Below are 57,671 nucleotides of genomic sequence, written 5' to 3' on the forward strand. Positions count from 1 at the left end.
AAAAATACACTTAACGAATCAGATCAAAATCAAACCATCGTATTTTCGACACCTATAAAACACTATCCCATTTAATAAAAAGTGGTATAAAATGTTGTTGAAAAAGGATAGGTAGCATTACCTATTATCCCCCTTACGTATACTGTATACGCCCTACCTTTTGTTAAGGCGAAAGTTGATCCTGACGTTTGTAAAGGGTTCGTTGTCCCGGTTGGGTTAACAAAAACTTTTATTGATGGAGATATTCCCGGTCCTAAATTAGGTATTTCAGTCCAGGTAGTAGCTGTTCCATAAGCTACGTTTGAAATGATTTTAGTTCCCGTCGCTACATCTTTAACCAGATCCAAATTAGGGCTACCAGCTGCTAAATTAACCATGCGGACAAAGATTTTTGTTGTATCTAATAAAGGCCTGCTATCCTCTACCATTAAAGAAGAAGGGATTTTTTTAGTTGTAGTGTTATATTGCCCTGTGGTATAAACCGTATAATACTTACCTGCCTCTGGGGCAATTGTTGTATTAAAAACCTCCAGATTAGCATCGGCAGTAGCGGTGGCAAGAATTTTACCCGTTAAATTGCGTGAGCCTGGGGTAGTAACTGCATATCCCAAATCTGGAAATAACCCGTTATATGCATAACCTGCATTCTCCGTTCCTGCAGTAGAAAGTGCTGATGAAAATTTAGCGCCATCCATATAAAATGTTAAGGCCGGGCTTGCCGGGCTTAAATTCAGAATTTTAAGATATGAATATTTAGGATCTCCTGGACTTATCTTTTCATAAGCCGTATTTTCAACAAGCTCACCTTTTTTACAAGCGGAAAGTAATCCTATACTAACCGCAATAAAATATAATATTTTTTTCATTTTCCTTTTGATAAATAGTGAATTTACGGTTGAGAAAACCACATTTTATAAGTGTGATAATCATTTTTGTCAGCTCCGATTTTTTTCAATGCCTCAACATTCCATAAGTACTCGGAGTTGTAACGAGGGCGATAGCGTTGCGCTGGTTTTCCACCATTATCTACATAAAAACTTGATGGAAATTTATAAACATTGAGATAAGGATTATTCCCCGCAGCATCTCCAACATTATAATTAAACTTCCTTAAATCGCACCAGGTTTCTACAAAGCCATAACCATAAAGCGCCAGGTATTTTTGCAACATAATATCTCTTAACGTTAATGTTGCCGAACTTTGCTGGACTGAGGTACTCGCTAAATACGCCGCCTTTTCAGCAGGTGTGATTGCAGTTCCTAAAGCGCTTACAAAATCAATACTTGATGTAATTCCGTTAATGTATGCGGTATATGCCAAGGCAAAATCTTTTTTTCTGAAGGCTGCCTCTGCTTTAATAAACTGCATTTCAGTATAGGTCATAATCGGGAAACCGGCATTGTCTTTAAACAGGTATTTACCCTGGTTGGGGCCAGGATTAGCAGAGCCCAATGATCCCCATTGATTAGGAATCTGATTTTTATTGGCCACTGTACCCGCATCACTGGTGTATGGTGCAGTACCTCGAAACACTCCGTCAGGAGATACCGTTATCATGTTATTACGACGAGGATCGATAACCAAAGGGGTATTGGCAACTGCAAAAGAAGTACCATCAAGCAAGGCAACAATTATCGCTGTTTGGCGGTATGCACCTAAATTTGCTCTTAACGGCCCAAAAAAGTTACCATTAATGGCAGTTGTTCCGGTGTTTGGTACAATAAAGTTATCAGCATTGCTGGCTAAGGATTTATCAACATATTCAATCACTTTAGCTGGATCGTAAGTGGCTTTATTGACCAGGTTATTTGCATTTCGGGCCAGAATACCATAGTTAAATTTTATCCATTTAGCATTATCGCCCGCATAGATCAAATCGGCAGGACCAAATTTCACTACTGTGCCCGCACCGTCGGTTCTGGTAAAATTAGATATAGATTGATTGACTAGCTTTACTACCTCGGCATAAACCTCTGGTTGTGTATCGTAATCGTAAACATAACGGTTAACATCGAAAGCTTGCTTTAAAATAATCTCTCCATGATAATCGGTTGTAGTTTGCCAGCTCCAGGCTTTTAAGGCTTGTGCCATGCCTACATAATTCCATTCTTGTTTGGCCTCAGAGTCTTCAATAATTAAGTTTAGGTTAGCGCCTAAACCAAAATAATTGGTTCTCCATATTTCGCCCATGGCATCACTACCAGCAATCCAGCCATGCTGCTCACCAACATTAACTGCTCCGCCAAAATATTGAATAAGCCCACCTAAATACCTGGAATCGAACTGGATTCCGCGCTCCATTTGAGCAAACAAAGGAGGCGTTAATGTTTTGCTCGAAACTTCTTGCGGGGTTGCTGGATCGGTATTCACATCCAGATATTTTTTACACCCTGACGCAATTATTAGTACAGCAAAAACTGATAATAATAAATATATCTTTTTCATCTCTTTAATCTTTAAAAACCAATTTTCACACCTAAATTATAACCTCTTGGTAAGCCTACAGAACCGAAATCGATTCCTGTTCCGCCTAAACCACCAGATGCAGCACTTAATCCGTTAACTGATGGATCTACGCCCTTGTAGTTTGTAATCAATAACAAGTCGGTTCCGGTTACGAAAACACTAGCATTTTTAATAACCCTACTTTTTTCAAAAATGGCTTTTGGCAGGTTATAACTTAAAGTAATATCTTTCAACCTGATCCAATTGATATCTTTTTCTAAGAAATCGGCGGTATTGTAGAAAGTTGAATAGTAAGAAGTGGTGATGTAAGGAATAACCACTACATTATTTTTGGTCGGGTTAGCAGAATTTTCTAATCCGTCGCGCATTACGCCTGCTATAATACGGGGCTCTTCACGATCGGCACTTAACTTTGACAAACCTCTTGCATATAAGTATAACTCTGTCGCGTTGTAAATATCGCCTCCTTTGCGCATATCGAGCAAGAACGAAAGGTTAAAGTTTTTATAGGTAAAACTATTGGTTAAACCCACCATAATATCAGGAGCCCGATCTCCCATTTGAGTAAAATTAACATCCTTAATCGGCATTCCATTTGCAGGATTGATTAAGAGCTGCCCGTCTTTATTCCTTAAATAATCTATACCGGCAAAAGCTGAAATTGAGGTGCCAACAGCATATTGCGCCCTAACGTTATCAAACAGCCAGCTATCAGATACATAAAATACATCCTGATTTGCAGGTAATGATAAAATTTTACCTCTAGATCTTGATGCATTTGCGGAGATATCCCAACTAAAATTCGGCGTTTTAACCGGCGTACCTTTTACCAATAACTCAAAACCATGAACGCGGATTTTTCCACTGTTAATGTATTGTAGCACTGCACCTGAAGCATAACTTAAGCGAGGTGCAGTTATTTGCTTATCGGAAAGGTTATGGTAATAAGAGAAGTCGAATGATAAACGGTTATTAAAGAAACCCAACTCCATACCAATTTCTTTGGCTGTGGTAAATTCGGCTTCCAGATTTGGATTGCCCATATTCACATCCAGTGCATAACCACCACCTGTTGTTTGTTGAGCAATGAGTTTGTTGTCTGTAATGTAGGCTACTCTGGCATCCTTACCAGATTGACCCCATGAACCTCTTAATTTACCGTATGACAACCATCCTAAATCTTTTACTGCCTGCAAATTAGAAAACACAAAACTTAATGATGTTGCAGGATAAAAGAAGGTGTTATTTTTTTGCGGCAAGGTTGAAGACAAATCCTGTCGACCAGATACAGTTAAGTACAAGAAATTATCATAACCTAACTCGGCATTGGCGAAGAAACCAACTTTCCGTTTCAGCTCGTTAGTGTATGCAACTCTTTGCGTGGTTGGATCGATATTGTTCATGCTGAAAAAATTCGGCTGATAAAAACGTGTACCAAACTGAGCATTTACCTGATATGAATCGTCTTTTATCTCCGTACCCACACGGATTACAGGCTTAAACTTTCCAAAATCTTTTTTAGCGGTTGCTACAAAGTTGGCCGTTACCAAACGTTCGTTTGCATTATATGTATTTAAACCGCCGCCAGAATTTGTTGTTCCTGACTTGTTTGCTTCATAAGATTGAATATCATAAGCAGAAAGGCCTGTTTGTGAAAAGATATCGGCTCCCGCAGTTCCTTGCATGCTTAACCAGTTTGTTGGTGCATAAGTGAATCCGATGTTTCCAAGTACACGGTTCATTTTATCATAATTGGGATTTCGCTCTACGCCCCAATAAGGATTATCCAGTTCGCCGCTCAAGCTTCCGGTAATGGTTCTTCTTTCTCCAAGAGGTGTTAAATAATTCCTCATATCGTCTGTTAGCGGCCAGGATAATGCACTTAACATTGGGCTACTTACTCCTTTATAGGTTTTATCGGTTCTTGATGAAATCAGGTTTAGCGATGCATTCATGCTTATCTTATCGCTGATTTTAGAGGTCGCATTTATTTTACCATTGATTGTATTGTAAGCGGTACCAGGGATTATACCTTTCTGATCGGTATAACTTACCGTAGTGCGGACAGATAGTTTCTCACTTCCGCCTTCAATGGTTGCATTATGTTTTTGTGTAAATCCGGTTTTATAAAAATTGCCGATGTTATCGTACATCGCTTTATTGGCCGGATATTTTGAACCAAAGAAAGTACGGGTTCTTTGTTCTTCGTCGAAAATACCTCCTGTACCGCCACCATAAGTGGTTTGCACTTCAGGATAGCGATAAGTATTTTCTATTCTGAAAGAGTTGCTATATGATACACGCGCAGTACCTGCTTTTGCTCTTTTTGTCGTAATTACTACCGCACCAGATGCACCGTCTGTTCCATATAGCGCAGAAGCTTCAGGCCCTTTAAGAATGGTAAGTGATTCGATCTCTTCGGGATTAATATCCATCGCCCTGTTTCCATAATCGTTCTGGCGGTTAAAAGTTCCCTGGCCTACTAAATTATACTCACTAAAAGTACGGTTAGAAATAGGCAAACCATCTACAATAAATAGTGGTTGATTATCTCCGTCTAAAGAAATCCCTCCGCGGATAATCATTGTTGCAGATGCACCAGGCGTACCCATTGTTGGTGTAATTGTAGCTCCAGCCACACGTCCTTGCAGGGCATTCAAAAAATTATCGCGCTGTGTATCCGCAATATCTGCCCCTTTTAAAGTTTGTGCTGAATAGCCTAATGCATCTTTCGATCTTTTAATACCGAACGCGGTAACAACAACTTCATTTAGGTTACCAGCATCGGTAGCCATTGAAACATTAATAATTCTGTTGGCGCCAACAGGCCTATCAACAGTTGCATAGCCAACAAAACTAAAGGTTAGTACATCAGTTTTGAGGGCTTTAATAGCATAATTTCCATCCGCATTGGTTTGCGAAACGACTGTGCTTCCTTTCACTCTGATAGAAACACCTGGTATTGGCCCATCCTCAGATGTCACCTTACCCGTAATGATAGTTTGTTGTGCAATGGCATGAGCCAGGAACAAAAACGTACCAAGAAAAATTAATAGTAGTTTTTTTTTCATAAACTGCCTGTTTAGGAATGGAATGATTTGTTAGTTGTTAGTTAATTTGTTGTTTGCCAAAACACGCACAAAAACGCATTTTAATTTATTATTTAGCTAATATCATAAATGTTTTTCAATAAAAAAACAATTTAACAAAGTATATGCGCCTAACAAACAAAATTTTATCGCACAAACACGCATAAAAACGCAAATAATATTAATTTTAAAATCTTTTTATACATTCGTAGAAAATCAAATGATTTATGCTGAAAAAAGAACGTCACGACTTCATCATGCGCCAGATTAACCTGCATAACCGAGTTTTAACATCCGACTTAGTGCAGTTACTTAATGTTTCAGAAGATACAATCAGACGAGATTTACAAGAGCTTGTTGATGAAAACTTACTTTATAAGGTTCATGGAGGCGCTTTATCGAAATCTTATCACAGTTCTTTTGACGATAGTACGGTTTATGCCAGAGATAGTAAGATTGCGATTGGCAAAAAAGCCGTTCAGTTGATAAAAGATGGCATGGTCGTTTTAACCGGAGGAGGAACAACGATTTTAGAATTTGTGAAACGACTTCCACAGGGCCTATCTGCTACATTTTTTACCATTAGTCCGTTGGTGGCAGTAGAATTGGCCAAATACAACAATATCGAAGTGATTTTGATCGGAGGCTTGTTTTCTAAAAATTCGCAAGTTACCTACGGCGGACAAGTAATTACACAGTTATCGGAAATTAAGGCCGATTTATGCCTGATGGGAACCAGCGCCATCCACCCAGACGAAGGCCTGACGGATACTTATTGGGAAATTAACCAACTTAAAAAAGCCATGCTGGCCTGTGCAAAAAAAACCGCTGTACTTTGTATTTCCGAAAAGCTGGATATTGCTTTAAGATTAAGGGTTTGCCCGATAGAAAGCATTAGTTATTTGATAACGGAGTTAGATTTAGATCATGAATCGCTTTCGCGTTACCGCGCTAAAGAGCTAAATATTTTATAAAAAGAGGTTGTATCACACAGATTTGTCACCCTGTCCAAAGGACTCCTGTGGAGAGCCTGTCGAAGGGCCTATTTAAATACTGTTTAAGGTGTTTCGACAGGCTCAACATAACAGCATCTGAGCTGAAATTGTGTTTATGATACAACCTCTTTCATTTTGCTAGAAAGTAGGATCTGCAGGGGTATTGGTATTATTATCCCTTTCTGCGAAAGGATAAGGGAAGAAATTCCGTTTACGATCAGCTAAAGGCTGATTAAATCTTCTCATATCCTCAAGTTTTAGCCCAGACATGAAGAGCTCAATGCAACGGTGTTTGTAAATCAGATCTAAAAGCTGTTGTTGTGTATAAGGACCAGTTAGTGCCGGCAGTGCTGCGCCCATTCCATAATTAGCATCAAGCACATTTCCTGTTGCAGGGCGTGTTACTACCTTATTTAGCTCAGTTAATGATGAGGCCAGGTCAGGAGTAGCCTGGCGGGCATACGCCTCTGCCTTAATTAATGTCATTTCACCAGGCAGATAAACTGGAATTGGCGTTAAGCTAGCCGCACCAAAACCATTAATGCGCACTGTCGTGCTAATTGCTGTATAAAATGGAATCCTCGCATCACCTGCATCCGGGATATTAGCACCAGTTTGCCCTAAATTTATATTTTTTGGCTGAATTACATTATTCGTAGAGGTAGCAATCTCAAAAATGGGATTAAGATTTTGCGCGTCATAAGTTAGCGCAGACCTTTTAGTTAAATCAACAGCATTGGCACTGCTTAAGGCAAGGGGATAATTGCCAACAAACAACGCATAACGAGCCTTTAAAGCATTGAGCGTATTCGGGATATCCACTCCCGTAGGAATATTGCTTAAAAACGAGGTGCTGATTGGGTTTGCTGCAATTAAGGCCAAAGCGTTATCAATAGTTGCAATAGCTTTGTTAAAACCATCTGTCCTTGTAATAAAAGTTACGTTCTGTCCAGTTCCGTTTGGAACTTTTTCCCAAAATTCCGACAAATTACCCAATGCCAAGGCTTTAAAAATACTAGCATGTGCAATTAAGCCAGAAGCCAAACCTTTATCGGCAAGATTAGCTGCATTACTGATCACATTATCTGCATCAAAAATGATTTTATTTGAACTGGTCCAAACATTTAGTAACACCGAATTTGTACCATCTACCTGCACTCCTCCCGTCATCAGCCGGTCTTCGTTGGTATTTCCTGTATTAACAGAAATTAACTCATTAGTAGTAATGCCATTAACAGTAATTGCTGCATACATGAGCCCTGCTCTTGTTGTGGAGAAATTTTTCTGAAGACCAACCGTAATCCCGGTCAAACCTCTTGCAGAAAGGAGCACATCATCAGCTACAGCACCGTTAGGATTCAAATATTCCTTTTTACAAGCAGCCAGTGAAAGGGCCATTGCAAAGAAAAATGTGTAGCGAATATATTTTGATCTTGAATTTTTCATCTTAATATGATTTATTTTTTCCAATAAATTAAAACTTAGCTTGTAAACCGAAAGAAAAAGTACGTGGAATAGGTACAGAGCCAAAATCGATATTTCTCAAAATTGTGGATTGACCACCAGCGTTCAGCTCAGGATCGTAGCCTTTGTAATTATCCCACGAAATCAGATTCCTTCCACTAAGATTAACAGTTAAATTTTTAATAAATTTAACCTGACCAATATTATAACTTAAAGAAATCTCTCTCAATTTCACAAAAGATCCATCATCAATACGCCATTCTTCTACATTGTACGCACCAGCCACATAGCCTCTAGGCAATTGGCCCATCTGCTCTGCTTCAGCTACCTTGCCATTGCCTACGCCTTGACGGGTTCTCCAATCGGCGTTCCAAACATCTCCTCCTTGTACCGCATCGAGCTGAATGTGCAGACTTAACTTTTTATAGGTAAAATCGTTTACAAAAGACCCTGTATAATCTGGGTTCGGATCGCCGATTACTTTACGCAAAACATTACCTGCGGCTTGACCTGCAGTTAAAGGAATACCAGCAGGGTTTGTCGCAATATCTCCATTTGATGTCCGCTCAAAATATGTTCCATAAAAAACACCTACTGGATAACCGTCAGTGATAGAAACAGGTGCGCCAGCATTGGTTGAAATTAATCTCTGTGCACCTGAACCTACAATTTTATTTCTATTTCTGTTGTAGATTAGTGTTGATGTCCAGGTAAAATCTTGGGTTTTTAATGGTACTCCTGTAAGCATGAGCTCTATCCCTTTGTTTTTAAGCGATCCACCAATATTATCCAAAAGGCTGGAATACCCTGTAGTTGGAGCAATTACCACTCCCAATAATAAGTCTTTAACACTTTTATTGTACCAGCTAAATGTTAGGCCCAAACGGTTATTAAAAAACGACATATCCGTACCTAATTCCAATTCTTTTTGACGCTCTGGTTTAACATCAGTATTAGCAAGCGTGCTGCTGGATGCCAATGATGTTTTGCTGTTTAAGGCGCTAGGTAGATACACATTAAAACGATCGTAAGCACCAATACCAGTTAAATTACCCGATTCGCCATACGCTGCCCGAAGTTTAAATGCATTCCACCAAGATGAAACACCAAGATCCTTCCAATAATTAGCAGATGACAACACATAACTTACATTTGCTTTTGGATAAAATTGTGTTCCGTTGCCTTCACCAAAAACAGTTGATTGATCGACCCTGATTGCTCCGGTAACAAAAAGATGGTCTTTATATTTAAAATTCTGTTGTAAATAGGCCCCGCTTATTGAGAATTCTGAACGGTTATCATTATTGGGAAGTATCGTACTCGCGCCATTAACCGTCTGAATAAGTGGTGCCAGCCCCCTGCCATTTAACAAACTAAACAAATCTTTCTGATACTGATAAGATCCACCTAATTGCGTTGTCGAACTTAATAAGTCAGATATTTTTGCATCATAGGTGAAATTTAATTCATTATTAAACAGTGTAGTTGTTGCATTTGCCGCACTGGCATAACCATTTAATGATGGGTCTAAACTAGCACCACCACCATAAAAACCTGTACTCACATTATAAGTAAAGGGCGGAATAAATGTTGTTCCATTTTGAATGGAATTATCAACCCCCATGGTATAATCGATAGTCAGGTTTTTTACGGGATTGAGCTTTAAACCTAGATTGGCAATAATGCGATTGGTAAACTGGCGCTGCTTGATATCTTCAATAACAGAAACTGGATTAACACGACCGCGTTCTCCAACAGCTTTTAAATTGCCCAATATATCTCTTGCAAAAATATCGTGAAAGTTACCAATAATGGTTACAGAGTTCATTGGTGAAAAGAATGAATTACCATCTGGTTTTTCATTGGCATCGCTATGCACATAGTTAAAACCAGCTGTCATCTTTGCCCAGTTATTAATTTTTTGATCAAGATTTGCCCTGAAGTTCATTCTTTTAAAATCCGTGTTTTTTATGATTCCCTGATTTGAGAAATAACCAGCCGAGGTATAGAATTTAGTGTTGTCATTACCTCCAGAAACTGAAACTGAATTATCTGTACCAATACCTGTCCTGAAAATATAATCCTGGTAATTATACCTGGTTACCGGAGTTTTTGCGGTCTGTAAAACAGGAGTGGCACCAGGAGTGGGTGGAACTGTTTGAATGACATCTTGCGTTACAGAGTTCGCATTATCCCCAAACCTAAAAGGCGCCTGGTTTACTTCAATTTGCTTACGTAGCTCGCTTATGGTTAGACTTGTACTAAAGCTCACTTGAGGCTCGCCGGTTTTACCCCTCTTGGTAAAAATCTGGATTACCCCCGCATTTGCCCTCGAACCATAAATTGCTGCAGCTGCCGCACCATTTAAAACCTCAATATGATCAATATCTGCCGGACTAATATCCACCATCCGGTTTTGCCCAATACTTCCGACAAAGTTTCCGCCATCATAATTGGCTGATGTATTGGTTACTCTGGTTGTAGAGTTGTTTACAATTACCCCATCGATAATGTAAAGTGGCTCTGATGATGAGTTAACCGAGCTTACTCCTCTTAATCGAACAGAAATTCCACCAGCCGGATCTCCAGAATTTTGGCTGATTTGTGCGCCGGGTGTTTTACCTTGTAATGAAGCCAGTGCATTTCCACTAGGCGCCTTGTTTAAATCATCACCTTTTACTGTACTCACATAACTACCGAGCTGTTTACGGGTAGTTCCTTGAGAGGTACCCGTAACAATTACCTCATCGAGCCCCACTGCATCGCCACTTAAAGCACTATTTGCCTGAACTGTGGTATTATCGCCAAGTGTTACCGTTTCGATATTCGATTTAAAGCCGATAAAAGAAATCTGGATCTGGTATTTACCAGGTGCTAAATCAACCGAAAAGTTATACGTTCCACTCGAACTTGTGCTTGTTACAAGATTTGTATTGATAATTTTCACAACAGCACCGGGAACAGGGCTGTTATTTGCGGCATCGGTAACCTTACCGCTTATGGTATACCGTTTGTTTTGTGCCTGCGCCATTTCTGTAAATAAGAGCAGTAGAAATGGGATCAACAAAATTGCGAAGAATCCTGGTGGCCATTTTAGGTAACTTTTTTCCATAAAATTTGGTTTTGTTAGAAGATTAGTGTTAAAACAAATTTAACAAAATACCGCGCAAACCAAATTTTTTAACCTGTACAAACTGATTTACAAAATTGTGCTTACCTAAGCTGGTAAACTGATTTTACCCATGCAAACCGAAGGTACGCCTTGCCTATCGCCAAAGTCTATCGGTTTGCCACAGAGTGTTTCATTGGCCAAAACAGCAAACAAAACAGCTTCTTTTGCATCGGGATTAATATTTAAGTCTTCAGTGGTTAGGAATTTGCAAAAAGGTAACTTGCTTTTAAGAAGCTGTACAAGCAAGGGATTATGCATTCCGCCGCCACTCATAAAAACCTGTGCATTAGCATCTTCGCCAAAACAACGCTTAATCGCATTCGCAATGGTTTCTGCAGAAAAATGACATAAGGTAGCCATTATATCGGCTGCACTTAGACCAGTTGTTGAAGACTGTTCTTGTGCGCTGATTAAATACTCCAGATTAAACAATTCTGGTCCTGTGGTTTTAGGAAAATCCAGATCAAAAAAGCTGCAATTTAATAACGCAGACAATAGACTGGGATTAGATTCGCCTGCCAATGCAACAGCTGCATTTTTATCATAAAATTGATTAAAATGTTTTTGCATATATTGGTCCATCAAAGTATTTCCTGGGCCAACATCCGTCGAAAAAATTTCACTGGCATCGGTACTCCCTGGCAAATAGGTGAAATTTGCTATGCCGCCTATATTTAACATTACCCGATCTTCGCCAGCTTTCGAAAATATTAAATAATCACCATAAACTGCTAAGGGTGCACCTTCACCCCCCGCTGCCAAATGTTTTTGCCTAAAGTCAGAAAGTGTGATAATCCCAGTCTTTAGCGCAATATGGTCTCCATCACCAATTTGTAATGTACCATTAGGATAATCGGCCAATTGATGCAGAGATTTAGGCGCATGAAATATGGTTTGTCCGTGGCTGGCTATAAAATCTATATCCTCATTTTTATAGCCCCATTCTTCCAGGGCTTCATTTATTAGTTGGGCATGGGTATTTGCAATATGCTCATTCATTAAGCAAACCAATTGTAGATCGACTTCTTTTTTAGAAAAGATGGCCTTTATTTTTGTTCTAAAATCAGCTGTATAATCTGCGGTTTTAAATTTTAAAATCCGAATATCCGTCTCAGCACCGCTTCCCTTTACCAAACAAAGCGCAATATCCAGTCCATCCATTGATGTACCACTCATCAATCCTATAATTAAGCGTTCCAATTTCCCTGCTTTCGAATACAACTTTTCAATCTGTGTGTTCATATTGGCTTTTTATCTTAAAAAGATCAAACGTTTGTCTGCCCCTTTAATCGAATTTTATATAAATACTTGCAATAAAAGTAAATATCCTTTGTTACAAATTGGGCATAACTCTCTATATTTACTGCTCCGTACATTAAAATCCATATAAAAAAAATGGCTAGATTAAATCTACTGGAGGAGACACGTTTCGAGAAATTACCGGTAAGCGTGTTCGAAAATCCAAAAATTGCTTCAATTAATGTTGCACACCGCATTGCCGAGCTCATTAAATCTAAACAAGCAAGCAACACACCTGCAGTACTGGGCTTAGCAACAGGTGTTACCCCAATTGCAGTTTATGCCGAACTGGTTAGACTGCACAAAGAAGAGGGCTTGAGTTTTAAAAACGTAATTACTTTCAACCTGGATGAATATTATCCAATGGCGCCAACTGCGGCACAAAGTTATGTTACGTTTATGAACGAAAACCTTTTCAATCATATCGATATTGATAAGAAGAATGTTCACATCCCTGATGGCACGCTTGCACTGGAAGACATTCCTGCATTCTGCTTAGAATATGAAAAGAAAATAGGTGATCTTGGTGGTCTTGATATCCAGATTTTAGGTATCGGCCGTACAGGTCACATCGGATTTAACGAACCGGGATCTGCACCAAATTCTGGTACCCGTTTAGTTACTTTAGACGACCTTACCCGCCGCGATGCCGCACGCGATTTCGGTGGAAAAACCTTTGTACCAACTAAGGCCATTACCATGGGTATCGGTACAATTTTCAAAGCAAGGGAAATTATATTGATGGCCTGGAGCCGTAAAAAAGCTTCGATTATTAAAAAAGCTGTTGAAGGCGAAATTTCGGGCGATGTTCCGGCAACGTACCTGCAGCTTTCTGACCATGTGGAGTTTATCCTTGATGCTCCTGCTGCTTCAGAACTGACCCGTTTTGACACACCATGGTTGGTTAAAGACTGTGTTTGGACAGATGCTCTGATCCGTAAAGCGGTGATCTGGTTGGCCAATACCTTGAAAAAACCGATCTTAAAGTTAACCGAAGACGATTACAACAATAATGGTATGGCACAACTGGCTACTGAAAAAGGACCAGTATACAATATCAACATCCATATCTTTAATAAATTACAGCACACCATTACAGGTTGGCCAGGAGGTAAACCGAATGCTGATGATTCGCAGCGCCCGGAAAGAGCTGAACCTGCTAAAAAGAGAATAATTATTTTCTCACCACACCCTGATGATGATGTGATCTCGATGGGCGGTACTTTTCTCCGCCTGGTTGACCAAGGGCATGATGTACACGTAGCTTACCAAACCTCAGGTAATACCGCGGTTTGGGATGATGATGCGCTTCGTTTTGTTGAGTTCAATGTAGATTTTACAGAGAAAATGGGTATGGACAATACACATTTGAAGGATCTTTACAACAAAATGAGAACCTTTATTGAGCAGAAACAACCAAACCAGATAGATACGCCAGAGATCCAAACGGTTAAAGGATTAATCAGAAAAGGCGAGGCAATTGCCGGCGCAAGATATTGCGGTCTTGAAGATGACCATATCCACTTTCAGGCGCTTCCTTTCTACGAAAGCGGTAAGGTTCAGAAAAACCCGGTAACGGATGCTGATATCGAGCTTACAATAGCACTATTGCAAAAAGTTAAGCCTCAACAGGTGTACGCGGCAGGCGATTTTGAAGATCCGCACGGAACGCATATTGTTTGTTTTAATATTATTTTAGAAGCATTAAAACGTTTACGCAAAACCGAAGCCTGGGCGCAAGATTGCTGGCTGTGGATGTACCGCGGTGCATGGCACGAATTTGAAACGCATGAAATCGAAATGGCTGTTCCAATTTCTCCACAGGAGCTTGAGCGTAAAAAATATGCGATTTTCAAACACCAGAGCCAAAAAGACAGAGCAGTTTTCCCTGGTGATGATGCTAGAGAGTTCTGGCAGCGTGCCGAAGACCGTAACCGTGATACGGCGAAAGCTTACGACGAACTTGGACTTGCAGAATATGAAGCAATGGAAGCATTTGTACGCTGGAAATTTGAAGATTAATTAAAAAGAAACATAAATAGTAATCCTGCTTTGTTAACTCAAGGCAGGATTTTTTTTGCCCAACCTACGAAGTTTAGCCTCCACCAATTGTCATGCTGAGCTTAGCGAAGCATCTGTTAACCACAAATCCTAATAAGGCATAAACCATAATAGCAATACAATGCCTAGAAAAGATCCTTCACGTTGTTCAGGATGACAAATCATTTCCCCCAAACTTCATAAGTAATTTCTCATTCTAAAAACAATACTCTAAATTAGTTTGCTGAACCCAAACAAGCTAATCATGACCGAACCTAAACCACGATTGTTATCTCTTGATTTTTTCAGGGGATTAACCGTAGCCGCAATGATCTTAGTGAACAATCCGGGCAGCTGGGGACATATTTACGCACCTTTAGAGCATGCGGAATGGAATGGATGTACCCCTACCGATTTAATTTTCCCATTCTTCTTATGGATTGTTGGTGTATCCATTGCATTTGCCATGAGCAGCAGCAAAACAGATCCGCCTTCACATCAAAAAACAATCATAAAAGCCATTAAACGTGGTATTATACTTTATTTACTCGGTTTCTTTTTGGCCATTTTCGGAAAAATTATCAGTGCCATAATAGATGACAGATCGATTTGGGAGGCTTTTCAAACGGTTCGTCTTTTAGGCGTTTTACAAAGAATAGGCATTGTTTTTATCATTAGCAGTATCATTTTCATCAAAGTATCGAACAAAACCATATTCAAAATCTTAATCGTAATCCTTGCCCTTTACTGGGCCTTAATGACATTTATTCCTGTACCGGGAGTAGGCTATCCCAACCTGGAAAAAGAAACGAATTTAGCTGCTTGGATCGACCGCGGGATTTTAACCGAAGCACATACCTGGGCCTCATCTAAAACCTGGGATCCGGAAGGGGTTTTGAGCACATTACCGGCAGTAGGAACGTGCTTATTTGGTATTCTGGTTGGCGTTTGGATGCGCAGAAAAGATGTAGACAATGCAACTAAGGTGGCCTGGTTATTTACTACAGGTATAACCGCTCTTATTTTAGGTTTACTTTGGGATTTACAGTTCCCGATCAACAAAGCCCTTTGGACAAGTTCTTACGTACTCTATGCAGGTGGATTGGCGTCAATAGGACTGGCACTTTGTTACTGGATCATCGATGTTCAGGGTTACAAAAAATTTACCACTCCTTTTGTTGTTTATGGTGTAAATGCCATAACAGTCTTTTTCTTAGCAGGCTTAATGCCGCGGGTATTAAACCTAATCCAGATTACCAAACCTGATGGTACAAAAACAGGATTATTGGTGCGCTTTTATGAAACTTGTTACACTCCGTTTTTTAGCCCCATAAATGCTTCCTTAGTTTGGGCCATAACCTATGTGCTCGGCTTTTATGTGTTATTATATTTTATGTATAAAAAGAACATTATTATTAAGGTTTAGTAAATTTACGCTATAATTGATTGTCCCCACTTCTGCAATTGAAAAAGAAAACCACCATATACGATATAGCAAAGGAGCTTGATATCACCGTATCAACAGTTTCAAGGGCGCTTAGTGGCTTTCCGGCAATAAGTGACGCCACCAGAAAGGCAGTTGTTGAAATGGCTAAAAAATTAAACTATAGCCCAAATAAACTCGCCTCTGCATTAAAATCTGGCAAAACCCATATTATTGGTGTAATTGTACCAAGTGTACAGGCACATTTCTTCGCATCCATTATCCATTGCATAGAAGACGGGCTGAAAGACAGCGGTTACCGTGTTATTATCTACCAATCCAACGAATCTGTAGAGAACGAAATAAACGGCGTAAGAACCTTACTAGAGGCGCAGGTAGACGGCATTATGGCCTCCATGTCTTTAGAAACAAAAGATGTTTCGCACTTTGCCGAAATTATTAAGCAAAATAAACCACTTATCTTATTCGACCGGGTAGATCTGGAGCTAAAAGTCCCTACCATTACACTTGATGATTTCAAGGCAGGTTATATAGCCACGAAACATTTAATCGATCAGGGTTATAAAAAAATTGCATTTGTAACCACCGTTCATCAGATTAAAATATTTAACGATCGCTTAGAAGGATACAAAGCAGCCTTAGCAGACCATAACCTTCCGCTAATGGAAGAACATATTATTTTTGGCGGTTTATCCATTAAAGATGGGCGGTTTGGTGCTGGCAGGTTAATGCGCAGCAGAAACAAACCTGATGCAATTATTGCTGGTGACGATTTTACCGCCTTAGGTGTAATTAAAAAGCTTAAAGAGATTGATGAAACACCCCCTGAAGTTGGTGTAATTGGTTTCGCCAATGAAGCATTTTCCGCTTACATTACACCTAACCTATCAACAATTGATCAGCATGCGTCACAAATGGGCAAAGAATGTGCTAAAATGTTTCTGAAAATGATTAATCAGGAGAGCCCATACGCCAACATGGAGCATATCGTGCTCGATCCAGCTGTTGTAGAAAGAGAATCAACCAATAAGAAAGATAAATAGCGCTTATTATTCTTTCGCTAAAGGAACTTCGATACCAACAGGCCCACTGGGTTCACTTTCATTTTTTAGTCGATCAAGTGCAGTTACAAGGTAGCTATACCGCTTTCCACTTTCTACACTGGTATCAATATAGGAAAGATAATCTTCAAAGCTAATTTTAACAATGTACTTAGGATCGAGTACGGAAATTTTTTCTCCTTCATTAAAGCGGTAAATTACAAATCCTGAGGCCGTTTCTCCATCTTTTGCCTTTAACGGAAGTTGCCATTTTAAATGCACACCATCTTTTAGTGCATCAGCCGTTAATGCCTGGGGCTCGTTTGGTGGCACTTCATCCAGCCATGGCATTTGCGGAGGCAAAGCAGGGTATTTATAAAAATCATTCTTTAAGGAGTCGCCTACAGCTTTAGCAACTGTACTTAATGATTTAGAGCTAAAAAACACGCTCCCCTGAATCCGGTTGTTATTTCTTATGTATCTAATCTGACTGGGTATTTCACTTAAGTTTTTCCATGCTGCTTCTGCCCTCGAATTTACAAGATAAGCACCCTGTCCGATATAAACATGCCTACCAAAAGTATTATTGCTCCACCAGTCGACCAAAATACCATAGGGAGCTACTCTTCTGGTAAACGTAAAATAAATTTGAGGGTTGATGTAATCTACCCAGCCTTCTCTAACCCATTTACGGCTATCGGCAAAAAGTTCTGCATAATTGGATAGGCCACTGGTAGCAGAACCTTCGGGATCTTCATTTTTATTTTTCCAGATCCCAAAAGGACTAATGCCAAACTTTACCCATTTTTTATAGTGGTGGATGCTATCGTCCAGCTGCTTGATGAGCAGATCAACATTGTTGCGCCTCCAGTCTTTTATATCTGAAAAATTATTGGGGTATTTGTAAAAAGTATTGCCATCGTTAATTGTTTGCCCTTCTACTTTATAAGGATAAAAATAATCGTCGAAGTGAATTCCATCAATATCGTATCCTTTTACTACATCTAAAATTACCTGAACAATATATTCTCTCACATCTGGAATACCCGGATCAAACTGCTTTTTGCCACCATAGGTAAAAAACCAATCAGGGTGTTTACGATAAGCATGGTTTTCACTTAAAACAGCTGTGCTGCTCATGCTGGCTCTATAAGGATTAAACCAGGCATGAAGTTCCATTCCCCTGAAATGGGCTTCTTTAATGGCAAAGGCCAAAGGGTCGTAACCAGGTGCAGGTGCCAAACCTTGTTTACCCATTAACCATTGGCTCCAGGGCTCTCTGGATTTTGCGTAAAACGCATCGGCTGCTGGTCTAACCTGCAAAATAATTGCATTCATCCCTTGACTTTTATGTCTTTCTAAAATACCGATCAGCTCCTGCTTTTGTTGATCAATGCTTAAACCTGGCTTCGATGGCCAGTCTATATTGGTAACAGTAGCCACCCAAACACCCCTAAACTCCCTTTTTGGTGCAATTTTTGATAAAGGTTGTGCATTTAATATATAAGGTACTACAGTTAAAGATAAAAGTGCGTATAGGAAGTTTTTAAGCATTATTTCTGTCTTATTTTTTTATTCAGGTTGCGTGTTTGTGTTGATTTGAATACAAATGAACATTAGCAAGTAAACGATTTTTTTTAAAAACTCTTATAAGTTTTTAAAAAATTTAATTTGCGCCCTGCTAAAATTAATTGTGTATACCCATTTACCTATGGAGAACAAAAGTATATTAATTTACAGAAGATACAGCGTTATTAAAAATGGAACCACAAAAGATTAATAAGGGTGATAGAAACAAAATTTACTTCCTGGTCATCGTTATTGCAGCTTTAATTGGCACAAATGCTTACTTGTTTTTTAAAGATCGACCGCAAAGTGAAAGATTTGTTACAGTTAGTACAGAGAAGGATAAACTGCGGCTCGAGGTAGAAAAGATTGAGGTAGAGCTGGATAAGGTTAATGCATTAAACCTGGATTTAAACGAGAAACTTGTTGAAGAGCAGAAACTTGCCCGGGTAAAAATCGAAGAACTTAAAGCAGCTTTAGAAAAAAACCAGATTACCCAGGGCGAACTCGACAAAGCCAATGTACAGATAAACGAGCTGAAGACATTTGTTAAGAACTACAATGATCAGATTATTCAGCTGCAGAAAGACAATATCTTTCTAAAAAACAGTCGTGATAGTTTACAGAATACACTAAGAAACATCAGCAGTAAGGCATCGAACTTAGAGAGCGAAAACGCTAATCTAAATGCGAAAGTTAAAACTGCCGCGGTATTAAAGCTTCAATCTGCCGAAATTATTGCTTTCAGAACGAAATCAAGTGGTAAAAAAGTTGAAGTAACCAAATCATCTACTGCCGAGAAGTTAAGCGTGCGCTTTAATGTTGTGCCTAACCAATTGGCAGAAAAAGGACATCATAACATTTATCTCCGGGTATTCGATCCGGCTGGCAATCTGCTTGCAGACGAGGAAAACCATTTTGAGGCTGATGGGCAGGATATGCAGTTCAGCCATTCTATTTTTATTAACTACAATAACGATGACAGTACCTATGTTATCGACTGGGCAAATCCTAAACCATTTATAAAGGGCATATATACCGTAATTTTATATGCTGATGGTAATACCATGGGCAAGGCTCAAGTGGAGCTGAGATAAATCCCACCTTCTGATTAACCAACCTCTACCTGTTTTAATTTAAGTTAAAGGAAAGTTCAGATAGAACGTTGTTCCTAAACCGCTTATTGAGGTAAACTTAATTGAACCTCCCGCATTTTCTACAGCCTGCTTAACAAAAGCTAAACCTAAACCTGTACCTGATGTTTTTGTAGTGAAGTTCGGTACAAATATTTTATCGTGCAGGGCTGGTGGGATGCCTTTTCCATTATCTTTTATTTCGATATATGCATTTTTTGCATCTACATATATAATGATGGTGATGCAGCATAAAGTTTCCTCATCAATAGCTTCTATTGCGTTTTTAAGCAAGTTGTTAAACGTTCTCAAAAGCTGATCGTGATCGGCCATGATTTCGATGTCCTTCTCACTTTTATTAAGCACATCAATGGTTACATTTTCCGTGCTTTTAAATACTTCTCTCGCCTGTTCAATAATCGGAAGTAGAGAAAGGCGCTCCAGATTGGTATCGGGCATTTTGGCAAAATTAGAAAACTCAGAAGCAATTTTCGAAAGGCTATCAATCTGTTCTATAAACGATTTGCTAAATTTATTAAACTTCAGTTCGAAGTTTGGATCTTTTTCTTTCCACGATTTTTCTAACAGCTGAACACCTAATTTTAAAGGCGTTAACGGATTCTTGATTTCGTGGGCAACCTGTTTCGCCATTTCCCGCCAGGCGCTTTCCCGTTCCGATCTGGCGAGCTTAATCGCACTATCTTCCAAGGCCGCAATCATGTGGTTATACTCCTTAATTAAAGAACCGATCTCATCATGCCTACGCCATACGATGGGCTCGTTCTTTTGCCCGATTTTCGTTTTACTAATACTTTCCTGAATAAAAGTTAAGGGACTGGTAATCTGATTGGCCAAAAATACAGCCAATACTCCAATAGCCACAAATACCAGGGCGTAAAGATTAATCAGGTTACTTACAAAAAGTGCCAGTTTATCTGTATATTCTTCTTCGGTAGAGTAGTTTGGCAGGCCGATATAGGCAATTGTTTTATTTTGTGCATTCCTGATGGGGGCATATGCTGCAGCGTAGGTTAAGTTGCCTATCTTTTCTTCAGCATTAATAAATTCTGATCGATGTAAGCCCCCTAAAGAAGCAAAGGCTGATGGCCCCATCTTTTTACCGATAATTTTATAGTTATAGAGTTTTGGATAAGTGGTCATGATCAGGTTACCACTTAGATCGTATAGGTTCAGATCCGCATTATTGATATCTGCAAAATTGTTAAAATCTGCTGCTGCATTCTCGTCGTTTGCAATAATACCATTACTAAAAATCTGCTTTTCAAAATTCTGTTGAACCTTCCTAATCTTATCTTTTAATATAGTATCCTGCTGCCCACGGTACTCATTGTTCATGTAATAGTAAGTTCCCCAACCTACAATAACCAACGTTGCCACAACTGCCAACACTATAGATACCTGGATTCTGGTTTTGTACAAAATTTTATTGGCATTGATCATTAAAGATCTATTGATACTAAACCAGCCTACCTTATCATCATCGAGATTTTTGATTAGCCATATTAAACCATAAAGCAACAAAGAGAAGATGATAAATATCAGGAAGAAAAACGATAGCGCAGCTAAACGTTCTACATAATCTACCTTCTCTTTACTGATTACAACCATTTTGCTATCAGTAGGCTTATAAATTAAATGGCTGTAACGAAGTTTATCATCATTACTGGTTATAAAATCATCCTTTTTACCTTTAAATATGCTTCCATCTAAAGGATAGGTATAATTTCCAGATTGATTAAGCAATTTATTATTGTTATACAAGGCAATGGAATAACCTTTAAAATCTTCGTCTTTGATCAATTTTTGATCCCCTAAAAGATCGGGTAGCCGATTATTATAATTATACGGCTTCGAGCGGAGTTCGATAACGAGTGTACCTAATAAACTGCCCTTATCTACAACGGAGATGATACCAAAGTAATCCTGATAACCAAATGTATTGTTAACCTGATAAAAAAAGTTAGACCCATCAATTTTAACAGAGCCAGCCTCAACCAGGTTTTTATATTTATCAATCGGTGGTGTATCAGAATTTTCTATCGCAGCACCCAATCTATTATATGGATAGATCTGATAATCGTAGCGGTTTAAATAGCCATCTAAATAATCTTTGATATGATTTTTGAGCACCGAGTAACTGCCTTTTCGGTTTTGAGTAAAATAGCTTGTCAGAAAATTATCTTTAACAATTTCATTGCCCAAAGTACCTAAAGCAATAATGGCATTCGGATCTTCTGACGATTGCACTTTTCTGGCCAGAGGCTCGCGCAAACTTCTTTCCTTAATATCTTTATACTTGGTGTATTTAATGGAAGTATTAAAGGCCAGGCAGAAAAATACGATGGCAAACATGCCGATTGAGAAGTTTTTTTCTTTTAAATAAACAGCCCGTGCCACGATAAATAATACAACGGAAAAAACAATAAAAAATGCATTAAAATCTACCACTAGCTTGTAGATAAAAACACCTGCAAAGCCAATTAAGAAAATAATGACCCGCTCTTTATTGGCAACATTTAATTGACTGCTTACCGTTGCTGAAACAGCCGTTATCAGGTAAATCTGAAACCAGGCCAGACATAAAATCACAATACCTACCCAACTGGTACCGCTAAGCTTAAGGATATTAACGATATCGAAATTAATTTTTGAGTTAAAAATCAACCCGAAGAAAATATCATCGGTATCCCAAACTATCCGCCCTATCAACACCATCAAGCCAGCCTGAATAACAACTCCAATTATCTTGCTCCGCTTAATCCATCCCGGAAACTTATATTGTTCCTTATGGTTGTACATAAACAAGAGCAACCAGGTGAGTGCAATTACATTTAACAGAAAATCGCCTAACGATGGCATCAGAAAATTATCGGCATATATCCTCGGATCAAATAGATCTAAAGTAAACCTGTGGTTAAACCAACCATAATATAAATCTGTTAACCGAAATGCCAGGAAGAAAAACAATAATAAAAAGGTACCCCAGGCAATATGTCCGCGCCGGGCAATAAACGAACTTAAAGAGTTAAAAAACATGCAGATGCACAACATACCAGCAACAAACAACCATAATTGCGTACCCGAATAATGAGTTTCTGCATACCCTGGCTTAACCTTAAGTCCGAATAAAAACTTATTATCCAGGCTTTTTATTACATATACATCCTTATCGGTAAAAGATGCAAATGTTAATATTTTGGTATTTGATAAAATTGGATCAATATCATTTTTAAAATACTTTGTTTCTTTAAAAGGATATTGAGATTGAATGGTGATCAAGAAAATAAGGCTAAAATCGCCCTGGGTACTTTTAATCACCTCATACCAGCCGTTATAAAAAAACAATACCGAACTACCTTCTTTTATTGTTGTTGGATCTATTTCTGATATTTTGTAGGTACTCCAGAATTTAAGCTGATTGTTTTGGTAGGTTAATAAATTTATACCACTCTTTTTACGATAGTTATCGATAAAATCTATTGCATTATTAGGATCGAGATGAAATTGTTTGGCTTTGGCAACCTGTTTTTTATCAGCCAGAAAACTTTGAACAGATCTTTCTTTAATTAAAAGGTTGTGCTGAATTTCTTGCGCATCGTGCTCGAGGAGCTCATTTTTGGTTGTAAACCTGCTTAACGAAATAGAAGTTGCAATGAGGCAACAGCCCAAAACAAGCAATAGAAATCTTATTTTTACACCAAAGCTCATTTTCATCTACGGATAAAGATATTAAATATTGATAAAAAACAACGCCATAAACAGCTGAGTTTATGGCGTTGGCAAAATATTCTATTTTGAATAAATTAAGCTATGGAAGCACTACTTGTTTGTACTTCGCGGCTTACCTTTTTAACCAATCCCTGTAACACATTACCTGGGCCAACTTCTACAAATTCAGTTGCACCATCAGCTAACATGTTCTCTACTGTTTGTGTCCAACGTACAGCACCTGTTAATTGTTTAATTAAATTGCCTTTAATTTCAGTTGGATCTGTATATGGCTTTGCATCAACATTTTGGTAAACCGGACAAATTGGCGCAGAAATATGAGTGGCCTCAATAGCTGCCTGTAATTCAATTTTTGCAGGTTCCATTAAAGGAGAATGGAATGCCCCGCCAACATTTAGTTTTAAAGCTCTTTTTGCACCTGCTTCTGTTAGTTTAGCACAAGCCAGATCAATCCCTTCTATACTGCCCGAAATTACCAATTGCCCAGGGCAGTTGTAATTTGCAGGAACTACCACAGCATCAATTTCTGCGCAGATTTTTTCAACTACATCATCAGCTAAACCTAAAATAGCGGCCATGGTTGATGGTTGTGCTTCACAAGCTTTTTGCATCGCATTTGCACGGGCAATAACCAGTTTTAACCCATCTTCAAAGCTTAGTGCATTTGCGGCCACTAATGCCGAAAATTCGCCTAATGAGTGACCTGCAACCATATCTGGCTTAAAATCATCGCCCAACACTTTAGCTAAAATAACCGAATGCAAAAAGATTGCCGGTTGGGTTACATTGGTTTGTTTAAGCTCTTCATCTGTTCCGCTAAACATAATATCGCTAATGCGGAAACCGATAATTTCATTAGCTTGTTCAAATAATGCTGCAGCTTTTGGGTGCTCATAAAGATCTTTACCCATACCTACAAACTGTGCTCCCTGTCCGGGAAAAATATATGCTTTCATACCCTTTAATCCCCTAAAGGGGAAATTAAATATTTAGTTAAATTATTATTGTTAATCCATACCCCCTCTAAGGGGATGGGGGTTAATCTAAACTTGCGGTAATTAACCTTAAAAATTCGGCTCTTGTTTTATCGTTACTTAAAAAAGTTCCGGTAAAGGCTGATGTTGTGGTTACCGAATTCTGCTTTTGCACACCACGCATAGACATGCATAAGTGCCTGCATTCCATCACCACAGCAACGCCCATTGGGTTAAGGGTATTTTGAATACAATCTCTGATTTCGTTCGTTAAACGTTCCTGTACCTGTAAACGACGGGCAAAAGCATCAACTACGCGTGGGATTTTACTTAAACCAACAATATGTCCGTTAGGAATATAAGCAATATGTGCTTTACCGAAGAATGGCAGCATATGGTGTTCGCACATCGAATACACTTCAATATCCTTAACCACAACCATTTGGCTATAATCTTCTTCAAACATTGCGCCCTTCAGAATCTCATCAGGTTTTAAATCGTAACCATGTGTTAAATATTGCAGCGCCTTAGCCACGCGCTCCGGTGTTTTTAGTAAACCTTCGCGTTCTGGATTTTCGCCCAACTGGCCAAGAATATCTTTATAATGTGTAGCTACAGCTTCAATTTTATCTTCGTTGTAACGGTCTATTTTTACATAGCCGTCTCTCGATTCGCCTTTCAATACGTCTTTATCGCTCATTAATTAGGGTTTTTAACCAAAGTATTCAACAAAATTATTTTCGGTCTCGTATATTTTTACGCAATGTAAAACTGCACCGCTCTCTGCAATCGGCGCCCATAATTGTTTCCAGATTTCTATGGCCAGATTTTCTGTTGAAGCCAACTTGCCTTTCATAAAATCTACATCAAGATTCAAATTTTTATGATCAACCTTGTCTACCACATAGTCATTCATTACGTCTTTCAGCCATTTTAAATCAACAAGAAAACCGGTTTCTGGATTAACTTCGCCTTTAACTGTAACATATAACCAATAGTTATGGCCATGCCAATTGGGGTTGGCACATTTACCATAAACTTCATTGTTTTTATCATCATCCCAATCGGTACGGGCCAATTTGTGCGCCGCATTGAAGGATGCTTTTCTCGTTATGTAAATCATTACTATAAAATAAAATGCAAATATACGGATAAAGGTTTAAGCTTAAAGACTAAAGACCAAAGCTTACATAAAACTTAAATGAAAACAATCCGCTAACTTTACGTTATGAAAACTTTAGTTGTTGCTGCTACAAAAGCCGAACTCACCTTCTTTTATCAACATTTTAATTTGCCGGATGGAGATTTTGTAGAAAGTAAAAATTTCGACTTGCTGATCACTGGCGTTGGAATGGTAGCAACAGCCTTTGCCCTGGGCAAACATCTTTCATCTAAATATAGTCTTGTGGTAAATTTCGGCATTGCCGGAAGCTTCGATCGGAATATAGCTTTAGGCACCGTATTAAATATTACCGAAGATACTTTTGCCGAACTGGGCGCCGAAAATGGAGACGAATTTTTAACCATAAGCGATTTGGGTTTTGGGGAGAACCATTACACCTCGAAAACAAACAAAAGCGTTAACCTACCTATAGCAAAAGGCATAACCGTGAACTGTGTAACTGGAAGCGAAAAAAGCATTAAAAATCTAATCAAGAGGTTAAACCCAACGATCGAAAGTATGGAAGGTGCCGCTGTTTTTTATGCCAGCAAACAATTAAATATAGATTGTTTACAGATTAGAAGTATATCTAATTATGTAGAACCCAGAAATAAAAACAATTGGAAAATTGGCTTGGCCATTAAAAATTTAAACGATTGGGCCATTGCATTTGTTGGAGAAATGAACTGATTATGACTGATTAGTTTACCACAGTACTTAATTTTGATTTATGAACCCGACACAATTAAAATAATTATTTTAATTGTCAAAGGCTCCATCTAACAACTGAAAACAAAAAAATAAATAGATGAAACTTACACTTGGATTTTCTCCCTGCCCTAACGATACATTTATTTTCGATGCACTAATTCACCATAAAATTGACACAGAAGGGTTAGAATTTGAGGTTTCTTATGACGATGTAGAAACGTTAAACCAAAAGGCGCTTAGGGGCGAATTAGATATTACCAAGTTAAGTTTCCATGCTTTTGCCTATGTTGCCAACCAGTATGCTTTACTCGACGCTGGGAGTGCCCTAGGTTTTGGTGTTGGGCCGTTATTAATCAGTAAGAATCATTTCGATGGAGAAAATAAGGATGAACTGCAAACGCCAGACTCCAAACTAAGGGTTGGAATACCAGGAAAATACACCACTGCTAATTTTTTGCTGGGAATTGCGTATCCTCATTTACAAAACAAACAGGAGCTTATTTTTTCGGAAATTGAATCGGCTTTACTTAGCGAACAGATTGATTTAGGATTGATTATTCACGAAAACAGGTTTACCTATCAAGACAAAGGTTTAACCAAAATTGTTGATTTAGGCGATTATTGGGAAAAACTAACTGGCTGTGCCATTCCATTGGGCGGCATCGTAATCAACCGTAATTTAGATCGCGAGGTACAGTTAAAAGTGAACCGTTTAGTCCGCCAATCGGTAGAGTTTGCCTTTGCACATCCAAAATCAGGGATCGATTTTATCCGCCAGCATGCCCAAGCCATGGAAGAAAGCGTGATGTACAAACACATCGAATTATATGTGAATAAATACAGCATAAACCTTGGTGAAGAAGGCCGAAAAGCAGTTGATACTTTATTTAAACTTGCTCAGGAGCGGAATATAATCCCCGCTATTCAGGAGAATTTATATATTTAACCACATTTTTTACTACCATACGTCATGCTGAACTTGTTTTACAAGTAGAAATAGTATTTTCAATTGCCTTGTAGCTACTACGTGGTCAGCATCTTTCTTATAATTCGTTGAATTAGATCCCGAAACAAGTTCAGGATGACGAATCGATCTATTAACTCACCAGCAGCTTATAGCCTTTTCCGTGCACGTTAATAATTTCTACTGTCGGATCTGCCCTGAGATACTTACGTAACTTACTCAAAAACACATCCATACTCCTGCCGTTAAAGTAATTATCATCATGCCAGATACTTAACAATGCCTCTTCGCGGGTTAAAACGGTATTCTTTTTCAAACACAATAAACGCAACAGCTCGGCTTCTTTGGTAGAAAGTTTTTGCTGGTGATCGTTATCGGTAATAATCTGGGTTGTATAATCGAAATGATATTGACCGATAGAAAACTGTGTTTCGGCAGCCTCATCGTTGTTATCTGTTTTATTAGCCACGCGCTTAAACATTGCATTAATCCGGAGTAAAAGCTCTTCTATACGGAAAGGTTTGGTAATATAATCATCACCACCTAAATCATAAGCAGCAGATTTATCTTCCAGCATGGTTTTAGCCGTTGCAAAAATAATGGGTACCTGTGTGTTTACCTTCCTAATGTCTTTACCCAAAGTAAAACCATCTTTTTTAGGCATCATCACATCCAGAATACATAAATCGAAGTTCTGCTTATTAAACGTTCTCAATCCATCCTCACCATCGGTGCATAATACTACATCAAACTTGCCTTTAAGCTGCAAATAGTCTTGTAACAATAAACCTAAATTTGGGTCGTCTTCTACCAGAAGTATTTTTTTCATTTTCTTGTTTTTATTCACATATGTAGCACTAGCCACACTGAAAGTTTGATTCTGAATATGCATAACGGTTTAATTTATGTTGTAGATTAAATTAATACTCCACTATATTAGCTAAATTAAACCTGTTCTATTTTAATGTATCGATAAAGCAAGCTTTTGTACCGATGTTTAACTGTTTATAAAGGTAAAGATATTTCGAACGTGGTTCCTCTATCTTTTTCGCTACTTACCTTAACGGTTCCTTTCAATTTTTTAATTATATCCTGAACATAATTTAAACCTAAGCCAAAGCCTTTAACATCGTGTAAATTACCTGTTGGCACCCTATAAAACTGGTCGAAAATCCGTTTAGACTGCTCCTTGGTCATTCCAATGCCTTTATCAGCTATTTCGATAATTAAACTTTTACCTATATTGCGGGTAGTAATGGTTATCTCTGGCGTATCGCTACTGTATTTATTTGCATTATCAATAAGGTTATAAACTACATTCGACAGATGCAGCTCATCGCCATATATAATGGCATGCTCCGCATCGGTATGAACATTGATAATGGCATTCCTTTTCTGTAATTGCAATTCCATGCTATCCAGCACAATCACGATTAAATCGTTCACATCTACTTCGGTGTTCTCCATTTTAAGCTCACCTTTTTCTAAGCGGGCAATACTTAAAACACGTTCGATATGATTACCTAAACGAACATTTTCATCATAGATAATCCCTGCCAGGCGTTTTAACCGGGCTTTATCTGCTGTCACCTCCGGATCTTTCAAAGCTTCACTCGCAATCATAATGGTAGCCACAGGGGTTTTAAACTCATGCGTCATGTTATTGATGAAATCTGTTTTCATCTCCGACAGTTTTTTCTGCTTTAAAATAGCATAAAGGGTATATGAGAAAATAAAAACAAGTACCAGTAACAGGCCGATGGATGAGGCGAGGGTTGCACTTAGGTTAGAAATAATTGCCGAATTTTTATTCGGAAAACTGACGAACAGCATCCCTGGATCGCGAAAGATATCGTTCCCAAACAAAGGTGTTTTATAAGTGTTTTCGGGTAAAAATTCTCCTTTAACGTTAGAAGCCGTCATAAAAATGGTCGAATCTTTTCTCGCTAACGAGATCCGGTAAGAAGGTTCTATCGTAATATTATTGGCAAGGAGTTCTTGTTTTAATAAAACGCCTAACGAATTAAAATTAATGCGTTTATAGATTGGCACATTGGTTTCCTGAAGTTCTTTAGATACATCCTCAACTACACTCGATCGGGTATATGAAAAAGTGTCTTTGCCCAATGCTGCAATTTTAAGTTCTAATTTTTTCCGCTCAATCTCATCCTCACGCTGAAATTTTTTCTGTAGATCGTTAGGGATCTTTGGAACATTTGCAAAACCTGGAGTACCATCTCTGGGATCAAAAACCAAGTATCTTAATGTATCAGGTAAACTCTGCAGGCTTTTAAATTCGAATGCTTTTGGTGGCGCTGTAAAAGGTTTTGTGCGCATACTATAACCTTTTAAAATAAGGCTTTTAATATCAATAATCGCATCCATCTGCAAATCCAGCTTGTCGCCGTTTTTCGAACTCAACGAAGTATATTCCCTTTCAGAAATTACATTGGGCGCCCGATAGGATACGCGGATAATACTATCTTGTTGGTTCAGGTAACTTTCGATCTGATTTTCCCTTTCGGCTTGCCGCAGCTCTGCCTCTTGTACATATTGTTGCCGTAAATCCTTAATATCTAATGCCCGTTGCCTGGAGTCTTGTAGTTGTTTCAGTTTATTTTCAGCATCTTTCCTGTTTAAGTGATCGGCAACATTTCTGCGCTGTAGTTTATTTACTACCGATGTTAGCGTTTGGTTTACCTGCTCATCAAAAAGCTGAGATTTTAGTTTATACGATTCCCTGATGTAATACAGCTGCATTACAAAAACACCAAGCAAAGCCACCGTCATTAAAACGGTAATTAACCAAAAACTCTTTTTCTTCATGAACTAGATTGGTTTTAAAGCTAAAAAAATCGGAGCATAATCTTCTTAAATTTAAACAGATATCAAAAATACTGATTAGCTAATTGAAGTATTTGTTTTTAACATATTTTAACAGCGCTGAGAAGACTTCCGAAGTTTCCTGCGCCCAGGCTGGGTAAACTTCGGAAGTCTGGCGGCGCACCAAAAAAAAAATGCCGAGGCTTTAGCCTCGGCATGGTTCAAAATTGTTTGCTTAAAAAAGATTTTTTATTTAGAAAGGCAAATCATCATCTTCACCTGGTGCATTGCTTACATCAACCGGAGCTGCATAAGCTGGTGTAGCTGCTGGAGCACCTGCTGCAACAGCGTTTATACGCCAAATAACCAAACTGTTAAAATATGATGTTTTACCTGCTTTATCTGTCCAAGGGCGACCACGTAAATTAAAGAAAACCTCAACCTCATCGCCTGCTTTAAATGTATCTAACAATGCAGTTTTATCTTGTAAAGCCTCAAAACGGATATATTCTGGGTATGTTGGATTTTCTGCGTATTCTATTATTAAATCACGCTTTTTAAACGTTTCACTTACTTGTTGTGTGGCACCTACTTCGTGTACTTTTCCTTTAATTTCCATATCTAATACTACTTAATGTACTATAAACACCAAATCTCTATAATTTTATTGATAACTTCGCATATATTATGATGCAAGTTTTCCACAATAAAAGCAAGGTAATTATTACCTGCAACAAGCGCCTTTCGCCTTATTTACAAGAAGAAGTTACGGCTTTAGGTTATACCATCGAGCGGTCTTTTGCTACAGGTGTTGAGCTCAATATTACCCTTACAGAGTGTATAAAGCTAAATTTGAACTTGCGCTGTGCCAGTCAGATCCTCTACGCCATTAAAAGTTTCAAGGCCATTACACCCGATGATTTATACAATGAAATTGCAGCCATTGAATGGGAAGAACTGATCGATTTTTCGGGTTATTTCTCGGTAACCTCAAATGTTGATAACCCAAATATTACCACGCCACTTTTCGCAAACTTAAAGGTAAAGGATGCAATAGTAGACCGCATGAAAGAGAAAAAAGGCATCCGCCCTAACTCTGGATCTGATGCAAATAAAACAGTAGTGCATCTATACTGGAAAGATGCAGACGCCGATGTTTTTATGGATACTTCAGGCGAAACCCTTGCCAAACACGGTTACCGTAAAATACCTGGCAAGGCGCCTATGTTAGAAGCTTTGGCCGCGGGGGTTATTTTAGCAAGCAACTGGGATAAGAAATCGCCATTTATTAACCCAATGTGCGGTTCAGGAACCCTAGCTATCGAAGCAGCGCTGATTGCAACCAACCGTGCCCCTGGATTATACCGCATGAATTATGGTTTTATGCACATCTTAGGTTATAATGAAGAAGATTTTTTCGCTGAGCGTAGACTTTTAAAAGATCAGGTAATTAAAAATGTTGACCTTAAAATCGTAGCTTCCGATCTTTCGGAAGATGCGGTTGAGGTAACCCGTAGAAATGCTAAAACTGCAGGTGTTGATACTTTAATCGAATTCGAAGTTTGCGATTTTGAGTTAACACCAGTTCCTGAAGATGGCAAAGGTGTTGTTGTTTTTAACCCTGAGTATGGTGAGCGTTTAGGGGTGCATAGCAAGTTAGAATTGACTTATAAACGCATGGGCGATTTTATGAAAACGAAATGCAAGGGCTATTCTGGATATATTTTCACTGGAAATCCTGATCTTGCAAAGAAAATTGGATTAAAAGCTACTAGAAAAGTTGAATTTTATAATGGTAAATTAGACTGTCGTTTACTAGAGTATGAATTATATGACGGCTCTCGCAGAGCACCGTTAATTGAGGCCTAGTCTTTTTCATTGAAAATTAATATATTACGCTCTCTTACGTACCATAACGTAAAAAATTTTGAAGAATATGAAATTTGATGACATGGACCATATGCCCGAATGGGAGCATTTTAGCCGATTTGGCCGAGATGATGAGGATGAAGAAAATCTATCAAGTGTTGATGCAGAAAAGGTCAGACTAAAGGTCACCAGGGCTAAAAGCCTTTACAACCAGGCAAGAGCCGTATATAAATATGCAGCCCTGTTCTGCGAAACACTGGAAGGAGAGATGGCCGAAATGACCGCTAACTTAATTATGCAGAATGCCCTCATGTTATGCCCTAAAATTGTTGGGGCAGAAGGTGCAGATATGTATATTTTAAGAATGGAAAATGCCTCTATTATCCGAACCAATTGCCGTGAATTAGAAACCCAGGTGAGAGCAGCAGATATGTTCGAAATCTGCACTCCAGAATATAAAGACATTGTTTTAGACGAAATTGAAAAATTTCGTCTACTCTTTATCGAATGGGTTAAATATTTCGAAAAAGACGAATTTGAAGATGACTGGGGACTATATTAACCCTTAATAGTTAATTTTTCTGCGTTTTCTTACCTCCCACCTTTTCTCTCGTTGATTTGAGCTTCATACGCAATAATGTTCTAAATATATGATATCGCTCCTTCTATCTAAAGCACAATCAATACAAAAACCTGATTATCAACCAAAAACAAAACACATAAACATTTAGGTTATTTTTTTGTTGTAACAATTAGTTCATTAATCCGTTTCGCGTAATTCCCAATAGTGCTAAAATTTATAATTTAAAAACTGTTGCGGTTAAAGTTTCGTACATAATGAAATAAACATTAAAAAAATTTATCCCCTTTTTATGGAAGATGTATTGGCTTTAAAGACAAAGAATGTTGCCGGCAATATTAGAAAAATTAGAGAATACAGAGACTATACTCAGGATTATCTGGCGGCGAAATTGAAAATATCTCAAAATGCTTATAGCAAAATTGAGCTCGGTTATAGTAAATTAACGATCGATCGTTTGTTTCAAATTGCAGCAATTTTGGAGGTTGAAGTATCTCATTTATTAACCCTTAACCACAATGATTTAATTAAAATTATTGCTGATGATGAGAACCGGACAGCAGCCGCGAGTTAATTCCCAGGCGCTGTTGATATCATTTCTTTTACCCTGCAAATAATTCCAATACCTTTGGAACAAATTTAGAACGATGCGGGCTACCATTCAAAAAACTATCGATTTTGTTCAGAAAACACTAGCCAATGCCGAGGCAGGGCACGATTGGTTCCATATTGAGCGTGTTTTTAAAACCGCTCAAACCATTAATCAACAAGAAAATGGCGATGAACTTGTAGTCGCCTTTGCCGCATTGTTGCATGATATTGCTGATCCTAAATTTAATAATGGTAATGAAGAACTGGGACCGAACATGGCTGCCTCATTTTTAGCATCGATAGCTGTTGATGCTGAGGTTATTGCCCATGTTAAACTGATTATCCAGAACATGTCGTTCAAAAATAGTTTTGATGGCACAGGTTTCACCTCAAAAGAAATGCAAATTGTACAGGATGCAGATCGTTTAGACGCCATCGGGGCCATTGGTATAGCAAGAGCATTTACTTATGGCGGATTCAAAAACAGGGTACTTTACGATCCGGCTATTTTACCCGAAGAACACCTCACTAAAGAAAGTTATAAAAATACCACCGCGCCTACCATTAACCATTTTTACGAAAAACTGCTGTTGTTGAAAGACATGATGAATACGGAAGCAGGCAAAACAATAGCAACAGAAAGACACAACTTTATGCTGTTATACCTGGATCATTTTTATAAAGAATGGGAAGGCAAATAACCCACAAAAAGACTATTAAAAATACCTAATAGTAAGTATTCCGAAAGCATGCATTAGGGCTTAACTTTACAAAAATTAATCCTCATGCATCCCTATAAACTAAAATACCATAAAAACAGTGTTTTGTTAATCGCGATGGTTGGCATTCCCGTGTTCTTCATTTCCTTAATGTTGTATTGTCTTTTTAGTTTACCTTCATCGCTTTCCGAAACGTCCACTTTGATATTTGTTTCGCTATCAATTATTTTAATGGCACTTCTTTTATTATGGATTACCAAAACGCAGATTTTTGTACATAGTAAAATTTTAATCAGTGAAAAAGGTATAAGCTTTAAATTAAAAAGCACTTCTTTTTTATACCGGAGAACCGAGTTTTTTTCTGGATGGGAAAACGTAACCAGTGTAACCGAAATGTTCGATAACCACAATGGAGGTTACTTTTATCAAATTGCATTTAAAAACCCGGATTTCGTCGCCAACTTTAGTCCGCTTAAAAACCACGAAATAGAGGCCGACCGCTTCTTTTCTGAACTGCAGTACTATCAGGAAAGTTATAATATTGCGCATCAACTGCCTATAAGCAGAAAGCTTAACCCTTCGAACAGTTTTAGTTAAATTATTATTCCAAAATAGAATAGGTTAGATAAATCTATTTACTAATATTTTTAGCTGTTAAGCTATCTTTGTTAGCAAATACATCCCTATGCTCGACCGAATCCGTGAAAAATTAAATATTCTTGCTGACGCCGCTAAATATGATGTTTCTTGTTCATCAAGCGGCGGCACGAGAAAAAACACCAATAAAGGCCTTGGCGATAGCCATACATCCGGCATTTGCCATACTTATACTGAAGATGGCCGGTGTGTTTCGCTTTTAAAAATCCTCCTGACTAACCATTGCATCTACGATTGTTTGTTCTGCGTTTCGCGTAAAAGCAACGATGTAAAACGCGCAGCCTTTACCGTAGATGAAGTGGTAGAACTGACCATGAATTTTTATCGCCGTAATTATATTGAAGGCTTGTTTTTAAGCTCAGGGATTTTCAAAAATGCCGATTTTACCATGGAACGGCTGTTGCTAGTGGTTAAAAAACTCCGTTTGGAACAGAATTACAACGGCTATATCCATTTAAAAACCATTCCAGGGCCAGCGATGAACTGATTAAGGAAGCTGGCTTATATGCCGATCGGATGAGTATTAATTTAGAAATGCCAACTGAAGCCGGCTTGAAGCTTTTGGCTCCTGAGAAAAACCACGAGGAAGTAATTAAACCTTTAGCTTTTGTGCAAGAGCAGATTAGCCAGTTTACTGCAGATAAAAAACTGATCAAACATGTACCAACATTTGTACCTGCAGGACAAAGCACACAGATGGTTATTGGCGCCACACCCGAGAGCGACAAAGATATTATGTACACCGCGAATACCTTTTACAAAAATTTTTCGCTGAAAAGAGTTTATTATTCGGGTTATGTACCCATTAGCAACGACACCAGGATGCCTGTACTTGGTACACAGCCACCATTGCTAAGAGAAAACAGACTGTACCAAACCGATTGGCTGATGCGGTTTTACGGCTTTAAAGTGCAGGAAATTTTAAACGATGCCAACCCGAACCTTGATATTGATATCGATCCAAAATTAAGCTGGGCGATTAGAAATATGCAACATTTCCCTGTGGATATTAATACGGCCGATTATAAAATGATTCTCCGGATACCGGGAATCGGTGTAATGTCGGCCCAAAAAATTGTGCAGACCAGAAAGTTCGGAAAACTCAGGATTGACCAGTTAAAAAAAATCGGCGTGGCTTATAACCGGGCCAAACACTTTATGGTTTGCCTGGATAGCCCCTATCAGCTGAAAGATTATCAGGGCACACAGATTAAGGCTTTTATTTTGGCCGAAAGCCAGAGCAAATATTTAAAAACAGATAGTAACCAGATGATTTTGTTTTAAACGCGTTGTCATTCTGAACGCAGTGAAGAATCTGTAGTGTTTGGGCTGTTTCCATTGTTCAGATGTTCAGAACGCCGTCTTTGATCTTACAGATTCTCGGCTCAGTTTTTCATAGGAAGATTCTTCACTGCGTTCAGAATGACAATTAAACTAACCAACCCCATGACCTACATTTTCGATGGCACTTTTCAAGGTTTATTAACCGCTGTTTTCGAATGGTTTGAACGTAAGCCAGGAAAAGTTGTGCTAAAATCTACTTCAATTTTTCAACCTAAAGCTTTTGCAGAAAGTTTTACTGTTAGCACCAGCGCAGAAAAAGCAGATCGGGTTTGGGCAGGGCTGCAAAAGAAACTCAAAAAGGATTGGCAACGCAAATACTATTGCACTTATTTATCAGAAACACCCGAGGCTTACAATCACCTCTTTCAGTTTACCGTATACATTTTTCAAAATCAATTGGGTGCAGAAAGTAATTATGGCAATCCGCATGTAATTGCACTGGCTAAATATACCAAAAGCGTAGAAAGGGAAAAACACAGTATGGAAGCATTTATTCGTTTTCAAAAAACTGGTGATGGGATATTTTATGCCAATATAGATCCTGATTTTAATGTACTTCCGTTAATATCCAATCATTTTAAAAACCGTTATGCTGATCAGCCTTGGGTAATTTACGATTTAAAGCGCAAATATGGCTTACATTATAATTTAACAAGCGTTGAAGAAATTACGATCAGCTTTAGCAACGGTGCAGATAAGCAAAATCTTGCGCCAGCTTAATGGACGAAAGTGAGGCATTGTACGCTACCCTTTGGAAAGATTATTTTAAAAGTGCCAACATTGTAGCGCGGAAAAACACCAAACTGCATCTGCAGCATGTGCCTAAAAGGTATTGGAAATATTTAACGGAGAAAGTTCCAGTTTAGCGAACAAGAGTTGACAATTCTAATAACATACAGGTTAGTAAGTTGTCAACTTTGAATATACCTGCAATAAATCTGGCTAAAAAAATTAAAACTTACTGCCATGCTGACACCCACATTCTCAATTAGCGTGAAAAGTTTGACAGTTTGGTGAAAATTTGTCCCGCTAAACCTCTTGGCATAAAAAGTGTTAATTGTAAGCTTAGTTAAAAACTCAAATCAAAATAAAAAAATAATAAAAGTTATGGCGTTAAACCTTAAACCAATTGCTGGCAGTTCGAACAGAGTAATAGTTGAACCGGCTGCGGCAGAAGAGAAAACTGCATCAGGTTTGTATATTCCTGATACTGCAAAAGAAAAACCATCTAAAGGAACTGTAGTTTCGGTTTCTGAAGAAGATGCTGAAGGTAAAAAAGCGAGTGTAAAAGTTGGCGATGTTGTAATTTATGGTAAATACGGTGGTACCGAATTCCCTTACGAAGGTAAAGATTACTTAATTATGCGCGAAACTGATATTTACGCTGTTGTTGGGTAAAAATTAAAATGTTACAACGTTACAATGTTGTAATGTTATATAAATCGGAGGAGTGAAATGTTTCAACCTTCCAACATTAAAACTTTAAAATATTCTTAAAAATGTCAAAACAAGTAAAATATAACGTAGAAGCTCGTGATGCCCTGAAAAGAGGTGTTGATATTCTTGCAAATGCAGTAAAAGTAACATTAGGTCCAAAAGGCCGTAACGTAATTATCGATAAGAAATTCGGTTCACCAGCGATCACTAAAGATGGTGTTACAGTTGCAAAAGAAATCGAATTGAAAGATGCCGTTGAGAACATGGGTGCTCAAATGGTTAAAGAAGTAGCTTCAAAAACAGCTGATATTGCTGGTGATGGTACTACTACTGCAACTGTATTGGCTCAGGCAATTATTACTACAGGTATTAAAAACGTTGCTGCTGGTGCAAACCCAATGGATTTAAAACGTGGTATTGACAAAGCGGTTGCTGCTGTTGTAGAAAACTTAAAATCTCAATCACAAGCGGTTGGTGATGATAACAATAAAATTAAACAAGTTGCCTCTATCTCGGCTAACAACGACGAAGTTATCGGTTCGTTAATTGCTGAGGCAATGAGCAAAGTTGGTAAAGATGGCGTAATTACTGTTGAGGAAGCAAAAGGTACTGAAACTGAAGTTAAAACAGTTGAAGGTATGCAATTTGACAGAGGTTATTTATCTCCATACTTTGTTACCAATGCAGATAAAATGGAAGCTGAATTAGAAAATCCTTACATTTTAATCTACGACAAAAAAATCAGTAACATGAAAGAATTGTTACCGGTTTTAGAAAAAACTGTTCAAACTGGCAAACCATTGGTTATCATTTCTGAAGATTTAGATGGCGAAGCTTTAGCAACATTGGTCGTTAACAAAATCCGCGGTTCGTTAAAAGTTGTTGCTGTTAAAGCCCCAGGGTTCGGTGATAGAAGAAAAGCAATGTTAGAAGACATCGCGATCTTAACAGGTGGTATTGTGGTATCAGAAGAAAGAGGTTACAAATTAGAAAATGCCGATTTAACTTATTTAGGTTCTGCTGAAAAAGTTGTTGTTGATAAAGACAATACAACTGTAATTAACGGTGCTGGTAACTCAGATGATATTAAATCGCGTGTTAGCCAAATTAAATCTCAGATCGAAACGACTACATCTGATTACGATAAAGAAAAATTACAAGAGCGTTTGGCTAAATTAGCTGGCGGTGTTGCCGTTCTTTACGTAGGTGCAGCTAGTGAGGTTGAAATGAAAGAGAAAAAAGACCGTGTTGATGATGCTTTACATGCAACCCGTGCGGCTGTAGAAGAAGGTATTGTTGCTGGTGGTGGTGTTGCTTTTATCCGTGCAGTTGAAGCTTTAGCGGATTTAAAAGGTGCTAATGAAGATGAAAATACTGGTATCCAGATCATCCGTCGTGCTATCGAAGAGCCATTACGTCAGATTTGCGAAAATGCAGGTATTGAAGGTTCTATCGTAGTTCAAAAAGTTAAAGAAGGTAAAGCTGATTTCGGGTACAATGCACGTACTGATGTTTACGAAAACTTAATTAGTGCTGGTGTTATCGATCCAACTAAAGTAAGCCGTGTAGCGTTAGAAAATGCAGCGTCTATTGCAGCAATGTTATTAACTACTGAAGTTGTTTTAGCAGATGAACCTGAAGAAGGTGGTGCTCCAATGCCTCCAATGGGAGGCGGTGGCATGGGTGGTATGATGTAATACCATTCCATAGCGAAACTATTTCGTGTAAAAATATTCCCTCAAGGTATAATGCCTTGAGGGTTTTTTTATGCCTTTTTACAGCAAAAAAGAGGCTTTATCGATTCTATAACCCATTCATTTAGTTGATGTTGGTGTAAAATTTTGTAAGTACAGCACTAAAATCACGTTCTTTGCAAGCGAATATTTATTGACGCGTCTTAGGTCTAATACTCATTTCTGAGATTGGATTAAAGCAAGGTTCACTAACAAAGCTTCCAGAACGCAATAAAATCATTCCCTAGTGTTAGAGATTTATGAAGATTCGTTGTAAAAGGAAATGGCTTTCTTTTGTCCTGTTTTTTGGGGCATTTTTGTTCACGTCAAATGTTTTCGCCCAAATTACCATAGGCTCAGTCGATGCAGGCCCCTTTACCCCAGGCAGTACCATTGCAATTCCATTTAAAGTACCAACAAGCTGCATATCGCAGGGAAATCAATTTCAACTGTACTTATCAGATCAAAATGGAAATTTTGGTGCCGAAACACTTATTGGCACATACGTGGGTTTTTACAGCACTTATGTAAATGGTATACTTCCTGTTGGTCTTACTCCAGGCAGAGGCTATAGGGTGAGGGTAAAATCAACCGATCCGGCATCCGTGAGCGCGGCCTCGTCGGCATTTGAAGTAAGGGCAGGAACAGCAGTTGAGGCGAAGTTAACTTCAACATTGTTAAATGCGGCAAACAGCGGAACCTTTGGTACCTGTATCAGTAGAGCCAATAATTCTTTCTCCCTCACAAACGAATCTACAGCAAATAGTACCGTTACCGCAATCATTACCGATGAAGTAAACGGCGGAACCTTGCCGCCAATCCCTTTTCCTACAGCAATACAGACGTTTACTGCCCAACAAGCACATTACACTATTTACACAAAAGCAGTAATGCCAAATGGTGCTATGGCTACAAAAGCCTATCTGCTGATCAACAACAAAGTGATAACAGCCTTTGCCAATACCGGAAATACGGTACTATGCTTACCATCTTCCGATTTTACCTTTAATGTCGATGTTACTTCAACATCAGGTATTCAAAACAATTTCCCTGGAGATATTTATACCATCACATGGGGTGATCAAGCTACAACTACCCACACACTTTGTGAAATTATTGCCAACGGTGGCAAGGTAACACATTCTTATACCAAATCATCTTCTGGAAGTGTTTCCACGTCAAGTGCCGGCACAATTTACAATGCCTTTGATGTATCCATCCGCGTATCTAATGCTTTCTGTTCTACCATGGGCACACCCGTTTCTTCTTCTGCTAAAGTAGTGGTAAAACCAATAAACTCATTTACATTTAATACACCAGGCTGTACAAATGCCAATATTACATTTGTTAACACCTCCCTTTTGGGCGAAAACCCAAACACCAATACAGCAGCCTATACCCCAAATAATGTAACTTATAACTGGTATGTTGATGGCGTGATTAAAGCCGCTGACAAACCCAAATCATACAATTTTGTATACAAGTTTCCAACTCATAGAGAGTATACTGTTCGGTTGAAATCTAAAAATATTACAGGCGAGTGCGATGCCGATCCGGTAGAAATGAAAATCTGTATCCAAGATCCGCCGAAGCCAGCATTTAGTTTACCATCAAATCCAATCTGTGCGGGAACAACATTAAAAGCTTCTGATCTTTCGGTTTTAGATAATATCTGTGATGCAGCCAACAGTTACTTTTGGTCAGTTTCTCCTGCGGTTGGTTTTACAGGGAGCACAAGTGCAAGAAGTAAAGAACCTGAATTCAATTTCACCAATCCAGGTACTTACACCATCACCTTAAATATTACTACGCCGTCTTGCGGTGTAGTAACAAGTCAGCCACAAACTGTTGTGGTAAATGAAAGCCCGGTAGCTACACTATCACCTGATATCACGCTGTGTAATCTCGCTACTTACGATTTTAAAAATACCACAACAGGGCCAACCCAAACATTAATTACAGGTACCACAAAAGATTTACCCGATAGTTATACCTGGACAGTTTCACCATCAGGATCGGGCACCTATAACTTTACTGGTGGCACAACCGCCAATTCTAAATATCCATCGATAAAATTCAATAGCTACGACACTTATACGATAAAGGTTGTCCATAAAAATAATTGCGGCACGGCCGAAGATACCCAAATCCTAACCTTCAGTACGGCACCAGTGATTAGCGCTGGGCCAGATCAAAGCATCTGTTTTAACGAACCCAGTTTTACACTTAGCGGAACCATAACCGGAGCCACTACGACACAAACCTGGATTGGCGGATTAGGAAGATTTACACCTAGCAGAAATGATTTAACCGTAACCTACACACCAACCGCAGCCGAAAAAACAGCGGGCACTGTTACTTTACGGTTAAGGGTTACTACCGCACTCGCCGCCCCTTGTAACCAGATTGATGATGATATCATTCTTAAAATAAAACCCAATATCAGTTTAACGAGTGCAGCGGCTAAAACCATCTGTACAGGCAATAGCGTTGCATACAGTCCAACTTCAGCAGTAGCAGGTGTAACCTATACCTGGACAGCGACTGGAACTGCAACTGGCTATACCGCTAATGGAAGCGGCCCCATTAACGATATCCTCACCAATACCGATCTTAATGCCGATGCAAGCGTAACTTATATCATCACTCCCCATTTTGATGGCTGCGATGGAACGCCATTTAATTTAGTGGTTACCATTAAACCCAACCCTATTGTAACACCGACTGCAGCTAATGCGAGCATCTGTAACGCCACTTCATCGGCCATAACCTTAACAACAAACCTAACAGGGGTAAACTATACCTACACTAGCGTGATAACCAGAGCAATAACCGGAAATAGCAATAGAGCGGTAGCATCGGCAGGAACACAGATCAACGATATTTTAACAAATTCTGGTACCACCGCAGGTACAGTAACCTACACCATTACACCTGTATCTACAAATGGTTGCCCAGGTACACCAGCCAGCATTACCATTACGGTTTTGCCAAGCGCAACACTGCCAAATGCCGGCCCGGATGAAGCGATCTGCAACGCCAGTACTTATACCCTAAAAGGAAATACACCAATAGTTGGTACAGGCAAATGGACAATCGTTACTGCGCCAACAGCTGTAACTTTTGCAGATGACACAAAGGGCAATACAACAATCAGCGGGTTACAGCCTGGAAATACTTACACCTTTAAATGGACAATAAGCGACACCAACTGTTCCACATCCAGCGATGATGTTCAGGTCACCGTTAACCCGCTCAGTGTTGGCGGCACAACCACTGGCGACGTAAATGTATGTGCGGGTGCAAATAGCGGAAACATCAGTTTAACAGGCCAAGTTGGAAACATTATCCGCTGGGAAAGATCTATCGATAACGGGGTAAATTGGTCTACAATTACCTCAACAACAAATCCTTATGTATATTCGAACCTCAGCATTACCACACAATACCGTGCAGTAGTACAAAGTGGCAGTTGTGCAGAAGCCATATCAACCCTAACCAAAATCACTGTAAATCCGGGCACCGTTGCGGCAAATGCAGGTGCAGATCAAAACTTATGCAGTGGAAATGGCATTACCTTAAATGGCAACAATCCTTCACCTAACAGCGGTACATGGACTTTAACATCAGCACAAACTGGCATTACCATAACCGATCCTACACTTTACAACACCGCGGTTACCGGTTTGGTGCCAGGTCAAACTTATACCTTCCGGTGGACTATTTCTGGTTTCAATGGCTGCCCTCCATCTGTAGATGACGTAACGGTTACGTATTACTCACCTGTTACCAATAATATTAGTGCATCATCAGCGCCAGTTTGTGCAGGGCAAAACATCACCATTACAGGTGATATGCCTACTGGCGGAACGGGAACATTTGCCTACCAATGGCAGAGCAGTGCCGACGGAAATACCTGGAGCAATATTCCTTCGGCCATCAATAAAGACATAAGCCTAATTGTAAGCACCTCAACCTATTTCAGAAGATTGGTGAACAGCACCATCTGTACATCAACTAGTAATTCGCTACAGATTACTGTTTTGCCCGGCCTAACCAACAATACCATTTCTGCAGATCAAAACATCTGCGTCGGCACAGTTGCTGCAACTTTAACAGGTACTATGCCGAGTGGTGGTAGCGGAACTTACGTGTACCAATGGCAATCGAGCTTAAATGGAACAGCCTGGAGCGATGTATTGGGCGCCAACAGCATAAGCTTTACGCCGCCAACACCAACGGTAACTATTTACTACCGTCGATCGGTAGCCAGCGGCCCTTGCAGTAACAATTTAAGCAACCAGATTAAGATAACGGTTAATCCACATGCTAAGGCAGAATTAGTTTTTAATACAGATAAAGGTTGTTCACCCTTTGTTTTAACGCCAACCAATATATCGGCTACGCCTTATATAGACCGCAACAATACTTACACCTGGTTTGCCAATGGCGTACAGATTGGTACAGGAATTACCTTTCCTGGCTATACCATTGCAACAGACAACGAAAGCGTTATTATCAAATTGGCCGTAACAAGCAGCCTCGGCTGTAATAGTGATGAAACCAGTCATACTTTTAGCACAATACAAAATGTAACCGCCGCCTATACACAAAATGCAACATCTGGCTGCGGGCCATTAAGTGTTGTTTTTACCAATACTTCCAATTCGCTAACAGCAGCTACCTTTAACTGGGATTTTGGAAATGGTACCACTTCAAATTTAGCTCAGCCAGCAGCTGTTACCTATCAGCCAGCCCCAACAGGAAAAGATCTTACTTACACTGTTACTTTAAAGGCCACCACCGCTTGTGGCACCACCACACAAACTTCAACCGTTTTAATAAAAGCAAAACCAGTTTCCGTTTTTTCTCCTGATAAAACAACGGGCTGCTCTCCTCTCCCTGTTACCTTTAGCAATACTTCACCTGGAAATTATACCAACTATACCTACGATTTTGGAGATGGCTCGGCACCTTTAACTGTTACAGATAAGAATAGTATAGGCCATACCTATACCACTTTAACTGTTAAAGACTATGTTGTAAAAATGACTGCAACTAATGAATGTGGAAGCAATGAGTCACAATATTCTATCCGCGTTTCGCCTAATGACATTACGCCAGAATTGGTAGTAAACAGCAACCAACTTAAAGGTTGTGCACCTTTAAAAGTCGATTTCTTTAACAATACCAAAGGTGCCTGCACTTTTGTTTATGATTTTGGCGATGGAAGCACTACAGTAACCCATACTGCACCCGAAACCATATCACATACATTTACCCAACCTGAAAAATATACCATTACCTTATACGCATCAAACAACTGTTCTAATGCTTCAACAATCGAAACTGTTGAAGTTTTGCCCCAACCCAGCATAAGTTTTGCAGCAGATAAAACAAGTGGTTGTGATGGGGTTACCGTAAAGTTTAAAAATGCCAGTACTGGTGCAATAGGTTATGCTTGGGATTTTGGAGATGGCTCGCTCACATCCAACGCTATAGAGCCTATACATACTTTTAATGGTTCGGGGAAAAATTATACAGTTACCTTAACAGCAACCAATGCACTTGACTGTACAAACAGCACTACCATAGCCAATTTAATCCATGTTGTGCCACCACCTGTAGCAACTTTTACCGTTACTCCAGGCAATGAAGTATCTATTCCCAATTATTCATTTGCCTTTAAGGATATCAGTACCGATGCCGTAAGCTGGGAATGGACTTTTGGTGATGGATCGGGATCAACCCTGCAAAACCCAAACCATACCTATGCCAATGAAGGCACTTATAATGTAACCCTAAAAGTGCTGAACAAAGAAGGTTGTTCTTCAAGCACCTTCCAATCGGTGCGGATTATTGGTGTACCGGGTTATTTAAATATCCCGAATTCATTTATGCCCGCAAGTGCGAAAAACGAGATTAAAATCTTCAAAGCAAAAGGTCGCGGCATAAAAGAGTGGCAAATGTCTGTTTTTAACAAATGGGGACAGTTACTTTGGGAAACGACTAAATTAGATGATAACGCACCGCTGGAGGGCTGGGACGGCACTTATAAAGGACAAGAACAACCGCAAGGTGTTTATTACTGGAAAGTAGATATAAAATTTATCAATGGCAGCGATTGGAAAGGGATGACTTACGATTCATCTCCTCCAAAGAAAACGGGTGTAATATATTTAATAAGATGATGAGGAGAGGGATAATATTATTTTGGCTTGCTTTAGTGTTGCCGTTAATGATTTCGGCGCAAGACCACATTTATTCGCAGTTTTACAATGCGCCGATTTACTTAAATCCCGCTTTAACAGGTCAGTTTGAGGGCGACATTAGGTTTAATGCCTTATACCGCAACCAATGGACGGGTTTAGCCAGTAACTTTTCGTACCTGAGTGCTTCTGGCGATCTCAATCTACGGAGATTAAACAGCGGCATTGGTCTAATTTTTAACCGCAGCAGCGAGGGTACTGCTTACCTGGTAAAGAACAATATTGCCCTAAGCTATTCCTATATTATCGGTGGAGACGATTTTGCCTTATCATTTGGCTTGCAGGGAGGCATTACCAACCAAAAGCTAAACTGGGATAAACTTGTTTTTGGTGATCAGATCGATATCAACACGGGTTACATTCCTGGTAGTATTTCTGGCGCCGAAAGACCAAGTGTAGATAGTCGGTATTATTTCGATTCCAATGCAGGTGCCAACCTGGTGGTGGGAAAATTCATGATGGGATTAGCAGTACATCATCTTAACCGTCCGGATGAATCCTTATCAGGTTTTCAGGCCAAATTGCCGATGCGTATCTCAGGCAATTTAAGTTACAAGTTAACTTTGGTGCCAGATGAGTACGATCGCGATGGGAATTACCTCATCCCATCCATTGTTGCCTACAAACAGGGCAACGTAAAATCGTTCAGTGCGGGCATGCAATATAAATATGCGGGCATAAATGCAGGCATATGGTACCTTAACGATGGAAATTCGAATGGAAATGATGCGATTGTTTTTTCTGTAATCTTCGATATTTTTAACCGCAGAACAAACGGCGAAAAATTCAGGTTAGGCATCAGTCATGATGCTACAACCTCTAAAATCAACTACACCAATACCAGCGGAACATCTGAAATTGGTGTGGGTTATGAAAAATATTTTCCAAATAGTTCAAATGGTGGCCGGGCAAATGGCCTAAGATGTTACGATTTTTATTAATTTGCCTTTGATAATTCAAGGCGATGAACGAGATCATAGACCAAAACCATTTTATTACACAAAGTGAAATCAATAAATTTCTATTGGCAACCCTGCTTTGTGGCATAATCGGAGCAGAACGCGAATACAGAAGTAAATCTGCCGGACTCAAAACCATGATGATGATTGGTTTGGGTGCCACCCTATTTACCATTCTGTCCATCAAAATCGGACCAACCAGTCAAGACCGCATTGCCTCTAACATTGTTACTGGAATCGGTTTTTTAGGCGCTGGGGTAATTTTCAAGGAAGAAAACCGCGTTAAAGGGCTCACTACTGCCTGTATTATCTGGATTGTTGCTGCAATTGGAATGGCCGTAGGCTCTGGTTACTACGAACAGGCTATAGGGGTAACCATTGTGGTTTTGTTGGCACTGATTATTTTTCCCTTTTTAGAAGAAATTGGCGATCGTCGTTTTACCAAAAGGCTTTACCGCATTGTTAAAAAACAGCATACCCATGGCAATTTAGAAAGTTATGAAGAAGTTTTCCGTGAAAGTAAACTCAAACCACAACGAGGGAAACACCAATTGGTAGATAATATTATCACAGGAAACTGGATTGCTACAGGCACGCCTAAAAATCATCAGAAATTTGTAGAGCGCATGCTTAAGGATGATGAGATTATTGAGTTTGATTTTTAAGGTTTTACACCTTCAAGGATAATAAATGATTACCACTTTTCTCACTATAAATCTCTCTTAAATAGCCATCTCGAAAATTTCTACTCCAAACTAATTCAGTAACTCTAATAAAATAATTGTACCATTTTCTTTCTCCTAAAATTTCAGGATTAAGTTTTTTCGTGTTTATCGCTTTTAGAACTTTAGCTTCTAACTTATTCATTTCTTTAGTTTAAATAATCAAAAAATAAATGCTTTATATTCCTTTGTGAATGACAAGATTCATAAATTCTATGGTTATTAATTAACTGTTCTTTAAAACTAATAATTTCAAGATTACTCTTTTGTAATTCAATTTTATTATTGATTTTCAACAATAAATCGTCTAATTTACCATTAACTATGTAAGCCAACATGCAGCCATTTTTATCTTTAAAATGCCCAGTTAAAAACCTTTCTATTCCTTTTGTTATGTATTCGGTTTGTTGTTGAGATGCGTTAACTTTTGCTCCCGTTGATTTTCTCCATTCAACTGAAGAAATGTTTTTAGCTTCAACATGATATTCTAAATATTCTAACTGTCCCCATTGATTTTTTTGAAAGAAAATATCAATCCTGTTTGAGTTCTTCACCTTTTTTATCGCACTGTAAATATCTTTTTCAACCAATGGCACTTCATAGTTAATAATAAAATCACTTTTAAGATTCCGAAGATGCTGTACAATGTGAGCAGAAATTGATTCTTCTTCCCATTCTGTCGTAAGTAAGTTTTCTTTAATTACTGAACTAAATGATTGAATCAAAAGGCCTAAGCATTTTAATTCAAAACTCAGATTCACTTTATTAATTAAATTGATGTTTTTAGCCATTTCCTTTTGCTATTTCTACTAACAAAGATTTACTATCTTCCATAGCAGCAGTTTGACTCCAAAACCTTCTTTGATTTGGCTTTATGATATACACATCGTCTCCATCAAAATAATTTAATTTTTTCTTGAAATAAAGATTTTTTCTTTCTTCATTCCAAAGTTTTTTATCTAAAATTTTAAGTTCTTGTCTTATATTTTCTTTTGAGATTACTGTTTCTTTTTGTTCACTACCAAAAGATAACTTTACCATATATAAAGGGCACTTATTATCTATTAAATAATGCGTTACTGAAACTTTTAAATCTACATCGTCCAACCAATCGTTGAGCTCTTTGGCTATTCTGTTAATGTAATGATCAATTTTAAAAACTGGTTTTACAGCATCTGAATTTGCTTGTCGTTCAAATAATTCTAAACTGAAATCTAAAGTATCTTGAATAATAATTTGCTCATCTTCTGAGAGTTTTAAAATATCATTATAAATGATTTGGTCAATTTCTTTCTCTAAGTGTGAAATATCTTGAAATAATTTGTTTGATTTCTTGATTGAGATTATTTCAGTTAAAATGTCCGAAATTTTTCCATCTTCTTCTTTAAATATAAATGGCAATTCATCAAATTCATCCGAATTAACTTGATCTCGTTCTATTCCCCAAGACGAAGTAATCATAAATAAGTAATATCTCGAAAATTCAGAATTAATTAAACCAACTATATTTTTCTTGTCCGAAATTTTTAAATTCTCATTGATAATCATACCTGTAGTGGTACAATATGCATCGTAATCAATATAAGAAGCAACAAGTTCTTTATCTTTTTGAAATCTTTTTAAAATAATATATGGCGATTTAAAAAGATTGGCATTAATTTTTCTGTAATATTTGGAATCATTTTTAACAATATTATCTGCATTATTTAAAGTATAGTATCTGCTAATTTTTTTTGCATTAATTATTTTTTCTGGCAGAAAATCTGGATGTTCAGAATCGGAATTTAATCCTGTTCTAAACAAAATTTCATTTTTGCTAAAATATTCTTTTAGACTTATGTACTTTTTATTAATACTTTCAATTAGCTCAAAATCGAAATAACTTCCCCACATTGCGATTTTCCAGATCTTAGATTCTTTCTTCTCACACTCAGCTCTAGGCAAATGCTTTTCATCAGAAGGATCAATAACAATTCCTTCTAAAATATCATTTTTAAGGTAAGTCTTAGGAGCATAGTAACTTATAGTGTCCAGTAAAGTTTTAGGTTTTTCTTTTTGGTAAAAAAGAATGCTTATAGGAACAATTGTTGAGCTAAAAAGTTCTCCCCCAGAGAATTTAGGAGGATTCCTTAAAATCGAAAAATTATATATTTTTTCTACATAGTTTTCATTGAATAACCAATGTCTAAAATTTTGATAGGTCCCTTCATTATTTGTAAGAATTTTGGTATTAAAAATTAAAGCAACTTGGCCATTAGGGGCAAACGATATGGCTTTATGTAAGAACGGCAAAACCATGTCTTTAGCAAATTTTTCTTTACTGCAATAAGCCCTAATATTTTTCTGAATATTTTCAACATCTTTCTTTTCAGAAAGAAGTTCTCCGAATGGAGGATTTCCGACAATTAAATCAAAATTTCGTAATTCCTTGATTTCAGACAAATCAGAAATCGTATCTCTTTTAAAAAGATTATTCCCTTGTTCTTTTAAACCTGTGTCTTCGGGGTCATTAACTAAATAAGGGAATTGAATAGTTTTGTTCCACCAACCAGTCTTCGGATCAAGATTGTCTAATAAAGCCAAATACAAACTAAAAGCCGCAACCTTTATTGATTTTGAATCAAGTTCGATCCCAAAAATATTAGCTTTTAAAATATCAACTAAAACATTAAAATTATTTAGTTTTTTATTCTGCTTATTTTCATAGCGCTTGACTAATCTTTTAAAACTTTGAACCAAGAAAATTCCCGAGCCACAACTTGGGTCTAAAGTTTTTATATTGTATTCTGACTCCCTATTTTTAACAGGTAGCTTTTCGTTTAAAATTAGTTCAACCAATGATGGCGGAGTGTAGAAAGTTCCTGTATCTTTTTTCTCTTTCTTGTCTAGTTCTGATAAGAAATTTTCATAGATTTCACTTAATAACTCGATTCTAATAATACTAAAATCAAATAATTTATCTCTAAATAAAACTGGATTTATCTCATCTATATAACCATCATAAAAGCAGTTCTTAATCAATTCTAAATGCTCTAATGTAATATACTCTTTTTCTTTATCTTCAAAGTTGAAAAGACTTCCGTTAAAATCATCTGCTAATTTTTCAAACAAATTATAGGTTGCTTCAACGTTGTCTAAAATATCAAAAAAGGAATTTGCATTTGGTAAAAAAGACTGATACAATTCTTGAGAAGTTGCTTTTCTGTCCTCCAAATAAAACAAAAACAGAGAACGCATAATCAATTTGTGGATGATGAATTTATTTTTTAGTCCTCTCTTATCTAATGCATTTGCAGTTTTAATAAGGCTTTGGATCAGATATTTATCAACCCTATTTTGAAGTTTAATATTCTTTCTGATTTCGACTGCTTCATTTGAAGACCAGACAAACCCAGTATCGATAGCAATTCTTGAAAATATTATATTTAATAATTGAAGTTTTTCTTTGTCAGTCTGTTTGCAAGAATAAAGTTCTATATTTTCTAAATTATTTACGATTTCATTTTCTCTAGTTTCTTCATTAAAGCCAAATGGCTTTTCAGAGCAATTATAAATTCTGATTTCCGTTTTTGTATAAACGTATAAAAAAAGAACTTTTTGAAAATTCCAACAAATTTTATGGATTTCAGCAATTAATTTTAATATTATAAAATCGAATGAATCAACTTCTTTTAAAAAGATTACTGGTTGATTTTCATTTTCATAAACTTGGACAATACCATATTTTTTTTTTTGAAACAAATTGATATCAAACGATTTGCAGTCTTCCGCAAAATCAATAATATCTAAATCGTTTATTACAGAGTGGTCCATTTTTATTTTATAACTATATTCAGCTGTTTGATATTTACAGAAACCTTTAGCTTCTAAACACGATAGTAAATTAAACTAATAAATTTATCTTAATAATTGTTACTTAAGTTTCTAACAACTAACAAAGATAGCTAAATTACTAACTTTTTTAGCTAAAATTGGCTTTAAAATTTCAGTTTACAAACCTAAGCAAATTCCTCAAAAACTTATCTTAGCTTTGTGTAACTATATTCATAATGATCAAGGAACAGATTTCAGTTTTCGATATTTTTAAAATAGGCATCGGCCCATCCAGTTCACATACCTTAGGCCCATGGCGGGCCGCACAACAGTTTACAGCTTCGCTTGCCCAAAACAGTTTGATTGATGAAATTGAGGGCATAAAAATATTGCTTTATGGTTCGCTTGCCAAAACAGGTAAAGGCCATGGAACTGATGTAGCTATTCTACTCGGTTTAACAGGAGCTGATCCGGTAACTTTTGATGTAGATGCCGTTACACCAACCTTCGAGCGCATCCAAAGAGATAAGAAATTAAATCTTGCTGATCATTTAATTCTTGATTTTGATTACGATAACGACCTGCTTTTTCTTTTTGCCGAAAGTTTGCCCTTTCACCCAAATGCGGTTACTTTTCAGGCATTTTTAAAAGGTGGAAAAGCATTTTCAGAAACCTATTACTCTATTGGTGGCGGTTTTGTGGTAAAAGAAGGCGAAGACAATAGTAAGAAACCACAGGTTGACCTTCCCTTTCCTGTAGAAAAAGCAAAAGACCTTTTACACTGGTGTTTATCTACGGGTTTAAAGGTGAGCGAAATCGTAATGGAGAACGAACTGGCCTGGCGCACTGAAGCAGAGACAAAAAAAGGCATCCTGCAGCATTTTGCGGTTATGCGCGATTGTATTTATCGTGGATGCCATACCACAGGTTTTTTACCAGGCGGTTTAAATGTGGCGCGAAGGGCATTTCCGCTAAATAAACGATTAATTGATAAAAGTGAGTATTCAGATTATAATAGCTGGGTAGAAGCCATTAGAAAAGGCGGAAACGGCTTTAATTATACTTTAGATTGGGTAAGCTGCTTCGCGCTGGCCGTTAATGAAGAAAATGCATCTTTTGGTCGTGTGGTAACTGCCCCTACCAATGGTGCTGCAGGCGTAATTCCAGCCGTATTACAATATTTTATTACCTTTTGCGATGGTTACAGCGAAGAAAAAATCATCCAGTTTATTGCCTGTGCTTCAGAAGTAGGCAGTATTTTCAAAAAAGGAGCAACCATATCAGCTGCTATGGGCGGGTGTCAGGCCGAAATTGGCGTTTCCTCAGCCATGGCTGCAGCAGCACTAACGGAGTGTTTAGGTGGCTCGCAAAGACAGGTTTTAATGGCAGCAGAAATTGCCATGGAACATCACTTGGGTTTAACCTGCGATCCGATTGGCGGTTTAGTACAGATCCCTTGTATCGAAAGAAACACCATGGGCGCCATTAAAGCCATCACAGCCAGCCAGTTAGCCTTACAAAGCAATCCTGATAAGGCAAAAGTAAGTTTGGATGCAGTGGTAAATACTATGTGGGAAACCGCCCTCGATATGAATGCCAAATACAAAGAAACATCTGACGGAGGGTTGGCAACCAATATTCCAATCAGTTTGCCAGAATGTTAATTCAATATTGTTGCATTAAAATGATCGGTTTATTACAAATTTTCTGGCGCCAAATCAACAAGTATTTTTACATTCGCTGACTTTATTAATTATTCATAAAAAAATGATCAACTACACAAAAATCAGTGTGATTGGTTTGGCTTTGTCGTTATCTATATCGGCGACTTATGCGCAAGACAATCTCGTTATTCTTTAAAAAACAACCAAAGCGAAAACAGTGCTTCTTCTTTTAAATTCACTGAAGTGATTAACCTGGCCAATACACCAGTTCAGAATCAAGGATCATCAGGAACTTGCTGGAGCTACTCTACCAACTCATTTTTAGAATCAGAAATGATTAAAGCGGGTAAACAGCCCATAACGTTATCTCAGCTTTTTTCGGCCCGTAACGCTTATGTAGAAAAAGGCAAAAATTACGTGCGTATGCATGGTGCGGTATCATTAGGCGATGGTGGTGCTTTGCACGATGTAATCAATATGTACAGAAAATACGGTGCAGTTCCGCAAGAGGTATATACCGGATTAAATTATGGCACTAAAATTAATAAAACTGCAGAGCTTGGCGATATCGAAAAAGGTGTTTTAGAAGCTGTTGTAAAGAATGCAAATGGCGAGTTAACCCTAAACTGGTTAAAAGCTTATACTGGTGTAATTGATGCTTATTTAGGTACAGTACCAGAGAACTTTACGTACAATGGTAAAAAATACACACCAAAAACTTTCGCTCAGGAAGTGGTAGGTTTAAATGCCGACAACTATGTAGAACTTTCATCGTTCAACGATCATCCTTTCTATAGCAAATTTACCTTATTAGTGCCTGATAACTGGTCTTTCGATCAGGTTTATAACGTTAAAGTAAACGAGTTAACAGACATCATCGATAACGCTTTAAAAGGTGGTTATACTGTTGCATGGGCTACAGATGTAAGCGAAAAAAACTTCAGCTGGAAAAACGGTGTTGCTTTTGTTCCACAAACACCTTTCGCTGATATGACCGTGAAACAAAAAGCAGATATGTTTAACGGTCCGCAGCCAGAGATGGAAATTACGCAGGAGAATCGCCAGCTTGCTTTCGACAACTACCAAACTACTGATGATCATGGTATGCACATTGTTGGTTTAGCCAAAGATCAAACAGGTAAAGAATATTATATCGTTAAAAACTCTTGGGGAGCAAGTAACGATTATAAAGGATATTTATACGTAACCAAAAACTACGTAAAATATAAAACAACAGCAATTTTATTGAACAAAGCAGGTATTCCATCTGCAATTTCTAAAAAATTAGCTTTGTAACTAAACCTAAATCATTAAAGGAGCCGCAGAAGAAATTTTGTGGCTTTTTTGTTGTTAACCACAGAGGAAACCGAGACTTTCACTGAGGGCACTGAGAAACGAGGCGTGTTTCAAGGCTAGAGCTTGGTCTTGACATCTGATCCATCAAATTTCTTAATTTAGTTCACACCTCTAAATAACCTGCTCTGTGTTCTCTGTGCCACCTCTTCGCGCACTCTGTGGCAAAACAAAGGGGACAAATTAAACCAGTCCAGAATAAGTCAGCACCAACCACCATAAACCTGTGGTTCTAAATAACCTACTCTGTGCTCTCTGTGTGCCACCTCTTCGCGCACTCTGTGGTAAAACAAAGAGGCCAAATTAAACCAGGCCTGAATAAGTTAACACCAACCACCATAAAGCCGTGGTGATAAAACACAATAAAATTCCGATTCCAACCACCAGATTGGAAAGCTTCGGATTAAGGTTATACTGATCGGCTACCACACCAGCGGTTACGAGTGTTGGCATAGCCATTTCGAAAATCGTTATTTTGGTAATCATTCCATTCATACCTAAAACAAGTGCCATAACTAAAACTACCAATGGCGCTAAAATCAGTTTATATAATAAAGCAAAGCTGATGTGTTTCAATTCGCTAAACCAACCGCCAAATTTTAATTGTAAACCTATTGAAAACAATGCCAATGGACCAACTGTACCAGATAGTTTCTCAAACAATGGATCAAGTGAAGAACGGTCAATAAAACGCGGGAGGGTCAGCGCTAAAACGCAACCAATAAGCGGCGGAAACGTCAATACTTTTTTCAGCACCAATTTTGGGCTTAACTTTTGATTCTGCGAGGAGCGGATGGCCACAATAACACCAATGGTAGCTAAAAGCATAAAGGTAACCTGATCGCAGATAATGGCGACAGCCAGTTCCTTTTCGCTAAAATAAGCCACAATTAAAGGAAACCCTACAAATGACGTATTACTTAAAGAACTGGTTAGTTTTAACCCGCCGGCAGTGGATTTATTAATATTCCGGATGCGACTATACAGGGTAATAAATAACCAACCAAATAGCCAGACACAAATTGGTGCCAGTACAGGAAAGAATAGATCCTTAGTCCAGGTTATGTGTGGCAGATATTTAAAAGAAACTGCGGGTAGTGCGATATAGATAATCCAGGCATTAATGCCTTTGTGCGCATCTTTGGGGAGCGATTTACTTTTTCTGAAAAGAATCCCGGCTAAAATGCATAAACCTATAATAATGAAGTTTGCCATTGTTAGCGCAAAGATAATTTATAAAAGAAAAACGCCAATAAGAAATGTACTTATGGCGTTTTTAAATAATTTATACAGAAGGTTTTGGTTTTTTCTTTTTGTTCCAAACCTTTTTCTTACCATTATGTTGGGGCCGTTTTTCCTCCACATGCGTAATTTCTATTGCAGCTATGCTTTCTGGCAGTGGCATGCGGGGAACTTCCTTTTCGATTAATTTTTCGATGTTATCGAACTTGCGTTTATCTCTACCGTTAACCAATGTAATGGCCGTTCCTTTGGTTGCAGCTCTTGCCGTACGGCCAATACGGTGTACATAATCAGCCGGATCGCCAGGAACATCATAATTGATCACTAGGTCGATTCCCTCTACATCAATTCCGCGGGATAATACATCCGTTCCGATTAAAATTGGCAATCTCCTGTTTTTGAAAGCCAGTAAAATATCTTCGCGTTCTTTCTGCCCTAAGTCGGAGTGAAAAGCTTCTGCTTTAATACCCAATCCTTTAAAGGTTTTATACAACGCTTTTACTTTTTCTTTGGTCGAAACGAAAATGATACTGCTTTTGTATTGCCCGCTTTTAAAAATATCGGTTAATAAGGCCTGTTTCTGTTGGTCGTGAATGTTATAGGCTTGTTGATCGATCCCCTCAGCAGGTTTAGCTATTGAAATGGTAATCTGCTTCGGTTCGTGCAAAATCTTACCTGCCATGGTTCTTATTTTCGGGGCCATAGTAGCCGAGAATAAAAGTGTTTGCCTTTTCTTTGGCAGGTAGCTAATAATGCGGATAATGTCGTCGTAAAAGCCCATATCCAACATTCTATCTGCTTCATCTAAAATTAAATGCTGCAAATGTTCCAGTTTTAACACACCTGAAGATAAATGTGCCATTAGTCTGCCCGGAGTGGCAATAATAATATCTACACCATTGCGCATAGAACGTTTTTGCTGTTCGTAAGCGATACCATCTCCCCCACCGTAAACAGCTAAAGAACTGATATTGGTAAAATAAGCTAGCGCTTCAACCTGTAAATCGATCTGTTGCGCAAGCTCGCGTGTTGGAGCCAGTATCAAGGTATTGTTGTGCCTATCGGCAGCTTTGCTAATTTTATCCATTACGGGTAAAAGGTAGCTGGCCGTTTTTCCTGTCCCGGTTTGAGCGCAGGCAATCAGATCATGATTATCTAAAATTACCGGGATGGCTTGTTCTTGTATTGGAGTAGCGCTTTTATACCCCATGGCCATTAAGCCCTCGTATAAATCGGGGTTAAAATTAAAATCGTTAAAATTCAATCTATTGTGTTTATGTCTTTTAGCAAAAGTACCTTAAAATACCGCTAATAACAAACGGCATTTTAATATCGATGTGTTAAATGATTTTGAAGGCCATATGTGCAACGCTTTAGATGGCATAAAAACAAAAAAGCCCCGATTGCTATAAACAACCGAGGGCCTGGAAATTATAATAGACGAAACTTAGTCTACCAGAATATCTTTTTCTGGTGTATTCGTTTCAGGGTTTTTAGGTAGGGTAACCTTCAAAATTCCATCAGCGTAACTGGCTGAAATATTTTCTACTAAAACTTTTCCGTTTAGGCCAAAAGCTCTTTCGAAAGTGCCGTTGCTATATTCTCTGCGGCTATACTTTTTAGCCGAATCGGTTTCTTCTTTAGCTTGGTAAGAAATGGTTAATACATCATCTTTGGTAACCACCTTTAAATTCTCTTTAACCAAAGCTGGTGCAAAAAGCTCAATAATAAAGCTGGTTTCTGTTTCTTCAATATTAGCAGGTACTTTTCTAAAGCCCTGGTTAAACATGGCATGTTTGTGGTGACCGAAAGGACCACCAAAGTGCTTTCCAAATCTTCCTTCTCCTGCGCCGAAGCGACTATGCATCTTGCCCGAATGGCATCTATGTTCGTTGTACATTTTGTTTAATTTTAATTGTTATTTATGCTGTTAATTTATCGGCTTAAGCCAATATTAGCTGTAAGCCGCCTGCTCCGTTTTAGGGATGCCCAATAGCTGTGTAATGATATTTGCATAGGGGTATGATGGCGAGAAAACGGCGTAATCAAATTTCAAACCCCTTATCTGAACCAAAATATCATCGATAAATTTCATTGGCTCAAGCAGTGCGCTGATTAATCCCGATTTAGGTTTCTCTTCTTCATCAACCGCCTTTTTCCCTTGAAAAATATTCAATTCCTGATTGTAGGCTTTAAAGTCAGCGCCGATTTGTTCTATAGGGACCTTAAATTCGTCCGAGCTAAAGAAAGTTACCTTCTCCCCTCGGGTAATCAGCTCGTTTGCCATACCCAAAATCGGATTAACATCGGCCTGAGATGGATCGCTTAAAAAAAGTACCTGTGACATAACGTTATCTATTTACTTTGTTTATACTGTCAATAGGCGTAATCATGGTATCGTCCATTTTTCTGCTATGGTGACTGTAACTATGGTTTCTATGATGCTCTTGCTGGCAATCATTATGATAATGCCTGTTTTTAAAATCTAACCGATCGCGGTATCCATTCTGAACGGCCAGTACATTTAAGCTGTAAAAAGTTCCTGCGGCAACAGCCAACGCCAATAATATTCTAAATGCTCTCATGGCGGTTAATAATTTACGTTAATGTTGTTAACTGTTCCATT

Annotated in this window: 45 protein-coding genes and 1 pseudogene (1 of these 46 running past the window's edge); 22 read left to right on the forward strand and 24 right to left on the reverse strand. The window is 38.3% G+C overall.

Annotated elements, in window-relative coordinates:
• Nucleotides 1–71 precede the first annotated feature (71 nt).
• From AW17_RS00895 to AW17_RS00905, 3 genes are read right to left on the reverse strand one after another with little or no spacing between them, the layout of a single operon-like run.
• Nucleotides 72–866: a DUF4397 domain-containing protein gene (locus AW17_RS00895; protein ID WP_029274192.1), complete on the reverse strand. Its 795-nt coding sequence runs from the start codon at nucleotides 864–866 to the stop codon at nucleotides 72–74.
• A 23-nt stretch (nucleotides 867–889) separates the two neighbouring features.
• Nucleotides 890–2,446 (reverse strand): SusD/RagB family nutrient-binding outer membrane lipoprotein, encoded by a 1,557-nt coding sequence (locus tag AW17_RS00900; protein ID WP_029274193.1) that lies wholly within the window; start codon nucleotides 2,444–2,446, stop codon nucleotides 890–892.
• Between the two features lie 11 nt (nucleotides 2,447–2,457).
• Nucleotides 2,458–5,538, reverse strand: a complete 3,081-nt coding sequence (locus AW17_RS00905; protein WP_029274195.1) for a SusC/RagA family TonB-linked outer membrane protein — start codon at nucleotides 5,536–5,538, stop codon at nucleotides 2,458–2,460.
• A 245-nt stretch (nucleotides 5,539–5,783) separates the two neighbouring features.
• Between AW17_RS00905 and AW17_RS00910 the strand changes: the two genes are divergently transcribed.
• Complete coding sequence (locus tag AW17_RS00910; RefSeq protein ID WP_029274196.1) at nucleotides 5,784–6,530, forward strand: DeoR/GlpR family DNA-binding transcription regulator; 747 nt, start codon at nucleotides 5,784–5,786, stop codon at nucleotides 6,528–6,530.
• Nucleotides 6,531–6,689: 159 nt separating this feature from the next.
• Here AW17_RS00910 and AW17_RS00915 read toward each other — a convergent pair whose 3' ends face one another.
• From AW17_RS00915 to AW17_RS00925, 3 genes are all read right to left on the reverse strand, one after another.
• Entirely contained in the window at nucleotides 6,690–7,997 is a 1,308-nt protein-coding gene (locus tag AW17_RS00915; protein ID WP_029274198.1) for a RagB/SusD family nutrient uptake outer membrane protein, read from the reverse strand.
• A 28-nt stretch (nucleotides 7,998–8,025) separates the two neighbouring features.
• Nucleotides 8,026–11,127 carry a SusC/RagA family TonB-linked outer membrane protein gene (locus AW17_RS00920; RefSeq protein ID WP_029274199.1) on the reverse strand — a complete coding sequence of 1,034 codons (3,102 nt, stop codon included), beginning with the start codon at nucleotides 11,125–11,127 and terminating at the stop codon, nucleotides 8,026–8,028.
• A 105-nt stretch (nucleotides 11,128–11,232) separates the two neighbouring features.
• Nucleotides 11,233–12,429 (reverse strand): anhydro-N-acetylmuramic acid kinase, encoded by a 1,197-nt coding sequence (locus AW17_RS00925; RefSeq protein WP_029274200.1) that lies wholly within the window; start codon nucleotides 12,427–12,429, stop codon nucleotides 11,233–11,235.
• A gap of 153 nt (nucleotides 12,430–12,582) precedes the next feature.
• On the opposite strand from AW17_RS00925, the gene nagB reads away from it, so the two are divergent.
• The 3 genes from nagB to AW17_RS00940 all read left to right on the forward strand — a co-directional run bounded on the left by nagB (nucleotide 12,583) and on the right by AW17_RS00940 (nucleotide 17,013).
• A complete protein-coding gene (gene nagB / locus AW17_RS00930) occupies nucleotides 12,583–14,508 on the forward strand; it encodes a glucosamine-6-phosphate deaminase (RefSeq protein WP_029274201.1) in 1,926 nt (641 codons plus the stop codon).
• Between the two features lie 283 nt (nucleotides 14,509–14,791).
• Complete coding sequence (locus AW17_RS00935; protein ID WP_029274202.1) at nucleotides 14,792–15,952, forward strand: acyltransferase family protein; 1,161 nt, start codon at nucleotides 14,792–14,794, stop codon at nucleotides 15,950–15,952.
• Nucleotides 15,953–15,990: 38 nt separating this feature from the next.
• Entirely contained in the window at nucleotides 15,991–17,013 is a 1,023-nt protein-coding gene (locus AW17_RS00940; RefSeq protein ID WP_029274203.1) for a LacI family DNA-binding transcriptional regulator, read from the forward strand.
• 6 nt (nucleotides 17,014–17,019) lie between these two features.
• Here the strand turns inward: AW17_RS00940 and AW17_RS00945 are convergent, their stop codons facing one another.
• Nucleotides 17,020–18,564, reverse strand: coding sequence for a glycoside hydrolase family 10-like protein (locus AW17_RS00945; protein WP_029274204.1), 1,545 nt, complete (start codon nucleotides 18,562–18,564; stop codon nucleotides 17,020–17,022).
• Nucleotides 18,565–18,770: 206 nt separating this feature from the next.
• Between AW17_RS00945 and AW17_RS00950 the strand changes: the two genes are divergently transcribed.
• Nucleotides 18,771–19,673 (forward strand): coiled-coil domain-containing protein, encoded by a 903-nt coding sequence (locus AW17_RS00950; protein WP_029274205.1) that lies wholly within the window; start codon nucleotides 18,771–18,773, stop codon nucleotides 19,671–19,673.
• Nucleotides 19,674–19,712: 39 nt separating this feature from the next.
• On the opposite strand, the gene AW17_RS00955 is transcribed toward AW17_RS00950, so the two are convergent.
• From AW17_RS00955 to AW17_RS00970, 4 genes are all read right to left on the reverse strand, one after another.
• On the reverse strand, nucleotides 19,713–23,444 hold the full coding sequence (locus AW17_RS00955; RefSeq protein ID WP_051691564.1) for a sensor histidine kinase: 3,732 nt from the start codon (nucleotides 23,442–23,444) through the stop codon (nucleotides 19,713–19,715).
• An 89-nt stretch (nucleotides 23,445–23,533) separates the two neighbouring features.
• Nucleotides 23,534–24,415: an ACP S-malonyltransferase gene (gene fabD / locus AW17_RS00960; protein ID WP_029274207.1), complete on the reverse strand. Its 882-nt coding sequence runs from the start codon at nucleotides 24,413–24,415 to the stop codon at nucleotides 23,534–23,536.
• A gap of 82 nt (nucleotides 24,416–24,497) precedes the next feature.
• Complete coding sequence (gene folE / locus AW17_RS00965; RefSeq protein ID WP_029274208.1) at nucleotides 24,498–25,133, reverse strand: GTP cyclohydrolase I FolE; 636 nt, start codon at nucleotides 25,131–25,133, stop codon at nucleotides 24,498–24,500.
• A gap of 12 nt (nucleotides 25,134–25,145) precedes the next feature.
• Nucleotides 25,146–25,556, reverse strand: coding sequence for a 6-pyruvoyl trahydropterin synthase family protein (locus AW17_RS00970; protein ID WP_029274209.1), 411 nt, complete (start codon nucleotides 25,554–25,556; stop codon nucleotides 25,146–25,148).
• 105 nt (nucleotides 25,557–25,661) lie between these two features.
• Between AW17_RS00970 and mqnB the strand changes: the two genes are divergently transcribed.
• Both mqnB and AW17_RS00980 read left to right on the forward strand, forming a co-directional pair.
• Nucleotides 25,662–26,285: a futalosine hydrolase gene (gene mqnB / locus AW17_RS00975; protein ID WP_029274210.1), complete on the forward strand. Its 624-nt coding sequence runs from the start codon at nucleotides 25,662–25,664 to the stop codon at nucleotides 26,283–26,285.
• 118 nt (nucleotides 26,286–26,403) lie between these two features.
• Nucleotides 26,404–27,252 (forward strand): menaquinone biosynthesis family protein, encoded by an 849-nt coding sequence (locus tag AW17_RS00980; protein WP_029274211.1) that lies wholly within the window; start codon nucleotides 26,404–26,406, stop codon nucleotides 27,250–27,252.
• A 151-nt stretch (nucleotides 27,253–27,403) separates the two neighbouring features.
• Here AW17_RS00980 and AW17_RS00985 read toward each other — a convergent pair whose 3' ends face one another.
• The 3 genes from AW17_RS00985 to AW17_RS00995 form a co-directional block, all read right to left on the reverse strand.
• Nucleotides 27,404–28,099 carry a response regulator transcription factor gene (locus tag AW17_RS00985; RefSeq protein WP_029274212.1) on the reverse strand — a complete coding sequence of 232 codons (696 nt, stop codon included), beginning with the start codon at nucleotides 28,097–28,099 and terminating at the stop codon, nucleotides 27,404–27,406.
• Between the two features lie 176 nt (nucleotides 28,100–28,275).
• Complete coding sequence (locus tag AW17_RS00990; protein ID WP_029274213.1) at nucleotides 28,276–30,096, reverse strand: sensor histidine kinase; 1,821 nt, start codon at nucleotides 30,094–30,096, stop codon at nucleotides 28,276–28,278.
• 250 nt (nucleotides 30,097–30,346) lie between these two features.
• On the reverse strand, nucleotides 30,347–30,712 hold the full coding sequence (locus AW17_RS00995) for a DUF3127 domain-containing protein (protein ID WP_029274214.1): 366 nt from the start codon (nucleotides 30,710–30,712) through the stop codon (nucleotides 30,347–30,349).
• A gap of 71 nt (nucleotides 30,713–30,783) precedes the next feature.
• Here AW17_RS00995 and AW17_RS01000 point away from each other — a divergent pair, with 71 nt between their 5' ends.
• The 4 genes from AW17_RS01000 (at nucleotide 30,784) to AW17_RS01015 (ending at nucleotide 33,834) form a co-directional block, all read left to right on the forward strand.
• Nucleotides 30,784–31,962 (forward strand): THUMP domain-containing class I SAM-dependent RNA methyltransferase, encoded by a 1,179-nt coding sequence (locus AW17_RS01000; protein ID WP_029274215.1) that lies wholly within the window; start codon nucleotides 30,784–30,786, stop codon nucleotides 31,960–31,962.
• A gap of 67 nt (nucleotides 31,963–32,029) precedes the next feature.
• Entirely contained in the window at nucleotides 32,030–32,524 is a 495-nt protein-coding gene (locus AW17_RS01005) for a hypothetical protein (protein ID WP_029274216.1), read from the forward strand.
• Nucleotides 32,525–32,834: 310 nt separating this feature from the next.
• Nucleotides 32,835–33,116 (forward strand): helix-turn-helix domain-containing protein, encoded by a 282-nt coding sequence (locus AW17_RS01010; protein ID WP_029274217.1) that lies wholly within the window; start codon nucleotides 32,835–32,837, stop codon nucleotides 33,114–33,116.
• A 73-nt stretch (nucleotides 33,117–33,189) separates the two neighbouring features.
• On the forward strand, nucleotides 33,190–33,834 hold the full coding sequence (locus tag AW17_RS01015) for an HD domain-containing protein (protein WP_029274218.1): 645 nt from the start codon (nucleotides 33,190–33,192) through the stop codon (nucleotides 33,832–33,834).
• A 92-nt stretch (nucleotides 33,835–33,926) separates the two neighbouring features.
• On the opposite strand, the gene AW17_RS25075 is transcribed toward AW17_RS01015, so the two are convergent.
• Nucleotides 33,927–34,052, reverse strand: coding sequence for a hypothetical protein (locus AW17_RS25075; RefSeq protein ID WP_280739910.1), 126 nt, complete (start codon nucleotides 34,050–34,052; stop codon nucleotides 33,927–33,929).
• A gap of 31 nt (nucleotides 34,053–34,083) precedes the next feature.
• Here AW17_RS25075 and AW17_RS01025 point away from each other — a divergent pair, with 31 nt between their 5' ends.
• The 9 genes and pseudogenes from AW17_RS01025 to AW17_RS01060 all read left to right on the forward strand — a co-directional run bounded on the left by AW17_RS01025 (nucleotide 34,084) and on the right by AW17_RS01060 (nucleotide 46,916).
• A complete protein-coding gene (locus AW17_RS01025) occupies nucleotides 34,084–34,449 on the forward strand; it encodes a hypothetical protein (RefSeq protein ID WP_029274220.1) in 366 nt (121 codons plus the stop codon).
• Between the two features lie 88 nt (nucleotides 34,450–34,537).
• Nucleotides 34,538–35,793, forward strand: a pseudogene (locus AW17_RS01030) (putative DNA modification/repair radical SAM protein).
• 162 nt (nucleotides 35,794–35,955) lie between these two features.
• On the forward strand, nucleotides 35,956–36,573 hold the full coding sequence (locus tag AW17_RS01035; RefSeq protein ID WP_280739911.1) for a TIGR03915 family putative DNA repair protein: 618 nt from the start codon (nucleotides 35,956–35,958) through the stop codon (nucleotides 36,571–36,573).
• Complete coding sequence (locus AW17_RS25080) at nucleotides 36,573–36,719, forward strand: DUF4130 domain-containing protein (RefSeq protein ID WP_280739912.1); 147 nt, start codon at nucleotides 36,573–36,575, stop codon at nucleotides 36,717–36,719. Before AW17_RS01035 ends, AW17_RS25080 begins: the two co-directional genes overlap by 1 nt.
• A 241-nt stretch (nucleotides 36,720–36,960) precedes the next feature.
• On the forward strand, nucleotides 36,961–37,251 hold the full coding sequence (locus AW17_RS01040; RefSeq protein WP_010599229.1) for a co-chaperone GroES: 291 nt from the start codon (nucleotides 36,961–36,963) through the stop codon (nucleotides 37,249–37,251).
• 101 nt (nucleotides 37,252–37,352) lie between these two features.
• On the forward strand, nucleotides 37,353–38,987 hold the full coding sequence (gene groL / locus AW17_RS01045) for a chaperonin GroEL (RefSeq protein ID WP_029274222.1): 1,635 nt from the start codon (nucleotides 37,353–37,355) through the stop codon (nucleotides 38,985–38,987).
• A gap of 296 nt (nucleotides 38,988–39,283) precedes the next feature.
• Entirely contained in the window at nucleotides 39,284–45,214 is a 5,931-nt protein-coding gene (locus AW17_RS01050; protein ID WP_029274223.1) for a PKD domain-containing protein, read from the forward strand.
• Nucleotides 45,211–46,233: a PorP/SprF family type IX secretion system membrane protein gene (locus AW17_RS01055; RefSeq protein ID WP_029274224.1), complete on the forward strand. Its 1,023-nt coding sequence runs from the start codon at nucleotides 45,211–45,213 to the stop codon at nucleotides 46,231–46,233. The genes AW17_RS01050 and AW17_RS01055 overlap by 4 nt, the downstream gene beginning before the upstream one ends.
• 23 nt (nucleotides 46,234–46,256) lie before the next feature.
• Complete coding sequence (locus tag AW17_RS01060) at nucleotides 46,257–46,916, forward strand: MgtC/SapB family protein (protein WP_051691565.1); 660 nt, start codon at nucleotides 46,257–46,259, stop codon at nucleotides 46,914–46,916.
• A gap of 4 nt (nucleotides 46,917–46,920) precedes the next feature.
• Here the strand turns inward: AW17_RS01060 and AW17_RS01065 are convergent, their stop codons facing one another.
• From AW17_RS01065 to AW17_RS01075, 3 genes are read right to left on the reverse strand one after another with little or no spacing between them, the layout of a single operon-like run.
• Nucleotides 46,921–47,118, reverse strand: a complete 198-nt coding sequence (locus tag AW17_RS01065) for a hypothetical protein (RefSeq protein WP_029274226.1) — start codon at nucleotides 47,116–47,118, stop codon at nucleotides 46,921–46,923.
• A gap of 4 nt (nucleotides 47,119–47,122) precedes the next feature.
• Nucleotides 47,123–47,764 (reverse strand): hypothetical protein, encoded by a 642-nt coding sequence (locus tag AW17_RS01070; protein ID WP_029274228.1) that lies wholly within the window; start codon nucleotides 47,762–47,764, stop codon nucleotides 47,123–47,125.
• Nucleotides 47,757–50,786, reverse strand: a complete 3,030-nt coding sequence (locus AW17_RS01075; protein ID WP_029274229.1) for an N-6 DNA methylase — start codon at nucleotides 50,784–50,786, stop codon at nucleotides 47,757–47,759. Before AW17_RS01075 ends, AW17_RS01070 begins: the two co-directional genes overlap by 8 nt.
• 236 nt (nucleotides 50,787–51,022) lie before the next feature.
• On the opposite strand from AW17_RS01075, the gene AW17_RS01080 reads away from it, so the two are divergent.
• Both AW17_RS01080 and AW17_RS01085 read left to right on the forward strand, forming a co-directional pair.
• Nucleotides 51,023–52,450 carry an L-serine ammonia-lyase gene (locus AW17_RS01080; RefSeq protein ID WP_029274230.1) on the forward strand — a complete coding sequence of 476 codons (1,428 nt, stop codon included), beginning with the start codon at nucleotides 51,023–51,025 and terminating at the stop codon, nucleotides 52,448–52,450.
• 243 nt (nucleotides 52,451–52,693) lie between these two features.
• Nucleotides 52,694–53,746, forward strand: a complete 1,053-nt coding sequence (locus tag AW17_RS01085) for a C1 family peptidase (protein ID WP_342420869.1) — start codon at nucleotides 52,694–52,696, stop codon at nucleotides 53,744–53,746.
• Between the two features lie 360 nt (nucleotides 53,747–54,106).
• On the opposite strand, the gene AW17_RS01090 is transcribed toward AW17_RS01085, so the two are convergent.
• The 6 genes from AW17_RS01090 to AW17_RS01115 form a co-directional block, all read right to left on the reverse strand.
• The gene (locus AW17_RS01090; protein WP_029274231.1) at nucleotides 54,107–55,018 is read right to left on the reverse strand and encodes an AEC family transporter; all 912 of its coding nucleotides are present in this window, start codon (nucleotides 55,016–55,018) and stop codon (nucleotides 54,107–54,109) included.
• Nucleotides 55,019–55,088: 70 nt separating this feature from the next.
• Nucleotides 55,089–56,309: a DEAD/DEAH box helicase gene (locus tag AW17_RS01095; RefSeq protein ID WP_029274232.1), complete on the reverse strand. Its 1,221-nt coding sequence runs from the start codon at nucleotides 56,307–56,309 to the stop codon at nucleotides 55,089–55,091.
• 183 nt (nucleotides 56,310–56,492) lie between these two features.
• Complete coding sequence (locus AW17_RS01100; protein ID WP_029274233.1) at nucleotides 56,493–56,945, reverse strand: Hsp20/alpha crystallin family protein; 453 nt, start codon at nucleotides 56,943–56,945, stop codon at nucleotides 56,493–56,495.
• Nucleotides 56,946–56,999: 54 nt separating this feature from the next.
• Entirely contained in the window at nucleotides 57,000–57,392 is a 393-nt protein-coding gene (locus tag AW17_RS01105) for a glycosyltransferase (RefSeq protein WP_029274235.1), read from the reverse strand.
• A 4-nt stretch (nucleotides 57,393–57,396) separates the two neighbouring features.
• Nucleotides 57,397–57,630, reverse strand: a complete 234-nt coding sequence (locus AW17_RS01110) for a hypothetical protein (protein ID WP_029274236.1) — start codon at nucleotides 57,628–57,630, stop codon at nucleotides 57,397–57,399.
• A gap of 5 nt (nucleotides 57,631–57,635) precedes the next feature.
• On the reverse strand, nucleotides 57,636–57,671 hold the 3' portion of the coding sequence (locus tag AW17_RS01115; protein WP_029274237.1) for a hypothetical protein. It continues 231 nt past the right edge of the window; the window shows 36 of its 267 coding nt (coding positions 232–267); its start codon lies off the right edge, out of view; its stop codon occupies nucleotides 57,636–57,638.

Origin of the sequence: Pedobacter borealis DSM 19626 (genome assembly GCF_000708285.2) — a bacterium.
Taxonomy (GTDB): Bacteria; Bacteroidota; Bacteroidia; order Sphingobacteriales; family Sphingobacteriaceae; genus Pedobacter; species Pedobacter borealis.

Bases quoted from the DNA above. Each gene is read 5' to 3' on its own strand.
- AW17_RS00895 (WP_029274192.1), bottom strand. From the start codon at position 866: ATGAAAAAAATATTATATTTTATTGCGGTTAGTATAGGATTACTTTCC.
- AW17_RS00900 (WP_029274193.1), bottom strand. From the start codon at position 2,446: ATGAAAAAGATATATTTATTATTATCAGTTTTTGCTGTACTAATAATT.
- AW17_RS00905 (WP_029274195.1), bottom strand. From the start codon at position 5,538: ATGAAAAAAAAACTACTATTAATTTTTCTTGGTACGTTTTTGTTCCTG.
- AW17_RS00910 (WP_029274196.1), top strand. From the start codon at position 5,784: ATGCTGAAAAAAGAACGTCACGACTTCATCATGCGCCAGATTAACCTG.
- AW17_RS00915 (WP_029274198.1), bottom strand. From the start codon at position 7,997: ATGAAAAATTCAAGATCAAAATATATTCGCTACACATTTTTCTTTGCA.
- AW17_RS00920 (WP_029274199.1), bottom strand. From the start codon at position 11,127: ATGGAAAAAAGTTACCTAAAATGGCCACCAGGATTCTTCGCAATTTTG.
- AW17_RS00925 (WP_029274200.1), bottom strand. From the start codon at position 12,429: ATGAACACACAGATTGAAAAGTTGTATTCGAAAGCAGGGAAATTGGAA.
- nagB (WP_029274201.1), top strand. From the start codon at position 12,583: ATGGCTAGATTAAATCTACTGGAGGAGACACGTTTCGAGAAATTACCG.
- AW17_RS00935 (WP_029274202.1), top strand. From the start codon at position 14,792: ATGACCGAACCTAAACCACGATTGTTATCTCTTGATTTTTTCAGGGGA.
- AW17_RS00945 (WP_029274204.1), bottom strand. From the start codon at position 18,564: ATGCTTAAAAACTTCCTATACGCACTTTTATCTTTAACTGTAGTACCT.
- AW17_RS00950 (WP_029274205.1), top strand. From the start codon at position 18,771: ATGGAACCACAAAAGATTAATAAGGGTGATAGAAACAAAATTTACTTC.
- AW17_RS00955 (WP_051691564.1), bottom strand. From the start codon at position 23,444: ATGAAAATGAGCTTTGGTGTAAAAATAAGATTTCTATTGCTTGTTTTG.
- fabD (WP_029274207.1), bottom strand. From the start codon at position 24,415: ATGAAAGCATATATTTTTCCCGGACAGGGAGCACAGTTTGTAGGTATG.
- folE (WP_029274208.1), bottom strand. From the start codon at position 25,133: ATGAGCGATAAAGACGTATTGAAAGGCGAATCGAGAGACGGCTATGTA.
- AW17_RS00970 (WP_029274209.1), bottom strand. From the start codon at position 25,556: ATGATTTACATAACGAGAAAAGCATCCTTCAATGCGGCGCACAAATTG.
- mqnB (WP_029274210.1), top strand. From the start codon at position 25,662: ATGAAAACTTTAGTTGTTGCTGCTACAAAAGCCGAACTCACCTTCTTT.
- AW17_RS00980 (WP_029274211.1), top strand. From the start codon at position 26,404: ATGAAACTTACACTTGGATTTTCTCCCTGCCCTAACGATACATTTATT.
- AW17_RS00985 (WP_029274212.1), bottom strand. From the start codon at position 28,099: ATGAAAAAAATACTTCTGGTAGAAGACGACCCAAATTTAGGTTTATTG.
- AW17_RS00990 (WP_029274213.1), bottom strand. From the start codon at position 30,096: ATGAAGAAAAAGAGTTTTTGGTTAATTACCGTTTTAATGACGGTGGCT.
- AW17_RS00995 (WP_029274214.1), bottom strand. From the start codon at position 30,712: ATGGAAATTAAAGGAAAAGTACACGAAGTAGGTGCCACACAACAAGTA.
- AW17_RS01000 (WP_029274215.1), top strand. From the start codon at position 30,784: ATGCAAGTTTTCCACAATAAAAGCAAGGTAATTATTACCTGCAACAAG.
- AW17_RS01005 (WP_029274216.1), top strand. From the start codon at position 32,030: ATGAAATTTGATGACATGGACCATATGCCCGAATGGGAGCATTTTAGC.
- AW17_RS01010 (WP_029274217.1), top strand. From the start codon at position 32,835: ATGGAAGATGTATTGGCTTTAAAGACAAAGAATGTTGCCGGCAATATT.
- AW17_RS01015 (WP_029274218.1), top strand. From the start codon at position 33,190: ATGCGGGCTACCATTCAAAAAACTATCGATTTTGTTCAGAAAACACTA.
- AW17_RS01025 (WP_029274220.1), top strand. From the start codon at position 34,084: ATGGCACTTCTTTTATTATGGATTACCAAAACGCAGATTTTTGTACAT.
- AW17_RS01035 (WP_280739911.1), top strand. From the start codon at position 35,956: ATGACCTACATTTTCGATGGCACTTTTCAAGGTTTATTAACCGCTGTT.
- AW17_RS25080 (WP_280739912.1), top strand. From the start codon at position 36,573: ATGGACGAAAGTGAGGCATTGTACGCTACCCTTTGGAAAGATTATTTT.
- AW17_RS01040 (WP_010599229.1), top strand. From the start codon at position 36,961: ATGGCGTTAAACCTTAAACCAATTGCTGGCAGTTCGAACAGAGTAATA.
- groL (WP_029274222.1), top strand. From the start codon at position 37,353: ATGTCAAAACAAGTAAAATATAACGTAGAAGCTCGTGATGCCCTGAAA.
- AW17_RS01050 (WP_029274223.1), top strand. From the start codon at position 39,284: ATGAAGATTCGTTGTAAAAGGAAATGGCTTTCTTTTGTCCTGTTTTTT.
- AW17_RS01055 (WP_029274224.1), top strand. From the start codon at position 45,211: ATGATGAGGAGAGGGATAATATTATTTTGGCTTGCTTTAGTGTTGCCG.
- AW17_RS01060 (WP_051691565.1), top strand. From the start codon at position 46,257: ATGAACGAGATCATAGACCAAAACCATTTTATTACACAAAGTGAAATC.
- AW17_RS01065 (WP_029274226.1), bottom strand. From the start codon at position 47,118: ATGAATAAGTTAGAAGCTAAAGTTCTAAAAGCGATAAACACGAAAAAA.
- AW17_RS01070 (WP_029274228.1), bottom strand. From the start codon at position 47,764: ATGGCTAAAAACATCAATTTAATTAATAAAGTGAATCTGAGTTTTGAA.
- AW17_RS01075 (WP_029274229.1), bottom strand. From the start codon at position 50,786: ATGGACCACTCTGTAATAAACGATTTAGATATTATTGATTTTGCGGAA.
- AW17_RS01080 (WP_029274230.1), top strand. From the start codon at position 51,023: ATGATCAAGGAACAGATTTCAGTTTTCGATATTTTTAAAATAGGCATC.
- AW17_RS01090 (WP_029274231.1), bottom strand. From the start codon at position 55,018: ATGGCAAACTTCATTATTATAGGTTTATGCATTTTAGCCGGGATTCTT.
- AW17_RS01100 (WP_029274233.1), bottom strand. From the start codon at position 56,945: ATGTACAACGAACATAGATGCCATTCGGGCAAGATGCATAGTCGCTTC.
- AW17_RS01105 (WP_029274235.1), bottom strand. From the start codon at position 57,392: ATGTCACAGGTACTTTTTTTAAGCGATCCATCTCAGGCCGATGTTAAT.
- AW17_RS01110 (WP_029274236.1), bottom strand. From the start codon at position 57,630: ATGAGAGCATTTAGAATATTATTGGCGTTGGCTGTTGCCGCAGGAACT.